At 70.7% G+C, this 56,291-nt stretch carries 52 protein-coding genes and 4 pseudogenes (2 of these 56 running past the window's edge); 28 read left to right on the forward strand and 28 right to left on the reverse strand.

The annotated features are described in order from the left end of the window. A protein-coding gene (locus FAF44_RS08650) for a LysR family transcriptional regulator (protein ID WP_237102513.1) crosses the window boundary here: on the reverse strand, nt 1-70 show its start. It extends 866 nt beyond the left edge of the window; the window shows 70 of its 936 coding nt (coding positions 1-70); it begins with the start codon at nt 68-70; the stop codon falls past the left edge of the window. Nucleotides 71-198: 128 nt separating this feature from the next. Here FAF44_RS08650 and FAF44_RS08655 point away from each other — a divergent pair, with 128 nt between their 5' ends. Together FAF44_RS08655 and FAF44_RS08660 are read left to right on the forward strand one after the other, a co-directional pair. Continuing rightward, nucleotides 199-1,437 (forward strand): MFS transporter, encoded by a 1,239-nt coding sequence (locus tag FAF44_RS08655; protein ID WP_237102514.1) that lies wholly within the window; start codon nt 199-201, stop codon nt 1,435-1,437. 66 nt (nt 1,438-1,503) lie between these two features. Continuing rightward, nucleotides 1,504-2,103 (forward strand): cysteine hydrolase family protein, encoded by a 600-nt coding sequence (locus FAF44_RS08660; RefSeq protein WP_237102515.1) that lies wholly within the window; start codon nt 1,504-1,506, stop codon nt 2,101-2,103. 1,390 nt (nt 2,104-3,493) lie between these two features. Here FAF44_RS08660 and FAF44_RS08665 read toward each other — a convergent pair. Both FAF44_RS08665 and FAF44_RS08670 read right to left on the reverse strand, forming a co-directional pair. Then, a pseudogene (locus FAF44_RS08665) lies at nt 3,494-3,994 on the reverse strand (phosphotransferase family protein); the annotation flags it as partial. Continuing rightward, nucleotides 3,919-4,776 (reverse strand): annotated as a pseudogene (locus tag FAF44_RS08670) (NAD(P)-dependent oxidoreductase); the annotation flags it as partial. The pseudogenes FAF44_RS08665 and FAF44_RS08670, both read right to left, overlap by 76 nt. On the opposite strand from FAF44_RS08670, the gene FAF44_RS08675 reads away from it, so the two are divergent. Further along, nucleotides 4,658-5,362: a TetR/AcrR family transcriptional regulator gene (locus FAF44_RS08675; protein WP_237102516.1), complete on the forward strand. Its 705-nt coding sequence runs from the start codon at nt 4,658-4,660 to the stop codon at nt 5,360-5,362. The pseudogene FAF44_RS08670 and the gene FAF44_RS08675 sit on opposite strands and share 119 nt — an antisense overlap. Nucleotides 5,363-5,443: 81 nt before the next feature. Next, the gene (locus FAF44_RS08680; protein WP_308193302.1) at nt 5,444-5,779 is read left to right on the forward strand and encodes a PadR family transcriptional regulator; all 336 of its coding nucleotides are present in this window, start codon (nt 5,444-5,446) and stop codon (nt 5,777-5,779) included. Nucleotides 5,780-5,784: 5 nt separating this feature from the next. Here FAF44_RS08680 and FAF44_RS08685 read toward each other — a convergent pair whose 3' ends face one another. Then, the gene (locus tag FAF44_RS08685) at nt 5,785-6,753 is read right to left on the reverse strand and encodes a YafY family protein (RefSeq protein WP_237102517.1); all 969 of its coding nucleotides are present in this window, start codon (nt 6,751-6,753) and stop codon (nt 5,785-5,787) included. Nucleotides 6,754-6,844: 91 nt separating this feature from the next. Between FAF44_RS08685 and FAF44_RS08690 the strand changes: the two genes are divergently transcribed. After that, on the forward strand, nt 6,845-7,705 hold the full coding sequence (locus FAF44_RS08690) for an SDR family oxidoreductase (protein WP_237102518.1): 861 nt from the start codon (nt 6,845-6,847) through the stop codon (nt 7,703-7,705). 28 nt (nt 7,706-7,733) lie between these two features. Here FAF44_RS08690 and soxR read toward each other — a convergent pair whose 3' ends face one another. The 4 genes from soxR to FAF44_RS08710 form a co-directional block, all read right to left on the reverse strand. Beyond that, the gene (gene soxR, locus FAF44_RS08695; protein WP_237102519.1) at nt 7,734-8,216 is read right to left on the reverse strand and encodes a redox-sensitive transcriptional activator SoxR; all 483 of its coding nucleotides are present in this window, start codon (nt 8,214-8,216) and stop codon (nt 7,734-7,736) included. Nucleotides 8,217-8,241: 25 nt separating this feature from the next. Further along, complete coding sequence (locus FAF44_RS08700; RefSeq protein ID WP_237102520.1) at nt 8,242-9,729, reverse strand: MFS transporter; 1,488 nt, start codon at nt 9,727-9,729, stop codon at nt 8,242-8,244. A 77-nt stretch (nt 9,730-9,806) separates the two neighbouring features. Beyond that, complete coding sequence (locus FAF44_RS08705; RefSeq protein WP_237102521.1) at nt 9,807-11,384, reverse strand: FAD-dependent oxidoreductase; 1,578 nt, start codon at nt 11,382-11,384, stop codon at nt 9,807-9,809. Nucleotides 11,385-11,414: 30 nt separating this feature from the next. Further along, a complete protein-coding gene (locus FAF44_RS08710; protein WP_237102522.1) occupies nt 11,415-12,431 on the reverse strand; it encodes a hypothetical protein in 1,017 nt (338 codons plus the stop codon). Between the two features lie 97 nt (nt 12,432-12,528). Between FAF44_RS08710 and FAF44_RS08715 the strand changes: the two genes are divergently transcribed. From FAF44_RS08715 to FAF44_RS08735, 5 genes are all read left to right on the forward strand, one after another. Continuing rightward, the gene (locus tag FAF44_RS08715) at nt 12,529-13,218 is read left to right on the forward strand and encodes a TetR/AcrR family transcriptional regulator (protein WP_237102523.1); all 690 of its coding nucleotides are present in this window, start codon (nt 12,529-12,531) and stop codon (nt 13,216-13,218) included. A gap of 95 nt (nt 13,219-13,313) precedes the next feature. Further along, nucleotides 13,314-13,841 (forward strand): PadR family transcriptional regulator, encoded by a 528-nt coding sequence (locus FAF44_RS08720; RefSeq protein WP_237102524.1) that lies wholly within the window; start codon nt 13,314-13,316, stop codon nt 13,839-13,841. Next, a complete protein-coding gene (locus tag FAF44_RS08725; protein ID WP_237102525.1) occupies nt 13,838-14,548 on the forward strand; it encodes an ABC transporter ATP-binding protein in 711 nt (236 codons plus the stop codon). The genes FAF44_RS08720 and FAF44_RS08725 overlap by 4 nt, the downstream gene beginning before the upstream one ends. Further along, a complete protein-coding gene (locus FAF44_RS08730) occupies nt 14,545-16,827 on the forward strand; it encodes an FtsX-like permease family protein (RefSeq protein ID WP_237102526.1) in 2,283 nt (760 codons plus the stop codon). Before FAF44_RS08725 ends, FAF44_RS08730 begins: the two co-directional genes overlap by 4 nt. Nucleotides 16,828-16,837: 10 nt before the next feature. Further along, complete coding sequence (locus FAF44_RS08735) at nt 16,838-19,195, forward strand: penicillin acylase family protein (RefSeq protein ID WP_237102527.1); 2,358 nt, start codon at nt 16,838-16,840, stop codon at nt 19,193-19,195. 5 nt (nt 19,196-19,200) lie between these two features. Here FAF44_RS08735 and FAF44_RS08740 read toward each other — a convergent pair whose 3' ends face one another. The 3 genes from FAF44_RS08740 to FAF44_RS08750 form a co-directional block, all read right to left on the reverse strand. Beyond that, nucleotides 19,201-19,650: an Rrf2 family transcriptional regulator gene (locus tag FAF44_RS08740; RefSeq protein WP_237102528.1), complete on the reverse strand. Its 450-nt coding sequence runs from the start codon at nt 19,648-19,650 to the stop codon at nt 19,201-19,203. Nucleotides 19,651-19,929: 279 nt separating this feature from the next. Then, the gene (locus FAF44_RS08745; protein WP_237102529.1) at nt 19,930-22,572 is read right to left on the reverse strand and encodes a PQQ-binding-like beta-propeller repeat protein; all 2,643 of its coding nucleotides are present in this window, start codon (nt 22,570-22,572) and stop codon (nt 19,930-19,932) included. Beyond that, nucleotides 22,566-23,393, reverse strand: a complete 828-nt coding sequence (locus FAF44_RS08750) for a hypothetical protein (protein ID WP_237102530.1) — start codon at nt 23,391-23,393, stop codon at nt 22,566-22,568. Before FAF44_RS08750 ends, FAF44_RS08745 begins: the two co-directional genes overlap by 7 nt. 290 nt (nt 23,394-23,683) lie before the next feature. Here FAF44_RS08750 and thrS point away from each other — a divergent pair, with 290 nt between their 5' ends. Beyond that, nucleotides 23,684-24,874 carry a threonine--tRNA ligase gene (gene thrS, locus FAF44_RS08755; protein WP_272894231.1) on the forward strand — a complete coding sequence of 397 codons (1,191 nt, stop codon included), beginning with the start codon at nt 23,684-23,686 and terminating at the stop codon, nt 24,872-24,874. A gap of 499 nt (nt 24,875-25,373) precedes the next feature. Here thrS and FAF44_RS08760 read toward each other — a convergent pair whose 3' ends face one another. Continuing rightward, nucleotides 25,374-26,249, reverse strand: coding sequence for a cyclase family protein (locus FAF44_RS08760; protein WP_237102532.1), 876 nt, complete (start codon nt 26,247-26,249; stop codon nt 25,374-25,376). A 114-nt stretch (nt 26,250-26,363) separates the two neighbouring features. Continuing rightward, complete coding sequence (locus tag FAF44_RS08765) at nt 26,364-27,962, reverse strand: FAD-dependent monooxygenase (protein ID WP_272894232.1); 1,599 nt, start codon at nt 27,960-27,962, stop codon at nt 26,364-26,366. 71 nt (nt 27,963-28,033) lie between these two features. On the opposite strand from FAF44_RS08765, the gene FAF44_RS08770 reads away from it, so the two are divergent. Further along, nucleotides 28,034-28,474, forward strand: a complete 441-nt coding sequence (locus FAF44_RS08770; protein WP_237102533.1) for a MarR family winged helix-turn-helix transcriptional regulator — start codon at nt 28,034-28,036, stop codon at nt 28,472-28,474. Nucleotides 28,475-28,576: 102 nt separating this feature from the next. Beyond that, a complete protein-coding gene (locus FAF44_RS08775) occupies nt 28,577-28,942 on the forward strand; it encodes a hypothetical protein (protein ID WP_237102534.1) in 366 nt (121 codons plus the stop codon). Between the two features lie 291 nt (nt 28,943-29,233). Here the strand turns inward: FAF44_RS08775 and FAF44_RS56345 are convergent, their stop codons facing one another. From FAF44_RS56345 to FAF44_RS08790, 3 genes are all read right to left on the reverse strand, one after another. Continuing rightward, entirely contained in the window at nt 29,234-29,839 is a 606-nt protein-coding gene (locus tag FAF44_RS56345; RefSeq protein ID WP_368857757.1) for an isochorismatase family protein, read from the reverse strand. A gap of 126 nt (nt 29,840-29,965) precedes the next feature. Next, a complete protein-coding gene (locus FAF44_RS08785) occupies nt 29,966-30,718 on the reverse strand; it encodes an SDR family oxidoreductase (protein WP_237102536.1) in 753 nt (250 codons plus the stop codon). A gap of 14 nt (nt 30,719-30,732) precedes the next feature. Next, entirely contained in the window at nt 30,733-31,164 is a 432-nt protein-coding gene (locus FAF44_RS08790; protein ID WP_237102537.1) for a carboxymuconolactone decarboxylase family protein, read from the reverse strand. A gap of 275 nt (nt 31,165-31,439) precedes the next feature. Between FAF44_RS08790 and FAF44_RS08795 the strand changes: the two genes are divergently transcribed. Next, nucleotides 31,440-32,387: an RNA polymerase sigma-70 factor gene (locus FAF44_RS08795; protein ID WP_272894233.1), complete on the forward strand. Its 948-nt coding sequence runs from the start codon at nt 31,440-31,442 to the stop codon at nt 32,385-32,387. Nucleotides 32,388-32,578: 191 nt separating this feature from the next. On the opposite strand, the gene FAF44_RS08800 is transcribed toward FAF44_RS08795, so the two are convergent. Next, nucleotides 32,579-33,205 (reverse strand): recombinase family protein, encoded by a 627-nt coding sequence (locus FAF44_RS08800; RefSeq protein ID WP_237102538.1) that lies wholly within the window; start codon nt 33,203-33,205, stop codon nt 32,579-32,581. 162 nt (nt 33,206-33,367) lie between these two features. On the opposite strand from FAF44_RS08800, the pseudogene FAF44_RS56350 reads away from it, so the two are divergent. Next, nucleotides 33,368-33,466: pseudogene (locus FAF44_RS56350) on the forward strand (hypothetical protein); the annotation flags it as partial. A 195-nt stretch (nt 33,467-33,661) separates the two neighbouring features. On the opposite strand, the gene FAF44_RS08810 reads toward FAF44_RS56350, so the two are convergent. Further along, nucleotides 33,662-34,729 (reverse strand): hypothetical protein, encoded by a 1,068-nt coding sequence (locus FAF44_RS08810; RefSeq protein ID WP_237102540.1) that lies wholly within the window; start codon nt 34,727-34,729, stop codon nt 33,662-33,664. Between the two features lie 206 nt (nt 34,730-34,935). Continuing rightward, complete coding sequence (locus tag FAF44_RS08815) at nt 34,936-35,088, reverse strand: hypothetical protein (RefSeq protein ID WP_237102541.1); 153 nt, start codon at nt 35,086-35,088, stop codon at nt 34,936-34,938. Nucleotides 35,089-35,446: 358 nt separating this feature from the next. On the opposite strand from FAF44_RS08815, the gene FAF44_RS08820 reads away from it, so the two are divergent. From FAF44_RS08820 to FAF44_RS08835, 4 genes are all read left to right on the forward strand, one after another. Beyond that, nucleotides 35,447-36,376: an alpha/beta hydrolase gene (locus FAF44_RS08820; protein ID WP_237102542.1), complete on the forward strand. Its 930-nt coding sequence runs from the start codon at nt 35,447-35,449 to the stop codon at nt 36,374-36,376. Nucleotides 36,377-36,409: 33 nt separating this feature from the next. Further along, nucleotides 36,410-36,865, forward strand: coding sequence for a GbsR/MarR family transcriptional regulator (locus FAF44_RS08825; protein ID WP_237102543.1), 456 nt, complete (start codon nt 36,410-36,412; stop codon nt 36,863-36,865). 9 nt (nt 36,866-36,874) lie between these two features. Continuing rightward, a complete protein-coding gene (locus FAF44_RS08830; protein ID WP_237102544.1) occupies nt 36,875-37,687 on the forward strand; it encodes a class I SAM-dependent methyltransferase in 813 nt (270 codons plus the stop codon). Nucleotides 37,688-37,823: 136 nt separating this feature from the next. Continuing rightward, entirely contained in the window at nt 37,824-38,750 is a 927-nt protein-coding gene (locus FAF44_RS08835; protein WP_308193304.1) for a Tn3 family transposase, read from the forward strand. Between the two features lie 249 nt (nt 38,751-38,999). Here the strand turns inward: FAF44_RS08835 and FAF44_RS08840 are convergent, their stop codons facing one another. From FAF44_RS08840 to FAF44_RS08865, 6 genes and pseudogenes are all read right to left on the reverse strand, one after another. After that, nucleotides 39,000-39,422 (reverse strand): nuclear transport factor 2 family protein, encoded by a 423-nt coding sequence (locus FAF44_RS08840; RefSeq protein WP_237102546.1) that lies wholly within the window; start codon nt 39,420-39,422, stop codon nt 39,000-39,002. Between the two features lie 28 nt (nt 39,423-39,450). Further along, nucleotides 39,451-39,735 (reverse strand): annotated as a pseudogene (locus tag FAF44_RS08845) (multicopper oxidase domain-containing protein); the annotation flags it as partial. 90 nt (nt 39,736-39,825) lie between these two features. Then, nucleotides 39,826-41,301, reverse strand: coding sequence for an FAD-dependent monooxygenase (locus FAF44_RS08850; RefSeq protein ID WP_237102547.1), 1,476 nt, complete (start codon nt 41,299-41,301; stop codon nt 39,826-39,828). Between the two features lie 157 nt (nt 41,302-41,458). Further along, complete coding sequence (sigJ, locus tag FAF44_RS08855; protein ID WP_237102548.1) at nt 41,459-42,397, reverse strand: RNA polymerase sigma factor SigJ; 939 nt, start codon at nt 42,395-42,397, stop codon at nt 41,459-41,461. Continuing rightward, on the reverse strand, nt 42,349-43,488 hold the full coding sequence (locus tag FAF44_RS08860; RefSeq protein WP_237102549.1) for an FAD-dependent oxidoreductase: 1,140 nt from the start codon (nt 43,486-43,488) through the stop codon (nt 42,349-42,351). The genes sigJ and FAF44_RS08860 overlap by 49 nt, the downstream gene beginning before the upstream one ends. Nucleotides 43,489-43,734: 246 nt before the next feature. After that, entirely contained in the window at nt 43,735-44,484 is a 750-nt protein-coding gene (locus FAF44_RS08865; protein WP_237102550.1) for an SDR family oxidoreductase, read from the reverse strand. A gap of 61 nt (nt 44,485-44,545) precedes the next feature. On the opposite strand from FAF44_RS08865, the gene FAF44_RS08870 reads away from it, so the two are divergent. Then, nucleotides 44,546-44,935, forward strand: coding sequence for a MerR family transcriptional regulator (locus tag FAF44_RS08870; RefSeq protein ID WP_237102551.1), 390 nt, complete (start codon nt 44,546-44,548; stop codon nt 44,933-44,935). Between the two features lie 190 nt (nt 44,936-45,125). On the opposite strand, the gene FAF44_RS08875 is transcribed toward FAF44_RS08870, so the two are convergent. Then, nucleotides 45,126-45,677, reverse strand: a complete 552-nt coding sequence (locus FAF44_RS08875; protein WP_237102552.1) for a GNAT family N-acetyltransferase — start codon at nt 45,675-45,677, stop codon at nt 45,126-45,128. A 535-nt stretch (nt 45,678-46,212) separates the two neighbouring features. Beyond that, the gene (locus FAF44_RS08880) at nt 46,213-47,121 is read right to left on the reverse strand and encodes a dioxygenase (RefSeq protein WP_237102553.1); all 909 of its coding nucleotides are present in this window, start codon (nt 47,119-47,121) and stop codon (nt 46,213-46,215) included. Between the two features lie 170 nt (nt 47,122-47,291). On the opposite strand from FAF44_RS08880, the gene FAF44_RS08885 reads away from it, so the two are divergent. After that, a complete protein-coding gene (locus FAF44_RS08885) occupies nt 47,292-47,783 on the forward strand; it encodes a MarR family winged helix-turn-helix transcriptional regulator (protein ID WP_237102554.1) in 492 nt (163 codons plus the stop codon). 27 nt (nt 47,784-47,810) lie between these two features. On the opposite strand, the gene FAF44_RS08890 is transcribed toward FAF44_RS08885, so the two are convergent. After that, nucleotides 47,811-49,292: an aldehyde dehydrogenase family protein gene (locus tag FAF44_RS08890; protein ID WP_237102555.1), complete on the reverse strand. Its 1,482-nt coding sequence runs from the start codon at nt 49,290-49,292 to the stop codon at nt 47,811-47,813. A gap of 65 nt (nt 49,293-49,357) precedes the next feature. On the opposite strand from FAF44_RS08890, the gene FAF44_RS08895 reads away from it, so the two are divergent. The 7 genes from FAF44_RS08895 to FAF44_RS08925 form a co-directional block, all read left to right on the forward strand. Continuing rightward, nucleotides 49,358-50,197, forward strand: coding sequence for an IclR family transcriptional regulator (locus tag FAF44_RS08895; protein WP_237102556.1), 840 nt, complete (start codon nt 49,358-49,360; stop codon nt 50,195-50,197). Nucleotides 50,198-50,423: 226 nt separating this feature from the next. Next, on the forward strand, nt 50,424-51,731 hold the full coding sequence (locus FAF44_RS08900; protein WP_237102557.1) for an ABC transporter substrate-binding protein: 1,308 nt from the start codon (nt 50,424-50,426) through the stop codon (nt 51,729-51,731). After that, on the forward strand, nt 51,731-52,486 hold the full coding sequence (locus tag FAF44_RS08905; RefSeq protein ID WP_237102558.1) for an ABC transporter ATP-binding protein: 756 nt from the start codon (nt 51,731-51,733) through the stop codon (nt 52,484-52,486). Before FAF44_RS08900 ends, FAF44_RS08905 begins: the two co-directional genes overlap by 1 nt. Next, nucleotides 52,483-53,187: an ABC transporter ATP-binding protein gene (locus FAF44_RS08910; protein WP_237102559.1), complete on the forward strand. Its 705-nt coding sequence runs from the start codon at nt 52,483-52,485 to the stop codon at nt 53,185-53,187. Before FAF44_RS08905 ends, FAF44_RS08910 begins: the two co-directional genes overlap by 4 nt. Before the next feature lies 1 nt (nt 53,188). Next, the gene (locus FAF44_RS08915) at nt 53,189-54,052 is read left to right on the forward strand and encodes a branched-chain amino acid ABC transporter permease (RefSeq protein WP_237102560.1); all 864 of its coding nucleotides are present in this window, start codon (nt 53,189-53,191) and stop codon (nt 54,050-54,052) included. Beyond that, the gene (locus FAF44_RS08920; protein WP_237102561.1) at nt 54,049-55,077 is read left to right on the forward strand and encodes a branched-chain amino acid ABC transporter permease; all 1,029 of its coding nucleotides are present in this window, start codon (nt 54,049-54,051) and stop codon (nt 55,075-55,077) included. Before FAF44_RS08915 ends, FAF44_RS08920 begins: the two co-directional genes overlap by 4 nt. After that, on the forward strand, nt 55,067-56,291 hold the 5' portion of the coding sequence (locus FAF44_RS08925; protein ID WP_237102562.1) for an amidase. The gene runs 122 nt beyond the window's last position; only the first 1,225 of its 1,347 coding nucleotides appear in the window; it begins with the start codon at nt 55,067-55,069; the stop codon falls past the right edge of the window. Before FAF44_RS08920 ends, FAF44_RS08925 begins: the two co-directional genes overlap by 11 nt.

Raw genomic sequence — 56,291 nt, forward strand, 5'->3', positions numbered from 1 at the left:
CGGCGGCGGCCTCCTGGAACTGCCCGGCGTCGGCGGCGGCGACGAAGGTCCGTACGGTGTCGAGGTCCATGAGGACACACCCTACGGATACAACCGTACGTTGTGGCTGACGGCTGCCCAGTTGTTTGATCCGCTGGTACGGCGGGCGCTTTGATGCTTGCGATCGCAAATCGGTTGTGCAGGTGAGGAGCGTTGGGCATGCGGAGCGGACACCGGCTGGGGCGGCGGTTCGGCTGGCTCTGGGGAGCGTACGGGACCAGCGCGCTCGGCACGTGGCTCGCCTTCGGCGCGTTCCCGCTGATCGCCATCCAGGTGTTGCACGCCGGGCCGGCCGAGGTCGCGGCGTTGTCCTCGGTGGGGGCTTTGGCGGGCGCGGCCGTGGCGGTGCCGCTGGGCCCGTGGGTGGAGTTCCGCCGCAAGCGGCCGGTGCTGATCGGCATGGACCTGGTGCGGTTCACGGCGCTGCTGACGATCCCCGCCGCGTTCGCGCTCGGCGTGCTCTCCTTCGTCCAGCTTCTGCTGGTCTCGGTCGTCCTCGCGGCGGCCGACATCACCTTCCGCGCCGCCTCCGGCGCGTACCTGAAGACGCTGCTGCCGGCCGAGCACCTGCTCGTCGCCAACGCCCGATTCGAGTCCACGGCCTGGACGACCACCATCATCGGACCGCCGCTGGGCGGTGCCGCGATCGGGCTGCTCGGTCCGGTGGCGACGGTGCTGGCCGACGCGGTCAGCTACCTGCTCTCGGCCCTGGGCATCCGCGTGGCGGGCGGCCAGGAGCCGCGGCCCGAGCGCCCGAAGGCCGCGCGCCTGCGGGCCCGGGACCTGCTCGACGGATGGCGGCACATCCTCGCCGACGCGACGCTGCGTCCGCTGTTCTTCAACACCGTCCTGTTCAACGGCCTGCTGATGGCCACCGACGCGCTGCTGGCCGTCCTGATGCTCGGCCAACTCGGGTTCACACCGTGGCAGTACGGCCTCGCCTTCGCCGCGCCCGCGCTCGGCGGGCTGTTCGGGGCACGGCTGGCCCGGCCGCTCGTCACCCGGTTCGGGCAGCACCGGGTCCTGGTCGTGGCCGGGACGCTGCGCGCGATCTGGCCCGTCGGCCTGGTCCTCCTCGGGCCGGGGACCGGCGGGCTGCTGCTGGTGATGGGCGTCGAGCTCGGGCTGATCTTCTGCTGCGGGGTCTTCAACCCCGTCCACGCCACCTTCCGTCTCGAGCGCACCGCGCCCGACCGGATCACCCGCACGCTGTCCGCCTGGACGGTGACGACCAGGGCCTCGACTGCGCTCCTGACGGCTGTCTGGGGTGTGCTGGGCGGTCTGCTCGGCCCGCGCACGGCCATCGGCCTGGCCGGTGTGCTCCTGCTGACGACCCCGCTGCTGCTCCCCCGCCGCGCCCCGGCGCCCCTCACCGAGGCGGCGCCGAACCACGCCTGACATGTAGTCCGCCCCGGCGCGCGATCTCGCGTGTCAGGGCGTCCCTCATCACCCAAGGAGAGAAGAATGACCGGCACGCCCCCGGCGCTGGACCCTCGGACGTCCGCGCTGCTCGTCATGGATTACCAGCAGGGAATCCTGGCCTCGCTCCCCGGCCTGAACGACCCGCGAGGGCTGCTGTCACGGGTGGCCGGCGCCATCGCCGACATGCGAGCGCACGGCGCCGCCATCGCCCACGTGCGGGTCGGATTCACCGAAGCCGACTGGGCGGCGATCCCACCGGCCAACAGGACCTTCTTCTTCCTCGGCCGGCAGCACCTCATGCACCACGAGGAGCCCGACAGCGCCTTTCACCATCGGCTTGCCCCGGAGCCTGGCGACATCACCGTCCGCAAGACCCGCTACGGCGCGCTGTCCACGACAGACCTGGACCGGCGACTGCGGGATCGCGGAATCACCACCCTGGTCATCGCCGGCATCACGACCAGCGGCGTCGTTCTGTCCACCGTCGCTGACGCCGCCGACCGCGACTACCGGCTCTACGTCCTCTCCGACGGCGTCGCCGACCCGGACCCGCACGTCCACCAGACCCTGATGACCGGAGTCCTCCCAAGACTGGCCCACATCATCGACACCGCCGAACTACGCTCACTCCTCCGCCGTTGACGGGAGGGCTGTGGCGATGCAGTCAAGGACGCGTTTCAGACCGTGTCGGAACTGGTCCTCGCGGCTCAGGAGTCGTCGGGTACGAACCCGCAGGTTGTAGGGCTTTGTAGAGTCGATGCGGTGGCGCTGAATCTGCGGGGCCAAGATCGGAAAAGGGGGCATTCCGATGGCCCGCCAATTACGCCGTTCCCCGGAGCTGGGGTGAAGTTGGGCAGGTGGTTTCCACCAAGCTGCCCTCCCGTGATGGCTTCACCCCGGATGGCGGCAACGCGGATGACGCTCCCCTTGGCCCTGGAGTTGAGCGCCCGCGTTGCCGCCCCTCCTCTATAGACCGGAATGGGCGGAGTAGTGGAGGGGCCGCCTATGTTTAAGCTCGCTTGGTGGCTATTTCGTTGTCTTGTACTTGAGCGCGCACGGCGCGCCATTCTCGGATGAACCTGTCGAGGTTGAAGTTTTGGGCGTGCGCGGACTCTCTCATGGCAGCGTGGTATTCCTCCTCCGTTGGCATGAGAGGAAGTGGCGTGCCGCACTTGTGGCATGTTTCCGCCTCCGGATCGGATGTGTGCAGGCCACATCCGTTTCCGGGGCAGGAGCGCATGAGCTTGAAGGTCATTGTTGCGCTACCATCTGGCCGTCGCAGCCCGGTCGCTTGCACTCTCCGGAATTCGTTCCGGTAGCGTGGCAGGTATTGCATTTATAGATCGGTTGCGCAGGCATGTAGCCTTTCCTTCCGCTGTTCCTGCGTATGCCCTTAGGGGCTGGTTTGACCGTTACGCACACGCGACAGGCACCTGATGCTCTCCTAAAGGGGTGGCTGCATGGCTGTACTGCCTGCCTCGTCAGCGCGAGCAGGGGAAATTCGAACTGGATTATACGCCGGAACCTTCGCTGTCCACAGGCGGTAGGCATCTGGCGGGCCTGCGTCGTCGGGGCTGCCGTCTGGGCTGTCGTCTGGGGCGGAGTGGAGAGGCCGGCGGACTGGCCGGAGGCTACCCGTAGGGCGAGCGTGAGCGAGTTCGGCCGGCGTCTTCACGGCTGTTTGGTGATCTTGGTTGCTCCTGCGGCGCCCTTTGTCGATCTTGACTGGTTGAGATCGTGATCGGATGCCGGGTGGGGCGGCGGTGCGTGCTGGTGCGGCGGGCCGGGTGTGTGCGGTGGCTGGCTGGGGTCGGTCGGCGGCGGGTTGCCCCCGGCGTGCCGGTCGGCGCGGGCCGGGACCGCCCCCAGGCCGCATGCCCGGATCCGCTGGCCGGGCGGCGCGGAGCGCCGTCGCCTTGATTTGGTCTCGCCACGCGGGCCGGTCGCCGAGTTCCTGTTGCATGTCGAAGGGGATCGGGCCTCGTTCCGGTGGAGTGAGGGTCCGGGTGGTTCGCGGGTGGGTGTAGGTGGGTCAGTGGGAGTCGCGTTTCTCCAGCCAGGCGAGGACGGAGCTGACGAAGCCGTCGACGTGTGACAGGGGTTGGCCGGCGAACACCGCGTGGAGGTGCTCGACCCCGACCGCGTCGTTCCAGGCCCAGGAGCGGCGGTAGGTCTCCTCGTCGGTGGCCGCGCGGAGGACGGGCCAGCCGTGCCAGGTCGCGACGAGTGCCCCGTCGATCGCCGGGTCGGACAGGATCGCCATGTCCCAGTCGAGGACGCCGGTCAGCTTGCCGTCCGCGCCGAAGTGGACGTTGCCGCCGCCGAGATCGCCGTGGACGAGCCTGGCCGGGACCTCATCGAGCGCCAGCAGCGCGCAAGAAGCGGACCGGCGGTTCAGTAGCCGACGGTGAAGCGTCGCTGGACGAAGCGGGGCAGTTCGGCCTCGTCGACGAGGGCGACGGCGGCGTCCTCGGAGGAGATGCGGCTGCGTCCGTCGGCGTCGAGCATCGCCTGGTCGCCGCCGATCCGGAAGCGGCCGGTGCGCTCTCCCGGAGCGATCTCCTCGGCCGGGCTGAAGTAGGTCCAGAGCCGGTTGGACGTGCGCAGGACGTTCAGGGCGTCCCGGTGCCCGCGCACGGCGGCGGCGTACCCTCTCGGCAGCCCTAGTTCGTCGAGGCTCGCGTGCAGCAGTTCGTCGGAGTCCGCTCGTACGAGGCCGGGTTCGAGTTCCAGGCTGCCGGCGCCGCCGATCACGATCAGCCGGGTCCGGGGATGGCTCTCCAGGGCCTTGAGCAGCGCTCGGGCGGCGGTGACGTAGACCGTGGGGTCGGCGATCGAGCGTGACACGGTGTCGTCGAAGTCGTGGGCGGCGTTGCCGGGCTGGTATCCGCTGATCAGGACGTCCAGGCCGGGCAGGACGGCGGCGATGCCGGCGGCGTCGAGGACGTCGAGGCTCTTCCAGGTGATGTTCTCGCGATCGTCGCTGATCCGGCCGGCGTCGCGGGTGAACGCCGTGACGTGATGCCCGCGCTGGAGGGCTTCGGTGACGACGCGGCTTCCGATGCCGCCGGTGGCTCCGATGATGCCGATGTGCATGGGGGTCCCCTTGTGATCCGGTTTGAGTGGCGTGAGGAGACTATACGGCGTGAAGTTTTTATACGGCAACCAAGCAAGGTGACGCTGTAGAGTGTCGGCTGTGGGAAGCACGCAAGGACGCCGCGAACGCCTGCGCGCCGAGACGACGGCGGAGATCAAGCAGGTCGCGCTCAAACTGATGGCCACCGGCGGCCCCGACGCGATCACCCTGCGGGCCATCGCCCGTGAGATGGGCATGACCGCCAACGCGATCTACGGCTATTTCGCCACCCGCGACGAGCTGGTCACCACGCTGATCAACGAGGTGTACACCGCGCTGGCCGACGCCGTGGACGCCGCCTGGGCCGAGTCGTCGGCCGCCGGTCCGGCCGACCGGATCCGGACGTGGGCACGAGCCTTCCGAGTCTGGGCCCTGGCCAACCCCGAGGGATTCCGCCTCATCTACGGCGACCCCGTGCCCGGTTACCAGGCCCCCGAGGGCGGCCCCGCGCCGGATGCCGCGTACCGGGTGTGCACGGGCATCGCCGCCCTGGCCGACACCGCCTGGCCGCACGTCGGGCACTCGCACGCCGCCAGCGACTTCCAGTGGTCCGACTTCGACGACGGGCTGCTCGGCAAGGTCCGTCCGGCCTTCCCCGGCCTGCCGCCGGCCGGGCTGGCGCTCGCGCTGCGCATCTGGGCCCGTCTGCACGGGCTGGTGTCCTTGGAGATCTACGGGCACCTGCGCGGCCAGACGGTCTCCCCCGACAAGCTCTTCGAGGAGGAACTCGTCCAGCTCGTCCGGTCGCTGGGCATCCGCACCTAGCTATTCAGTGTTGCTGGATACCGGTAGTCGGTGTTACTTTGTACCGGTAGTCAGCGTCACCGACTAGCTGGAGGAGGTTCCGTGGGCAAGCAGTTGACGGAGATGCTCAAGGGGACGCTGGAGGGCATCGTCCTGGCGATCCTGTCCGGCCGGTCCGCGTACGGCTACGAGATCACGGCGTGGCTGCGGCGCCAGGGCTTCTCCGAGATCGCCGAAGGCACCGTCTACGCCCTGCTCGTCAGGATCGAGCAGCGCGGCCTGGTCGACGTGGAGAAGGTCCCGTCGGAGAAGGGGCCGCCACGCAAGGTGTTCTCCCTCAACGCGCAGGGCCGCGCGCACCTCGAGGAGTTCTGGCGGACCTGGGGCTTCCTCGCCAAACGAATCGAACGACTCCGAGAAGCCGGCAAGACCGGCTGAGCACCTCAGGCGATCGACGACCGCTGTCCGGTTCGGACGAGACGTTCGCCGAGGTCGTGGACGTACCGGTGGAACTCGGGCGGCTGCAGCACGTCGAACTCCGCGTGCGCGGCGATCAGGATGAACGCCGGCCAGTCGAAGTCGTCCGCCCGCACCTGCAGCAGGCACGAGCCGTCGCCCTCCGGCTCCACCCGCCCTCCCGCGACCGCCGTGATCGCCTGGACGGCGTCGATCGGGGCGTGCACGCGTACGGTGATGTCCCACCGGGCCGGACGGGAGCCGAGGCGCTGCTCGACGAAGGCCGCGGCGTCGGGGGCCGGGAGGCTGCGCCGGCGGAAGCGCGCGCCGGTGGCGGCGGCGTCGGTGAGCCGGTCGAGCCGGAAGACCCGCCAGTCGGCCCGGTCGAGGTCCCATCCGACCAGGTACCAGCGCCGTCGCCGGGCGACGAGCCGATGCGGCTCGACCAGCCGCGCGGCCGGTTCGCCCGATGGGGCCGTGTAGGTGAAGGCGAGCCGCTCGTCGTCGCGGCACGCCTGGGCGATGACGGTCAGGGTGGTCGCGTCGACCCGGGGACCGTCCAGGGGCGAGGAGATCGTGGCGGTACGCAGCGCTTCGACCCGGCGGCGCAGGCGGGACGGCATCACCTGGACCACCTTGGCCAGGGCGCGCAGCGCGCTCTCCTCGACCCCCTCGACGGTGCCGCCCGCCCCGGTGCGCAGCCCGACCGCGATGGCCACGGCCTCGTCGTCGTCGAGCAGCAGCGGAGGCATGGCCGTACCGGATCGGAGCTGGTAGCCGCCGGACGTGCCGCGCCCGGAGTGGACCGGGTAGCCCAGCTCGCGCAGCCGGTCGATGTCGCGGCGCAGGGTGCGCTCGCTCACCTCGAGCCGGCCGGCGAGTTCGGCGCCCGGCCAGTGGCGGTGGGTCTGCAACAGGGACAGCAGGCGCAGGGTGCGCGCGCTCGTGTTCGCCATGACTCCAGCCTCCCGTCCGTTCCGGCCAGAAAGTGACCGGAACGGAGCCTAGCGTCTGCCCCGTGGGACGGAACCGGCGAAAGGCACACTCATGAAGATCCTGGTGACCGGCGCGACGGGGTTCGTCGGCCGCGACGTGGTGGCGCGGCTCGTCCGGGCGGGGGTGCGGGTGCGGGCGCTGACCAGGAACCCGGCGACCGCCGCCCTGCCGGCGCAGGTGGAGGTGGTGCGGGGCGACCTGACCAGGCCGGAGAGCATGGCGGCGGCGCTCGACGGGATCGACCGGCTGTACCTGTTCCCGGTGGAGGAGACGGCTCGCGAGATCGTGGCGCTGGCCGAGCGGGCCGGGGTGCGGCGGGTGGTGGACCTGTCGGCGGCCTCGGTGACGGCGGGCCTGCACGTCAGCCGGGTGGAGCAGGCGGTCGAGGCGTCGGGGATGGAGTGGACGCACGTCCGGCCGTGCGGGTTCATGGCGAACCTGCTGCAGATCTGGGCGCCGTCCGTCCGCGCCGAGCGGGTGGTGCGCTACCCCTTCGCCGACGAGCCGATGAACCTCGTGCACGAGGCGGACATCGCCGCCGTCGCGGTGGCCGCGCTGCTGGCGGACGGTCACCACGGGCGGGCGTACACGGTGACCGGCCCTGGCCTGGTGACGGTCCGCGAGCAGGTCGCGGCCATCGGCGCGGCGCTGGGCGAGCAGGTGCGCTACGAGGAGGTCACCCGGGAACGGGCCCGGGAGCTGATGAGGGCGCAGGGCGGGTTCGCCGCCGAGTCGGCCGACCTCATGCTCGGCTTCGTCGAGTACGACGGCCGCAGGCCCGAACAGGACGGCTACGCCGAGCAGGACTGGTCGGCGCTGATGCGCGTCTGGCCGGACACGGAGCAGGTCACCGGCCGCCCGCCGCGCACCTACGCCCAGTGGGCCCGCGACCACGTGGCCGACTTCCGCTGACCACGCTCCCCCGCGTCCGCCCCGGAACTCAGCCCGCCGACGAGCGGCGCCGGGCAGGGGGACGTCCGGGCTGGAGCCGTACCGGCCCGGGACCGTGGTCGCGCAGGGCGTCGTCGGGGTTGAGGAGCAGGCACGCCTTCATCGACAGGCAGCCGCAGCCGATGCAGCCGGTGAGCTCGTGTTCGAGGGTCTCGATGGCACGGCGGCGTTCCTCCAGCCGCCGCTTCCAGACGCGGGAGACCCGCTGCCAGTCCGCGTGGGTGGGGGCGTGGTCGGCGGGGAGGGTGGCGAAGACCTCGGCGACGTCCGACAGCGGGATGTGCAGGCGTTTGGCCACGATGATCAGGGAGATCCGGCGGAGCATGTGCCGGGAGAAGACCCGCTGGTTGCCGCTGTCGCGTTCGCTGAAGATCAGGCCCTTGCGTTCGTAGAAGTGCAGGGCGGAGGCGGGCACGCCGGTCCGGCGGACGATCTCACCGATCGTGAGGTGATCCTCTGGGCTGACCCGCACGACGTCTCTCCTCGCTGTGATGGAGTCAGGCGCTGCGGCGGGACGTCGCGCGGCCGTGGATCAGGACTGCCACGACGATCGACAGCACCAGGCAGAGCAGCCCGACGCCGAGCTGGGTCAGGTGCCAGGACCAGGTGAAGGCATCCAGTTCGGCGGCCTCGGCTCCGGTGGTGAGACGTCCGGCGCCGACCTCGGCGGCACGGGCCGGGTCGCCGAGCCTGGCCGCGAGGAGGCCGATGAGGGAGGCGCTGAACGCGGCGATCACGAGCGCCTCGGCCGCCCCGCGCAGGGTGTTGAGGAATCCGGCCGCCATGCCCACGGCGTCGGCCGGGACCAGGGCCATGGCCTGGCCGTCGGTGATGCCGAAGGACGCCCCCATGCCGACGCCGATCAGCACCAGCGGCGCGGCGACGGCCACGATCGTGTCGTCGGCGTTCAGCGCCGTCAGCCACAGGTTCCCGGCCACGACCAGGAGCAGCGCGATCATGATCAGCAGGCGTGCCGGAACGCCCCTGTTGACCAGCGCCACGGCGGCCATGGGCACGATCAGCACGGGTGCGGTCAGCAGGAGCATCGCCGTCCCCGCGACCGCCGGGGAGAGTCCGGCCGCCGCCTGAAGGTAGGTGGGCAGGAAGACCAGGACGCCGAGAAAGCCGATCGAGGTGGTCAGGGTCGCGAGGCTCCAGCCCATGAAGGCGCGGTTGGCGACCAGCGACGGGGCCAGGACCGGAGCGGCGCCACGTCGCTGGACGACGCCGAAGGCCACCAGCGCGACCAGCCCGGCGACGCCCATGACCAGGATGCCCGGATGGGTCCAGCCGAGCGCGGGCGCCTCCAGGAGTGCGGACATCAGCAGGGTCAGCGCGGCCACGAAGAGCGCGCTGCCCGCCCAGTCGGCCCGCCCGGCCTCGGCCGCGCGGGACTCGCGGGCCCGGGTCGCGCCCAGGGCGACCAGCAGGCCGATGACGGTGAAGACCGCGAAGCCGCCCCGCCATCCGGTGGCGGCGATCAGCAGGCCCGACAGGGTGGGGCCGACGGCGATGCCGACCCCGGCCATGGTCCCCATCAGGGCGAAGGCGCGGTTGCGGGCCGCGCCGTCGTAGTTCGAGGCGAGGATGGCGCCACCGGCGGCCATGATCCCGGCGCTGCCCGCGCCGGAGACGACGCGGGCGACGTCGGTGACGACGATCGACGGGCTCAGCGCCGTCGCGAGGAATCCGGCCGAGAAGACCAGCGCCGCGACGATGAACACCCGGCGGCGGCCGATCCGGTCGGCGGCCGACCCCGCGACGAGCGTCAGCGCCGCGAAGGCCAGGTTGTACCCCGCGACGACCCAGTTCAGCGGCGACCCGGAGGCGTCGAGATCACGGCCGATGCTCGGCAGCGCCACGGCGGTCCCCGAGATGGACATCGCCACCACGACGACGGCGGCCAGGACCACCGGCAGCGTCAACCGGGAGGGCCGATCCAGCGCGGCCGGATGCGGGGACGGATCTGTGGAGGTGGTGTCCATGCTGTTCGCCTTCTCTGGTCCTGGGGCCGACGGGAACAGCGCACCACCTCAACCGAAGTTGAGGTCAAATCCGCAGGTCAGACAGGTGCCGAACCGTCCCGGGCGGGTTCGACGGCGCCGAACCACCGCCGCAGGGCCGTCCGGAGGGTTTCGATCTCCTTGGGATCGGGCCGGGGCGATGCGGACGCCCAGGCCACGTAGCCGTCCGGGCGAATGAGCAGGGCGGTGGGCGCGGAGGGCTGGGAGCGCGCCGTGACGACGTCGACCTGGTCGTGCCGCAGGGCAGGCGTCGCCGCCAGTACTGCTTCCTCGGTCAGGTCGAGCAGCAGCGGGCGTGCGGTTCTGGTCAGCTCGGCCAGCCGGACCGGTCCGGCCGGGGTGCCCAGGTCCAGGTCCGGGGCGAAGCGGCCGGTCAGCGGGTGCGCCTCGGGTTCGCCCATGTCGTAGCGGACGTCGGCGCCCGCGGTGAGTTCGGCCAGGCGATGCACGGTGCTTCGGTCGCGGAGCAGTTCGGTGAACACCTCGCGCAGTCCGGTGACGTCGCTGCCGGGGGCGATCAGGGCCGCCTGCGCCTGCGCGTTCAGCACCATGCGCAGGGCCGCCGACCGCCGCTCCGTCTCGTAGCTGTCCAGCAGCCCGGACGGGGCGCCGCCGCGGATCTCGGCGGCGAGTTTCCAGCCGAGATTGACCGCGTCCTGCAGGCCGAGGTTGAGCCCTGGGCCGCCTCCCGTGGCGGCGTACACGTGCGCGGCGTCACCGATCAGGAACACCCGGCCGTCGGCGAACCGGTCGGCGACCCGGGTGTTGCCGCCGGACAGCCGGCGCAGCGCGTGCGGCCCGGCGCCGCTGGGCGGATCGAGCGGCACGTCGACGCCGAGCACCCGGCGGACGCTTCCCCGCAACTCCTCCAGGCTCATCGGGGCGTCGGTCGCGGGTTGGTCCCACTCTGTGGTGCTGACCAGCGGCGGGTGGCCAGGCATCGGTGCGTAGGAGAACCCTCCGCGCTCGGTGCGGTGGGGCATGAACGGCATGACGGTGCCGTAGCCGGGCAGGTTCAGCGCACCGGTCGACGGATCGACCCAGTCGGCCGGGACCGTCGCATGCGCTGAGCGCACCGTCATCCGGTCGTAGGTGATGCCGGGGAACCCGATGCCGGAGAGTTTGCGCGTGGTGCTGTGGGCTCCATCCGCGCCGACAAGGTGGCGGGCCCGCAGGTGGTACGCCCCATCCGGGCTCGCGACCTCGACGGTGACGGCGTCGTCGTCCTGTGCCAGGCCGACGACCTCATGTCCCCGCCGGATCTCCACGCCCAGTTCGACGGCGCGCTCCTGCAGAACCTGCTCGATGCGTCGCTGCGGCACCGGCAGGGCATGGACGGGGCTGTCCTCCAGCAGGCTCAGGTCCAGGCCCATCGCGCCGAACATGAAGTACGTGGAGTTCGGCCGCGGCGGTTCCGGGCTACCACTGAGACGTTCGTGCAGCCCCCGCTGGTCGAGCATTTTCACGACCTGGCCCAGCAGTCCGTTCGCCTTCGGTTCTGTGCTGGGCTCGACCAGCCGTTCCAGTACGACCGGCCGGACCCCTGCCAGGCTCAGTTCGCAGGCCAGCATCAGCCCGTTCGGGCCGCCGCCGGCGATGACGACATCGGTGATCACGTGTTCTCCTTGGTTCGGTACTGACGTGGGTCAGCCGCGGTAGTACGCGGCGAGGGCGGCGAAGGCTGCCTTGGGTTCCCAGGGCAGGTCGGGGTAGGTGGCTCCGAGCCGGTCCTCGTAGACCTTGACGATGCCGTAACTGGCCAGGTCCAGGTCGTCGCGGGGATCGCCGTCGGGCCGGTGCACGTGGTCGTGCAGCGCGAAGGTGAACACGAACGTGCTGTCGACGCCGCCCGCGTCGAACGCCTCCAGCAGCTCACGCACATAGGCGGCCTGGCCGGGCTCGTCCCGGGCATAGACGCCGTTCAGCCGGACGGGCCCGTTGTCGTCGTACTCGACGATCTCCAGACCACGAGCGCCCCGCTCGCCGGCGCCCTGGTAGCCGGCCGCGCCGAACTCGGTGATCGCGACCGGCTTTCCCTGCGCGACCAGGCCACGGACGCCGTCGGCGAATCGGTCGGCGATCTCCGCCGACCGATAGAGGTCCATGGACACGATGTCGAAGGGCGTCCAGTCGACCTGCTCGAGCGGCACGGAGGCGTAGGTCACCTTGCCGCCGAAGCTCTCGCGGACCAGTCGCACGGCCGTGCCGAGGAACTCGTTGACCCGTGCGCTTGCCTCGCCGATCTGCTCCCGCACGCCACCTGGCCGCCTCAGCGCCGCGACCCGCTCGTCGGTGCTGTCGCCGGGCAGGAACCCCGGATTCATCAGGCTCAGCTCGGCGCCGGCGACGAACACCACCTCGGCTCCCCGCCGCCGCAGCCGCTCCGCGCGTTCGGCGCAGTCCGCGAACAACGCGAGCATCTCCTCGGCGGTCAGTTCGAGGGGGTAGGGCGAGAACCAGACCTCCAGTCCCAGATCGGCGGCGTGCGCCGCCGCCACCTCGATCCGGTCCGGGTCGCCGCCCATGATCCGGACGGCGGTGCAGTGCAGGTCGTCGCGGATGATGCGCAGCTCGCGCCCGACCGCGTCCGGGTCGAAGCGTTTGCGGGAGTTGGCTCCGTTCTTGACGAAGCCGGTGTCGTAGCTGATGCCCTTGGCTCTCATCGTGCTGTTCCTTCCTGACGGGGTGCGCAGGTCAGGTTAGACAAGAATTGTGCGTGTGCGCAAATTTGCGTGCACGCATCTGGACTATGCTGGGACCGTGACGACGAGACGCACGGGGCTGCGCGAGCAGAAGAAGCAGGCCACCCGGCAGGCATTGCGCGCGGCGGCCCTGCGGCTGGCTCTTGAGCGCGGGCCGGACAACGTGCGCGTCGATGACATCGCCGAGGCCGCCGGAGTCTCGCCGCGGACGTACAACAACTACTTCTCCAGCCGCGAGCAGGCGATCGTCGCCGCCGTCACCGGCGAACGAGAGGCGCGGGTGGCGGCGGCGGTGGCCGACCGGCCCGGCGGCGTCGGGCTCGCCGACGCCGTCATCGAGGCGATCGTGGATCAGTACACCGCCCCGGGCGAACCCGGCCAGGACGCGCTGCTGCTGATCACCACCCGCCCCGCGCTGCGCGACGCGTTCATCGACACCACCGCCGCGATCGAACATCCCCTCACCGACGCGATCGCCGAGCGTCTCGGCGACGGCGCGGGGGCTGGCGACGGGGATGGCGACGGAGAGCGCGATCCGCACACCGCGCGGGTGCTCGCGGCGAGCGTGGCCGCCGCGGTCCGCGTGGCGCTCGAGCATTGGCTGCGGACGACCGCCGCGTCCGTCACGGCCGGTGGGCTCGTCGTGCCGTCCGGCTCGCTGCCGGACCTCCTTCGCGCCACGCTCGCCCCCCTCGCACCCGCACTCGACGCCGCGGAGCAACGAGCACTCCGCCGCCGGCGTCGGTGACCTCCCGCCTCCGGAAACAGCGCTGAATCGTCCGGACCCACGCCGTCCGCCTCGGTATACGCCGCGTATATACCTCCGGTGTATAGTGAGCTGCCATGACAGTCCCCCTGGCCCTGCTGGGTCTCCTGGACCGCGAGCCCAGCTACGGATACGACCTGAAGCGCGCCTACGACACCTACTTCGGCAGGGGCAAGCCGCTGCCCTTCGGCCAGGTCTATTCGACGCTCGGCCGCCTGGCCAGGGACGGCAAGGTCACGGCCGGCCAGAGCGAGCCCGGCGACGGCCCCGACCGCAAGCGCTACGCCATCACCCCGCTCGGCAGGCAGGAGGTGGAGGTGTGGCTGACCGAGCCGGTGGCGGCGGAGCCGTTCCTGCAGACGGTGCTGTTCACGAAGGTCGTGCTGGCGCTGATCCTCGGCCACGACGCGCAGGGTTACCTCGACGCCCAGCGCGCCACGCACATGCGGCGCATGCGCGAGCTGTCGGAGATCAAACGCGGCGGCGCCCTCGTGGACACGCTGCTGGCCGACCACGCCCTGTTCCACGTGGAGGCCGACCTGCGCTGGATCGAGGTGACCACGGCCCGGCTGGGCGCGCTGGCGGAGACGGTGCGCGGCGCATGACCGTCGACGCCCTTCCCGTGCCGGGCCCGCTGCTGGAGGCCCGTTCCATCGACCGCTCCTACGGCCGGACGCAGGCGCTGCGCGAGGCCAGCCTGTCCGTGACGGCGGGAGAGGTCCTGGCGATCATGGGCCCGAGCGGCTCAGGAAAATCCACGCTGCTGCACTGCCTGGCGGGCATCTTCACCCCCGACGCCGGCGAGGTCTGGTTCGACGGGCGGCGGCTGGACACCCTGAGCGACGCCAGGCGATCCGAGCTGCGCCGCACCGCGTTCGGCTTCGTCTTCCAGTTCGGCCAGCTCGTGCCGGAGCTCACGGTGGCCGACAACATCGCCCTGCCGCTGCTGCTCGGCAAGGCCAGGCGCAAACACGCCTACGAGCGGGCGTTCGGTTCGCTGCGCCGGCTGGAGCTTGACGACCTCGGCGAGCGGCGCACCGGCGAGCTGTCCGGAGGGCAGGCGCAGCGGGTGGCGATCGCCAGGGCGCTGGTGACCCGTCCCAAGGTGATCTTCGCGGACGAGCCGACCGGCGCGCTCGACTCCCTTGCCGGTGAGAAGGTCATGGAACTGCTCGTCGGCCTGGCCCGCCAGGAGGGCACGACCGTGATCGTGGTGACCCACGACGCCCGCGTCGCCGCCTGCGCCGACCGGGAGGTCCTGGTGCGCGACGGCAAGGTCACCGACCCCTACGCCGGCCAGGCCGTCCGATGACGCTCCGGCTGGGCCTGCGGCTGGCGCTGCGCGGCGGCCGGGAGGCGGCCGTCCGGCTGGCGCTCGTCACCTGCGCCGTCGCGATGGGGGTGGCGGTGCTGCTGTCCACGCTGGCGCTGTTCAACGCCTTCCAGGTCACCGCGGGCCGTCCGTGCTGGGAGTGCACGACCGGCTCCGCGCCGGGCGGCTGGGCGCTCGGCGCCACGCCGGGCGCGGTGTTGTGGAACCACCGCCAGGACTCCTACGCGGGCCGCCCGATCAAGCGGCTCGACGTCGCCGTCCTCGACGCGGAAGCACCCGCGCCGGCCGTGCCGGGCCTCCGCGCGCTGCCCGGCGCGGGACGGTACGCCGTCTCCCCCGCGCTCGCCGAGCTGATGGCCGCCGTGCCGCCCGCGCAACTCGCCGACCGCTTCCCCGGCACCCGCGCCGGCCTGCTCGGACGGGCGGCGCTGTCCGGCCCCGACGACCTGGTCATCGTCGTCGGCCAGACCCCCGACGACTTGGCCGCCATGGCCGGCACCGTGGCCGTCGACACCGTCATCACCACACCCGCCACGGACGACACCACAGCGCTGTACGAGCACGGTTTCGGCATCGCCGCCCTCGGCCTGATCTTCCCGCTGCTCGTCCTCGTCGGCACGGCCACCCGCCTGGCCGCCGCCCGCCGCGAGGCGCGCTTCGCGGCGATCCGGCTGGCGGGCGCCACCACGCGTCAGATCAACGCGATCGCCTCGGTGGACGCGGCGCTCGGCGCGCTGCTGGGCGCGCTCGCCGGCGTCGCGGTCTTCCAGGCACTGCGGCCCGCCCTGGCCGAGGTTGCCATCACCGGCTCCCGCTTCTTCCCGGACGTGGTCGCGCCCACCGCGCCGCAGTACGCCGCCGTGGTCGCGGGCGTGCCGCTCGCCGCCGCCGGCGCCGCCCTGTGGTCGCTGCGCCGGGTGCGGATCACACCGCTCGGCGCCGCGCGCAAGGTGCGGGCCTCCGCCCCGGGATGGTGGCGGGTGCTCCCGCTCCTGGCGGGGCTGGGGCTGTTCGCGGGCCCGGTGTTCGCGGGCGGCGACGACCCGAACGCGGTGCTCGTCGACGCCGGCCTGGTGTTGATCATGGTCGGTCTCGTGGTGGCCGGGCCGTGGCTGACGATGCTGGCCGCGCGGCTGGCCGCCCGGGTCACCTCCGGTGCGGCGACCCTGCTGGCCGCGCAGCGGCTGGCGGCCGACCCGAAGAGCGCCTTCCGGTCGGTGAACGGGATCGTGCTGGCGGTCTTCATCGGCACGGCCGTCGCCGGCATCGTCCCTGCGGTCGTCTCGGGCCAGGAGGCGGCGGGCGACGGCACGCTGAACGCGGTCATGCGGGCCTCGTTCGGGTACGCCGACGATGACACCGAGGGCCTGCCGCTGCCGCCCGGCACGGCCGCCGAACTGCTCGCCGAGGTAGGCGCCCAGCCCGGCGTCACCGTGCTGCCGATCTACCGCAGGGCCGGGACGCCGCCCTGGCCCGACGGGCCGCTGCCGTGCGACCCGGGCCCCGGATGCCGGCTCGACTTCATGCTCGGCCACGTGGTCGACTGCGACGCCCTGGCCGGCTTCCCGGCGCTCGGCCGGTGCGCCCCGGGCGTCCGCGCGGTGACGGCCACCTTCAACCGGCTGCTGACCAGCGACAACATGCTCTCCGTAGGCCGTAATCTGCCGATCGTGGACGCGGGCAGCCCCGCCGCGTCCGTCGGCCTCGGCGCGCCGCTGGCGGCGGTGCTGATCCGCGCGGACGACCCGGCCGTCCGTGAGCGGATCCGTACCCTGCTCACCCCGTACGTCGCCCGTTCCGGCAGCACCGAGACGCCGCTGACGTTCGCCGAGGTCGCCCGGGTCCGCGCGGTGCTGCTGGAGCAGATGGAACGCGTCGCGCTGGCCATCGTCGCGCTGACCCTGCTGGTGGCGGGCTGCGGCCTGCTGGTGGCGGTCGTCGGCGGCGTGGTGGAGCGCAGGCAGCCGTTCACGCTGCTGCGGCTGTGCGGGACGCCGACCCGCATCCTGTCCAGGGTGGTGCTGCTGGAGACGACGGTCCCCGTGGTGCTGGCCGCCCTGGTGGCGGCGGCTGCCGGGTTCGGCGTGGCCAAGCCGATGATCGACCAACTGGCGATCAAGAGCGCGCCGGTGGCGCTGCCGGGCCCCGCCTACTTCCTGACCGTCGGCGGCGGGCTGCTGGTCGCCCTGCTGGTGATCCTCGCCGGCCTGCCGCCGCTCAGGCGCGTGACCGCGCCCGACAACGCCCGCTTCGAATGAGGACCTCCTGATGATCACGACATGGGTGCGGCGGCTGGCCGCACCGCTGGTGACCGCGCTGGTCGCCGCCCTCCTCGTGGCGGCCCCCGCGCCGGCGCGGGCCGCCGAGGGCCGCTACGCCGCCGACATCCGGCGCACCGAGTACGGCATCCCGCACATCCTGGCCGCAGACCACGGCGGTCTCGGCTACGGCTACGGCTACGCCTTCGCGCAGGACAATCTGTGCGTCCTGGCATCGTGGGCGCTCACCCTGCGCGGCGAGCGGTCGCGCCACTTCGGCGCGGAGGCGATGTCGGACGACGCCGTCGATCCGATCCCCAACCTGGCCAGCGACGTGTACTACAAGAGCGTCCAGGCGTCGGGCGTGCTGCGCCGGGTGCTCGCCCGCCCCGCCCCGCACGGCCCGAGTCCCGAACTGCGCGCGCTCGTGGACGGCTACGTCGCCGGGTTCAACCGCTACCTGAGCGACACGGGCGTGGCCGGGCTGCCCGACCCGGCGTGCCGGGTCAAGGCGTGGGTCGGCCCCATCACGGCCACGGACGTCTGGATGAACCTGCTCGACCTCGGCCGCCTGGGCGGCAGCTCCTCGTTCAAGGAGGCCATCGCCGGCGCGGGGCAGGCCCGGGAGAACGCGACGGAGCCGGGTGGCCCGACCAGGAAGGTCGCGACCGCTCCAGGCAGCAACGCCTACGCCATCGGGCGCGAGGCCACCCGTGACGGCCACGGCATGCTGCTGGCCGACCCGCACTTTCCGTGGCACGGCAGCCGCCGCTTCTACCAGGTCCACCTGACCATCCCGGGCGTGCTCAACGTGTCGGGCGGCAGCCTGTACGGCACCCCGATGGTCCAGATCGGCCACAACACCAGCGTGGCCTGGACGCACACCGTCTCCCACGCCCAGCGCTTCACCGTGTACCGGCTCAAGCTGGTACCGGGCCGGCGCACGTCCTACCTGGTGGACGGCCGTCCAGAGCCGATGGGCCGGCAGGAGGTGTCCGTCACCGTCTCGGACGCCAAGGGCGAGGCCCGCCCCGTCACCAGCACCCTGTACACCTCCCGGTACGGCCCGGTGCTGGCCGTGGACTGGACGGAGCGGACGGCGCTCGCCCTGGCCGACGTCAACGCCGCCAACCTCCGCTTCGCCGACGAGTGGCTGGCCATGGGCGCCGCCCGCGACGTGGCCGCGCTGCGCCGCGCGCAGGAGACCTACCAGGGCATGCCCTTCGTCTACACGCTCGCCGCCGACGCGGGCGGCCAGGCGTACTTCGCCGACGCCTCGGTCGTCCCGCACGTCACCGACGAGCAGGCGGAGCGCTGCCGCGCCGAGGACGACCCCGAGATGCTCGTCCTGGACGGCTCCACGTCGGCCTGCCTGTGGGGCAGGGACGCGGACGCGATCGAGCCGGGCATCTTCGGCCCCGCCGCCCAGCCCCGGCTGACCCGCGCCGACTACGTGACCAACGCCAACGCCAGCCCCTGGCTGACCAACCCGAAGGCCCCGCTCACCGACTATCCCCGCATCTACGGCGACACCGCCACGGAACGGGACCTGCGCACCCGGGTCGGCCTGGACATGATCGCCCGGCGGCTGTCGGGCGACGACGGGCTCGGCGCCCCCGGCTTCACGCTGGACACGCTCCAGCAGACGGCCTCCGGCAAGCGCAACCTGGGCGCCGAACTGCTCCGCCCGGATCTGCGCGCGTTGTGCCGGGCCAGGCCCGTGCTGACGGCGAGCGACGGCGAGCGGGTCGACGTCCGCCGGGCCTGCGCCACGCTGGCGGCCTGGGACGGGCGGGCCCGCCTCGGCAGCCGGGGCGCGGTCCTGTGGCGCGAGTTCTTCCTGAACCTGAACGGCCCGCACCGCAAGCCCGATGGCGCGCTCGGCCCGCCGGAGAGCTGGTGGAAGGTGCCGTTCGATCCCGAGCGTCCGCTCACCACGCCGCGCGGGCTCGACATCGCCAACCCGGCGGTGGCGACCGCGCTGGCCGACACGGTGCGGTTCTTCACCACCAACGACATCCCGCTGACTCTCACACCGGGGCAGGCGCAGTGGTACGGAGCCGTCCCGGTGCCGGGCTGCACCGAGGGAGAGGGCTGCTTCGACCGGATCCGCACCGGTGGCCCGCTGGACGAGAACGGCCGCTATCCGGACGTCAACACCGGCTCCAGCTTCCTGATGGCCGTGGAGCTGACGCCGGCCGGGCCGCGTACCCGCACGCTGCTGACGTACTCGCTGTCGGCCAATGCGGCCTCGCCGCATCATGCCGACCAGACCGAGCTGTTCTCGCGCGGCCAGTGGGTGACCGAGCGGTTCACCGAGGCCGAGATCACGGCGTATCCGCAGATGGCGACGACCTCGCTGCGGTAACGCGTTCAGGAGCCGCCGAGGAGGCGGCGGGTACGGGACGGGGCCGTGGCGGGCAGGGTGTCGATGACGTCGGCGAGTGAGACGCGGGACAGGCTGCTCCGCCACGCCTGGTGCGCCTCGTGCATCTTCTGGGCCAGCACGCAGACGGACGCGCACTCCTCGGGGGATAGCGCGCCACGGCCCCGCTGCCGGATCTCGCGGCACTCGTACGGGGAGGACGCGCCGTCGACCGCCTCGACGATGTGCAGGAGGGTGATCTCCGACGCCTGCCGGGCGAGGCGGAACCCGCCGCGCGGGCCGGTGGTGGCGGTCAGGACGCCGGACTTGACAAGGGCTTGAGGCACCGCCCGGGGCAGCGCGGTGACGACCACCGCCTCGTTCCGGTAGTCAGGCGCGGCGATCGCGTCGTCGGGTATGGCCTTGCACGCCGCTGGGTTCGCATGCGTCCCAGCCAACCAGGAGCCGGCAGTTGACGGCGAACCATGTGCCGGCAGCGGACGCCGGCTCAGCCTGACCGGCTATCAGAGCCTGACACCTCCTCGGTCGGGGTGTCAGGCTCGGTGATCGTTCGGGCTCAGAGCTTGCGGATCGACACGGCGTTGTCGCCGACACCGCCGCCTCGGGCATTCTTTGTCACACATATTGCGCAGAAGGGCGAAAATTGCGATACTCCCGCAAAAAATAGGATACGCGGATCGCGGTTTAAGGTAGCGACCTCAATGACTTACCCGGTGCTAATCGTCTTCCAGCAGCGCCCCGTCCCGGGCCGCGCGGCCGAGTTCGGGCGGCGGACCGGGGAGTCCGTCCGTGGCGCGCAGGGCGTACAGGTTCCCGTTGGAGCTGCCGACGTAGACGAGGTCGCCGGCCACGACCGGCCGGGTCTGGAAACGGCCGCCGGTCTGGAAGCGCCAGCGGGTCGCGCCGGTGGCCGCGTCCAGCGCATGCAGGTTGCCGCCCTCGTCCTGGGCGAAGACGGTGTCCCCGTGGACCGACACTTGTCCGGTGAGCGGCCTGCTCCACTGTTCCGTCCCGGTTTCGGGGTCGAGGACGTGCAGGCTCCGGCCGGCGACGAAGACCTTCCCCCGTGACGCGGTGACGTTCCACAGACCGCTGTCGCCCTCGGTGGTGAGCCTCCATCGTTCCTGGCCGGAGGCGGCGTCCAGCGCGTACGTGCGCCCGGCGACATCACCGAGGTAGACGGTGCCGCCGATCACGACGGGGTCGTACCGGAGGGCGGCGCTGACGCGGGCCCGCCACCGTGCCTTCCCGGTGGCGGGGTCCAGCGCGGACGCCTTCGCGCCGGTGATCACGAAGATCGCCTCCCCGGTCGCGGCCAGGTGACCGGCCGGGTTGAGGTTGCCGGTACCTATGCGGGAACGCCGGCGAAGCGCGCCCGTCCTGGCGTCGAGGGCGTACAGCAGGCCCTCCCGGCTGCTCACGTGGACGGTGCCGGCGGCCACGGCCACCCGGCCCAGGGTGCCGGGGACGCGGAAGCGCCACCGCCGCGCGCCGGTGGCGGCCGCCAGCGCCACGACGTGGGTGAGTCCGACGCCCGCGTACACGCCGCCGTCCTGGATGACGAGGTCCTGGATCCCGAAGGACCGGGTGTCGAAGCGGCGGTTCCACCGCATCCGGCCGGTGGCGGTGTCGATGGCCGCCACCCCGTCGTCCCTCGCGCCGAAGAGCGTGCCGTCCACGAGCATGGGTGTGGCCGGCCGGGACCTCCACCGCTCCTGTCCGGTGACGGCGTCCAGGGCGTACAGGCCGTCGTCGGCGCCGGCGTACACGACACCGCCGTCCACCACCGGGTCGGCGCGAACGCCCGCGTCGGCGAGATGGGTCCACCCGCCCGTCCGCGCCAGAGGCGGGACGCGCTCCCCCGGCCGGTAGCGGGCCATCAGGTTGTCACGCACCCGGAACGCGGCCAAGCGCTGCACCAGCCGCGACGGCGACGTCAGATGGACGATGACCGGGCCCACGTTGACCAGCGTCGCGCCGAAGGTCCCCCCGGGGCCGTGGGCGGTGTAAGAGAAGATGCCCTCGCCCTCGACCGTGGGGTCGTGGTCGAAGCTCTCGTGACGCCTGGTCAGCCCGGCGGCGGTGGCGAAGAGGGCGCCCGCGTCCGGGGACACCCAGCTCACCGAGAGCGAGACGACCCCGCCGTCGTCCTCGGGCGGCACCCAGTCGCAGGTCACGGGCCTGGGCAGGGTGAGACGGCCCAGGGACCTGGTTCCCGGGATGCGGCGGACGTCCGGGCCGAGGTCGCGTGAGGTGAGCAGGGAGCAGGCGTCCGGCCAGTCCCCCGGCGGGACGCCGCCGAGCGCGACGGGGCCGGTGGGATGCCCGTAGACGGGACGCAGGGCGGTGATCCGGGCGTCACCGTGGAGGAAGACCATGTGGGAGGTCGCCCCCACGAAGACGGTGGCGTGGGTGAGCGGCCTGTCGAGGGGCAGCGCGACGGGAGGACCGGCGTCCCGCTCTCGCGCATTGAGGTATCCGGGCAGCGGCCAGGCGCTGTTCCAGTCGAACCCGGGGCGGTCCTCGGCGTCGGGATGCCGGCCGACCTCCGGCGACGGACTCCCGGCGGCGGCCTCGTCCAGGCGGGAGCGGGGCAGCGGTGTGCCGTCCTGCGTGAAAAGGAACTCGTCGCCGTTCACCGCCGCGATGACGAAGCCCTCCGACGCCTCCTTGAACCAGAGCCGGACGCCGACACCCGGCGCGACGTCCCACGTGGTCACCGGACGGGTCCAGGTCCGCCGTAGCGTACGCGGATCGAAGGAGTCGAGCCGCACGCGGCCCTGCCCGCAGCGGCTCAGCAGCAGCAGAGCCCGGGAGGTGGAGCCGATCCCTCCCTCGCAGCCCACCGCCTCGGCGGCCCGCGCCCGGACGCCGCCGGTTCGCACGTCGAGCGAGAACAGCCCGGACTCCCGATGGAAGACGACGACGCCGTACTCGGACACCCGGATCTCCGGAACGTCGTCCCACTGTGGTGACGGGGGCAGCGTGTGCCGCCACAGCGGGACGCCGGAGGCGAGGTCGTAGCCGTACAGGATCCGGTCCCACGATTTTTTCCGGCTCCCGGCCACGACGATGGTGCCGGCCCTTGCCCACGCGTCGCTGAGGGAGCCGAGCGGGGTGCGAATGGTGAGCCGGACCGCGCCGGTGTCCGGCTCGCGCACGGTCACCGTCCCGTCCGGGGCCGCCATGATCAGATTCTCGCCGGACAGGAAGGAGAGCGAGGCCGTGTCATCGGCGGGGGCCGACCAGGCCGCCTTCCACCCGACGTGTTCCAGTGGGGGCCGCCCGTCGTCGGCGGCCGTGAACGCGATGGCCACCGAGAGTGCCGTCAGCACCCGGAGGCAGCGGATGATCAGCACGTCCGTCCCGCACAGGAGACCGGCCGCCAGCCGCCCTGCGGCGCCTGCCGGTAGTAGGACCGGTACCGGGCGGCCTCACCGGTCAACCGGAACGGCCCTCCGTCCGGCCCCTTGACCACGACCTCTTCGGTACGGCCGTCCGCGAGCACCGTGACCCGCAACTCGAACTCGTAGTACGCCTTCTTGCCGGTGAAGCTCAGGCTGAGCGTGACCGGCTCGTCCCGTTTCAGATCGATCTGCTTCTTCCGGAAGTACGCGCTGTCCCCGCCGGTCGTGAACCGAGGCGCGGGACGGTCGAGGTCGGCGGCCATCTCGACGGTTCCCGCCTCGCCGCCGGCCTTGGTGGCGATCAGGCGGGCCCCCCGTGACACCGGCCGGCGGGCCAGGACCTGCGGCCGGATGTCCACGATCCGCAGGCTGCCGCGGTTGCCGGTCAGCACGACCGTGACGTCCATGCTGCCGATCAGCGCGATTCGGTGGCGCGCCAGCATCGCGTCACGCTGCTGATCCGCGTGGGCGGCCAGCATGACCGCCCGGTCCTCCGGGTCGGTCACCGGTTCGCGCAGGACGGTGTCGCGCTCGGAGTAGTCGACGGCGACGTGGCCGACGGTGATCGGGGCGACGCCGCGTACCCGGGCGACCGTGTCGGAGCCGTGCGTGCCGTACCAGTCGGTGAACACGACGCCGAACGCGGCCAGGGCCACGGCGCCGGCGATCCCCGCCACCCACGCCAGAAGCCTCTTCGACCAGGCGGGGCCGGACGCCTCGGTGCCCTCCTGCCGTTGAGCCGCGGTGCTCTTGTTCCGACGTGCTCTGCCCATGGGGACGCATTCCTCCACGACCGATCGTCGAGACCAGCGTAGGCACGAGATCGAGCACGACGGAGCGGTTTCCGCTATTCACCGTCGCCTTCGAACCTCTCCGGGCAGTTCGGCGAACGAATGCTTCGACACCGGACAAGTCAGCGGCTTGCCGGCGCGGCGCGTGCTACGGTCGGGATCATGCAGCGCGCTTTCGTCACGACGACGCCGGACACCGTCCCGGCGCGCTGATTTCCTGCTTCCCGGGCGGACGCCCGGGAGCCTGGTCGTTCGCCCTTTCCTCGAAAAGGATGATCATGAACGACCACCGCAGGCTCGGCCGCGAGCTGGGCATCTTCGACACCGATCCGCTGATCGGCTCCGGCTTGCCCTACTGGCTGCCCGCCGGAGCGGCCGTGCGCAAGGCCGTCGAGGACTACGTGTACGAGCTCGAACGCCGCAACGGCTACCAGCACGTCAACTCGCCGGTCCTGGGCAAACGCGAGTTGTACGAACGGTCGGGCCACTGGGCCCACTACGCCGAGGACATGTTCCCGCCCATGCGGGTGGGCGGCGAGGAGTTCGTGCTGCGGCCCAGCCTGTGCCCGCATCACGCGCTCATCTACCGCTCGCGGCAGCGCAGCCACCGTGAGCTGCCGTTGCGGCTGGCGGAGCTGGGCGGCATGTACCGCTCCGAACTGTCGGGCGTGCTGGGCGGGCTGAGCAGGGTGCGAGCCATTCAGCTCAACGACGGTCACGTGTTCTGCGCGCCGGAGCAGGCCGCCGGGGAGGTGTCGGCCGCGCTCGGCCTGATCGAGGCCGCGCACCGGCGACTCGGCGTCCGGGTCGCCCGCTACCGGCTGTCGCTGCGCGGCGAGGGCGCCAAGTTCGTGGACGACCCGGCCATGTGGGAGCGCTCGGAGGCCGTCCTGGGCGACGCGCTGGAACAGCACGGCCACGCCTACGACGAGGAACGCGGCGAGGGCGCGTTCTACGGCCCGAAGATCGACATCCAGATCGCCGACCCGGCGGGCCGCGAGAGCACCCTGTCCACCGTCCAGGTCGACTCCTTCCAGCCCGAGCGCTTCGACCTGCGCTACGTGGGCGGCGAACGACCCGTCATGGTGCACCGCAGCGTCGTCGGCGGCATCGAGCGGCTGGTCGCCCACCTGCTCGACCTGTACGGCGGCGCCTTCCCCGCCTGGCTCGCGCCGGTGCAGGCCGTCGTGCTGCCGCTGTCGGACGCCGAGTTGCCCGCCGCCTCCGACGTGCTGCGGCAGTGTCTGGAGGCCGGGTTGCGGGCCGAGCTGGCGCCCTCCGACCGGGGCAGTCTGGGGGCCAGGATCAGGGCGTACCGGCTGGTGCCGTACCAGCTCGTGGTGGGGCCGCGCGAGGTGGCGAGCGGGCGGGCGGCGGTGCGGTTGCGTGACGGCGGGCAGGCGGGCGAGGTGCCCGTCGGCCAACTCGCCGCACAGTCCCGACCGTTCGGACCCGGCCACTAGACGAGCAGCTTCACCCGCGGCGGCCCATCGCGTTCACCGGACCAGCAGCTCATGCCGGCTGCGCCGCGCGAGAGCGCCGCGGGCTGCTCCCGGTCGGTAGGGCCGATGACGTGGGATCTCGTACGCGTGCGACGGCGTGCCCGGTGCGGGCCTACGGCGAGAGCCGAACCCCTCGCCGGCCTGGCCCGTACGTCGAGCGCGGCGGAGGCGGCATCCCGACCGGGTGACGTTCGTGCTCGGCACGGAGTTCTCGGTCACCACGGCGGTCATGGTCCCCGGGCCCGGCGGCGTACGAGGCCAGGCTGCTCGCGCTGCTGCGTGCGGCCGGCAAGCCGGTGGTCATCACAGAGTTCGGCTGCGGGACGCACGTCGGAGCCGACCGGCGGGGGCCGGGCGCATTCATGATCGTCAAGGCGGCGTCCGCCGAGGTGGCCCGCCACTACGCCGCCGGCTGACCCGCACCGGCGACGCGTCCGGTGGACCTGAGCTCGATTTGCGATCAGAAGATCGCGATCGGATTGACCGCGAGCCCCGTGGTGCCCGTGATGCGCGGTGGCGCGAGAACGAGCATGAAGCTCCACCGCTGCAGGGAGGCACACCGGTCGGCGAGGTCGTCGAGGTGGGCGGCGTCCACCAGCGGGAGACCGAGCCGTGCCAGTGCGACCTGATGCATCGGCATCGGGAAGCTCGGTGGGCGGGCGTCGCTGATATCGCCGATATAGAGGGCCGCACCGTGCTCGTCCAGCCAGGCGACGGCGCTGAGGTCCAGTCCCGGGACGGGCTGCGTCATGGGCTGGTTCACGTTCCAGCCGGCGCGAACGACGATCGCGTCGCCCGGGTGCACCGACGTACCGGCTCGGTCGAGCGCCGCGTCGAGGTCTGTTCCGCTGACACGGTGGGCCGCGTCGAGACTGCCGCGGTCGGGGGCCAGGTCCAGGAGGACGCCCCGCGTGACGATGCCCCGACCGGCGTGGTCAGCGGAGGCGTGGCGTACTCCGGTCGGTGTGACGGCGTCCTGCAGCGGGACGCTGGGATAGACCTTGTCGCCGACAGGAATGTGAGAGAGCGCGTCGAAGTGCGTCAGCCCGGCGTTGTGCGTGTTGATGAGCAGGGAGTCGGTGAGCGCCATGGGCCGGGCTCCGGTGAAGTTCACGACCTGCATGACGGGTGCGGGCATCGTGGCGGGACTCCCGACGGGCGCGAGGCCGGTGGTGAGCGGTATGGGGGTAGTGAGACGCGCAAGGCTCACCGAGGTCGCGTCGTGTACTTCGGCCGCGGCGCGTGACCGTGCCGCGTCGTCAATGAGGTTCAGCGCACCGATCTCGTCGGTGTCACCCCAGCGTCCCCAGTTGAGGGGCAGCTCGTTCTCGGTCATCCGCATCTCTTTCCTCGTGTCCTGGGGTTTCGCCGCGGCGAAGCCTCACCGAATCCACCCGCCCTGCGTGCTCCCTGTGACCCGGAGGGCGGTATCCGTTGCTCACGCGCGTGCCTACTCCGGCGTATGGAGGCTCGTCAGCCGGTTCAGGGCGGCGCGGAGGCCGGCGTCTCCAGTGCCACGGGCGCTGACGTAGCCGTCGGGGCGGACGAGGATCCAGTCCCCGTCGGTCGCGGCCAGGGTGTCGTGGACCCGGCTGTCGGGGTCCCACACGCCGTGGTCGTTGTCCGGGCGGCGCCGGTTGATCGTCACGGTGTCCACCCAGGCCGGTAGCGACCCGCTCTGGGCGGTGAGGTGATCCTGCCCGGTGGCGTCCTCGCTCCCGGTGAAGACGAGCAGGTGCCAGGCAGGCGACCTGAGCTCCGCCCGCAGGATCGTCCAACCGGGTGACTGCGCGTCGGCAGCCGAGAGCTGCGTGAGTCGCTCGCCGGGTCGCGGGCCCTCACCCGGTTTGTCGCAGGGCACCGTCAGCGGGCTATCGGGGTAGGCGATGGCCAGACCCGACATGTTCCGGATGAGCTGGTGCTGGAAATTGCGAGCAGAGTCCACGGAGCCCGTGGAGCTTTGGGCGTGGTGCGTCGCGCCGACCATGACGGTGTTCATGACCTCGCCGGTGGAGGCGAGCAGGGCTTGGCCGATGGGCACGCGCTCGGCGTCGTAGGTGTCGAGCAGTGTGGCGTCGGCGTGGCCGTGAATGACCATGGTCAGCTTCCACGCCAGGTTGTACGCATCCTGGATGCCGGTGTTCAGGCCCTGCCCGGACGCCGGGGAGTGGACATGGGCCGCGTCCCCCGAGACGAAGCACCGCCCGACGTGCATCGCGGGGACCGCGCGCTGCTGGATGGTGAACTTCGACGCCCAGCTAGGACGGTCCACGACGGTGTCGCGCCCCAGGGCCTGTGACAGCTTGGTGCTGAGCTGCCGGGCGATCTGCTCGGGGTTGTCCGGCTGCCCTTCACCGGTCGTGTCCAGCAGCCGCCATTTGCCCGGCTCCGGGAACGGGAACAGCATCAGCGTGCCGCCCGGCGGGAACAGCCAGTGCACGCCATCGATGTCCACGTCGGTGTGCACGATCGCATCGGCGATCAGCCATGTGTGGGCGGGTTCGCCCGTCAGGGGGAGCTGGAGGGTCTTGCGGACGGTCGAGTGCCCGCCGTCACAGCCCCACAGGTACCGTGCGCGCACGGTCTCTTCGGCCGCTCCGGCACCGTCGCCGCTGCGCAGCACGGCCGTGACGGCGGCATCGTCGTACTGGAACGACTCCAGCCTCGTGTTCCACTCCACCGCGACCCCGGCTGCCGCGGCATCTCCACGAAGGACGCGTTCGATGATCACCTGATCGACGTTGAACATGTACGGGAAGCGCGTCGGCAGACCGGCGAAGTCGAAATCGAGCCGGTTCGGACGGCCGTCCTGATGGATGACGAAGGTGTTGATCCGCGTTCCGTGCGGCGCGATCTCGCCGAGAACCCCGAGCTGGTCGTAGATCTCCAGGCTCCGGGCGTGGCAACCCAGCGCGCGGCTGGTCGTCGCCGGACCAGTCGCGGCATCCACCAGGCGAACCGATACCCCCGACCGTGCCAGCCGTGAGGCCGCCATCAGCCCCACTGGACCGGCCCCTGCCACGAGGACATCGACGTCATAGCCTGTCATGCAACCACGCTCCCTGAGTTAGCTTTGCTGACACAGGGACGATAGCTCACGAGCCTGGAGACCCGCGAACCATGACTGCTGAGGACTACTCGGACGCATATCTGCCGCTGCCTCTACTCCTGCAACGAGGTGCCCGATGGTTCTCCGATGAGCTCGTGGCGCGCCTGGAGGCCGCGGACGTGGCCCCCGTGACGCCGGCGCACACGACCGTGCTCGCGCACCTGAACCACGACGCGTCCCTGAGCATTGCCGAGTTGGCCCGCCGTGCCGGCGTCACCCGCCAGACGATGCACCGCGCCATCACGCAGCTCATCGACGAAGGCCTCCTGACCAGCACGCCGGGGCCCGGGTTTCCGCGCAGCACCCTCATCCGTCTGACCGACGCGGGCCGCCGGCGCCGTGACGTCGCCCTGGGAATTCTTCGCGACCTGGAGGACGAGCTCAGCAGCCGGCTGGGACCCGCGACCGTGGCGGAGCTTCGCGACACCCTGACGCGAGCGTGGCCACGCTGAAAGATCACCCATGCCCTCGACGCCACCTGCGACGATGCCCACCGGAGGCCGCGCAGCAGACGTTCTGGAGCGCGACCCGCGCACCTCGGACGCTGCGGGAAGATGTCCACGTACCTGCGCACCGTCACGGTGGAGACCTCGCCGGTCGACTCATCGACGACCTCCTCGTTGCGCTGGCGCTGCTCGGCGCGGATGGTCTCCAGCAGCTCGCGGGCCCTGTTGTGCAAGGTGTTCATGCGCTTGCACAGCATGGTCACCAGGTCCATCACGGGCCCTTACCCGCGCCTCGTGCAGCAGGCACGCCTCCAGCACGATCCGCTTAGCCTCGCCGCAATCGCGCATTCGGGGGCGTCCAGCGCCCGCGCTTCGGCCGCGAAATGTGCGATCTTTGAAGCGGGGACCCCCTTGAGCCACGCGTCGCTGGCCCCGGCCATGCCATCCAGCCAGGCCAGATGGTCCAGTTTCTGACGCAACCTGGTCACCGTGGCAGTAGGCGAGGGTGAAGATGGCGCCGTTGACCTCCGCGCGCACCTGAGAGGCCAGGTCATCCAGGGTGGAGAAGGCCGGGAACTCGCAGATGTTCTTGGCCGGATCCTCCAGCGCCACGTTGATCAGATCGGCCGGGTGGTCCCGGAGGCATGGCAGAAGGTGATCGCCGACAAGCGGCGCCCTGGCAAGCTGGTGCGCCGGCACTTCGAAATCTGCGTCTTCACCTGCCTGGCGGACGAACTGGTGCGCGGCGATGTGACGGCGGTCGGCTCAGAGGCCTACGCCAACTGGCAATCCCAACCGCTGAGCTGGCAGGACTGCCAGCCGCACCTGGCCACCTACTGCGCCGAGATCGGCCTGCCCACCACGGCCTCGGAGTTCGCTGCGCAATTGAAGACCCGCATCAAGAACGTGGCCGCGACCGTGGACGCGGGCTACCCGGACAACGCCGGCCTTCTCATCGACGAACAGGGCCGGCCCTCGCTCAAGGCCCGCAAGTCCGCCGGGCACAGCCCCGAGGCGCTCAAGCTGGCCGGCGCCCAGGTTGCAGCCGTAGGCGAAAGCGACCAGCTTGGTCACGATGATGTCGCCGAGGTGGCCGGTCAGATCATCGACGATGTCGTCCCAGCCCGCCGGCAGAGGGCCAGGCGGGCGCGGGATCTCGGTGCGTCCTGGCGCAGCATCTGATCCGTCCGCCCTGGCCGTGAGCCGGACCAGGACAACCGGCGCACCGTGGTGGTGAAAGGCGTCAGCCGGCTCGACCGCACGGGCCACCACCTCAGAGCCGGCGTAGGGAGTGGTGGGGAGGCCGACGACGAGGTTCTGCAGATCGACGAGGACGAGTGCGGTCGTTGTGTCGATCGTGGTGACGGGCATGAGTGAGCGCCCTTTCTGAGGATGTGTCCGAAGAGGCAGCCACTGAGTCTCCGAGGGTGAGGCTCGGGGGAACCCTTGCTCTCGGGCCCCGGGTGGTGGAGTTCCGAGAACAAGGGCAAGGCCGGCTCAGGGCTGGGTGTCGAGCCACTCCTCGAAGGTGGGTCCGGCGAGCTTGGCGTGCGGGCTGGGCAGGAACCCGCCGTTGGCGGCGATCTCGGCATCGGGCATGCCGGAGCCCTCGACGCCGACGACCTTGATGCCTCGGCGGGCACCGAGGAGCTGGGCCGCCTCCGCCATGAACTCCTTGCGGGGTCCGGCGATCTCGGGGATCGGTGTTCCCGGGGCGGCGGGGGCGGTGGCCAGGTCGACCAGTTCCTCCGCCACGGTGCGGCAGGCCACGAGCTGGGTGGGCACTGCCGGGAGGTAGGCGACGTCGCCCTGCTGCCAGTCCAGGAGCTGGCCGACGAACTCGTGGAACTGCGCGGCACGCAGGATGCGGACGGGGATCGGGCCGGACAGGAGGAGTTCCTCGTGCACCTTCTTGGCGGCGAGGAAACCGGCGGTGGCCTTGTCGGCGCCGATGATCGACGCCATGGCGATCTGGGCGACCCCCGCCTTCCGGCTGGCCTCGTGCAGATTGCGGGCCGACGTACGGAAGAACTCCGTCGCGGCGTCCTGGTCGGAGGAGTGCCAGGAGGCGACGTCGATGATGACCTCGATCCCGGTGAGGGCCTCGGCGAGGCCCTGGCCGGTGATGATGTCCACGCCGGTGGCTCGCGACATCGGCACGACCTGGTGTCCCCTCTCGGTCAGGACGTCGACGACGTGGCGGCCCAGCCGCCCGGTCGCTCCCGCCACCGCGAACGTGGTGATGCTCATGCTGGGTGCCTTCCTTACTCGCTGTAGTTCTGGCCGGGGGGCATGCCGGGGATCGGCTTGGCGATGAGAGCGGCTGGGGTGAAGAAGCCGATGTGGGCGATCGCCATGATGAGCGACCACATCGCCTGGTCGTCGTAGTGCGTCGACGCCCTGGCGTACAGCTCATCGGGGACGCGTTCCCCGGACGGGTTCGGGGTGAGGACTGCCTCCACCAGCTCCAGCGCGACCCGTTCGGCGGCGGTGAAGTAGGCGGCGTCCCGCCAGGTGGCTACGGCGGTGATGCGCTCCTCTGATTCCCCGATCCTGTGGAGATTGCCGGTTTCCCGGATGGTGAAGTACGTGCTGCCGAGGAGCTGTCCGGCGCGCAGCTGCAGCAGGTGGATGGTGGTCTGCGGAATCGCGCCGTTCTGGAGGGCTTTGTGCAGACCTGCGCCGATTTCCGCCATCTCGGGGAGGAAAGGGAGGGGGTTGGGCATGCGCGACCGCTGGTCGGTCGTCGTGGGCGTGGACATGGGAAAGACTTCCCTTCTCACTCTCAACTCGTCGTAGTGCCGTACGGATCGTTCGCGCGGCGTCCTGACGACCACGAGACGCCGGCGCCCCGATCCCCGTAACAGCGCGGCCATGTGACATAGGCCACCTACCGTGGGTGTTACAAAGCGGTGGGGACCCACGTCTTGTGCGTGTGGCAGTGCTGAGAACGAACAGGCAGGAGCGGGGCATGACCGAGCCGAACGAACGAAGTGCGGACCCAGCCGAGCCGCTCGATCGTGCCGACCACGTTGACTCCGTGGACTCCGCCACCCAGGCATTCGTCGCCCACCGCAACCTGCTGTTCACCGTCGCCTACGAGATGCTCGGCTCGGCCGCCGACGCCGAGGACGTCCTGCAGGAGACCTGGCTGCGATGGGTGGACGTCGATCTCGGCACCGTGCGGGAGGAGCGCGCCTACCTGGTGCGGATCGTCACCCGGCAGGCGCTGGACCGGCTACGCGCGCTCGGCCGGCGCAAGGAGTCCTACGTCGGGCCGTGGCTGCCCGAGCCGTTGCTCACCGCGCCGGATGTGGCCGAGGACATCGAGCTCGCCGAGAGCGTCTCGATGGCGATGCTGCTGGTGCTGGAGACGCTCACGCCGACCGAGCGGGCGGTGTTCGTGCTGCGCGAGGTGTTCGATCTGGACTACGACGAGATCGCCGAAGCCGTCGACAAGACCCCGAACGCGGTACGCCAGATCGCCTACCGGGCGCGGGCACATGTCGCCGCCCGCCGACCCCGCGGCATCGCCTCCCCGGCCGAGACCCAAGCCGCGCTCCAAGCGTTCCAGCGGGCGGTCGAAACCGGGGAGTTGCAGAGCTTGCTGGACGTCCTCGCGCCGGATGTCGTCGCCCTGAGCGACGGCGGCGGAGTCAGGCACGCCCTGCTGCACCCCGTCGTGGGGATCGACAAAGTCGCTCGCCTGCTGGCCGTCGGCTGGTGGAGACGCGATGCGGAACGGTCGGTCGAGCTGGTTCAGATCAATGGCGGCCCCGGGCTGCTCGTACGGGTCGACGGGGAGATCGACGGAGTGGTGGCGGTGCGCGTGGAGAACGGCTACGTCACCGGCGCCTACCACGTGCGTAATCCCGAGAAGTTGTCGCGTGTGGAGCGGGAGACCGCCGTGACCCGCTGAGCTTTGCGAGACCGGCAGCGCGGGAACATGGCGGAGTCGGCAAGACCGAGGAGCAACAGCGACAACATACGCCTCCGTGCCAGCGAACCTCACGACACGATTGGCCAAACCCCACTGCCTGCGCTCCTCCTATGCCGTCGCGGTCCAGGCCGTTGCCCCGTTATCAACCTGGGCGGGCTGCAAGGCTGACATCATGGCCAAGATCCGCAGAACGGCTCGACGCAGGGGGTGCCCGGGCGACATCGCGCCCATCTCATCGGTGATCTCGGCTTTGCTGCCGTAACAGAAGGACGACACGTCCCAGGTCCGCCGTAATGGCGCGTGGTCAACAGGTACCGGTGAAGCGAGGTCTTGGGAATGCCGGTCTTGGCGGCGATCTGCGCCAGCGAGTCGCCTTCGGCCTTGAGTAGGCGCGCGTAGTCGATTTTCTCGGCGGGGTGCGCGATGGGGCGTCCCACGTGTCTGCCCGTGGCTTCGGCCACGCTGCGGGCGTGGGCGGCGCGCTCGGCGGTGAAGATGCGCTCCATCTCGGCGAACAAGGCCAGCAGGAGGAAGGCGATGCGCGCCATGCCCTCCTCGGCGGTGTTGATGGGCAGCGGATCGGCCGGCGTGCGCACGCCGATGCCCCGCCCTGCCAGCTCGTGGACGAGATCGAGGACCTCGCGCAGGTTGCGGCCGAGGCGGTCCAGGGTGTGCAGCACGATGACATCGCCGGGTCGGGCGTAGGTGAGTAGCCGCTTCAGGCCGTCGCGCTCGACGGAGGCGCCGGTCTTCTTGTCGATGTCGGCCCGCGAGGGCCGGTTGCGCCTGTACGGCAAGGGCGACAAGTTCCGCGAGGTCGATATCCACCCCAAACCCCGCACCGAACTGCAGCTCTGGCTCGACGAACGCCCCAACCGGCCTCATGCCGACGACAACCGTGCCCTGTTTTCCTCAACGCCAAGGGCGGACGGCTGACCGCCCGCGCTGCAGGCGGCATCATCGCCGAGATCGCCCAGACCGCCGGGCTGGACGATCCCACCACGGCGCACGTCCTGCGCCACACGCTCGCCACCACGCTGGTCCGCGGCAAGACCGACCTGGTCCTGGTCGCCGAGATCCTTGGCCACGCCCGCCTGGAGACCACCCGCCGCTACAGCTTGCCATCCGACAAGGGCAAGGAAGACGCCCTCAAATTGATCACAGTTGACCGCCGACCGCATGCCTGCCTGCGGAAAAGGGCATCAAGATCGACTCATGGCCGGTTTTACCCGTATCTCGGCTGGACCCGGTTGTCAGGCCGAACCGCGCATCTCCGCAGCGACCGCCCGTTCCCGCAACTGGGCCGCCTCGGCCCGTGTGGCCTCCAGTTCGGCCCGGAGGTCCTCCAGACGCGTCCGCTCCAACCGCAACTCCCCCTCCAGCCGATCGCGCTCCTTGACCACCGCCTCGACCTTCGCCTTCTCCCGCCCAGCCGCCTTACGCTCGCGGGCCAGCGCCGCGGCCCCTTCCTCCTCCAGCGCCGCCACCCTCCCCAGCAGCCGTTCGGTCTCGGAGACCGCCTGCGCGACGTCGTTCAACGCCAACGCGCGGTCACGTTCGGCGTCGGCGGCGGCCCGCTCTGCCTGGACGGCCCGTTCCACGGCCCGCTCCCGCTCCCGCACCGCCGCCTCCTCACGCGCCTGGGCCCCGATCGCCTCGCGTTCGGCCTGCTCACGCCGCCGCAGGGCGTTCGCCGTCTCCTCCCGGGCGCGATCACGTTCCTCCAGAGCGAGCGCGGTGTCCTCCTGCGCCTGTACGGCCCGCGCTCCGGCCTCCTCGGCCTGCCGGCCCGCCAGTTCCGCTCGCTCGGTGAGCTCCCGCACGGCCTGATCCTTGGCCTGCTCGGACAGCTCGGCCCGGTGGTCCGCCTCCGTGGCACGGCGTTCGGCCAGCCCCGCTCGACGCTTGGCGTCCTCGGCGGCCTGCAACGCCTGCCGTTCGGTGCTCGCGGCCTCGCGCAACGCGGCCAGTGCCTGCTCACGCGCCCGCTCGGCGTCACCCAACGCGGTCTCGCGCTCGCTCTCGGCCTCCTCGAGCCGCTGACGCATCTCGGCCGTCTGCCTGCGGGCATGCTCGGTGGCCTCGCGCGCCAGCCGTACCTGCTCGAACGCCTGCTCCCGCTCGGTACGCGCGATCGCCACCCGCGTGTGCGCCTCGGCCTGGACGGCACTCAACTTGGCCTCGACCCCGGCGGGACTCAACTCCTCCGCCAGCGCCCGTGCCAGCGGCTCGATGGCCGAGGCCAGCCCGCTCTCCATGCGGTCGTACAGTTGCTCCGCCCTGGCCAGCGCGCCTTCCAGCCCGGGGGTCGCCCGCCGCATCTCCCGCTCCCGCTTGGCCGCCGCCTGACAATCCTTCTCAGGACAGTACGCCTTCGGCCGCCCTCTCCCCCGCCGCTGCTCGATCGGCGCACCACAGTGCTTGCAAGGGGTCACCGACGCGACCTCCCCTTCAAGCTGTCGGGTGCCGGCGTCGCTGACCTGCGGTTCGTCATTGGTGTCCGAGGTGGTCACTGGGCCTTGCCTTCTCATTCGTAGGAGCGGATCTCAGAAAACGGAACGCCGTCCAACTCCGGGCCATGCGTCGAGAACAGATCCATACCAGGCCAGGGCACCTGCGCCCGCGACCCCTCGCCGAGGTCTCGGCAGATCGCGCGTACCGAGCGGATCTCCACCGTCACGCGATCAGCCTACCATTTTTGATTTTCCAGAAAATCAAAATCAGAAAAGCCGATCTGTTGCGCGATGGGAACCTCCGCCAACTTGCGAGAAGGAAAGATTCCCGCAAGTAACGATGAACGCATCAAGCCCCCTCCCTTCCCGCGGTGTGAGACTCGTCATCTGAAGCTGGGCGTTCGTCCAGCCCGCGAGGTCAGTGTGACGGGTAATCCAAACTCCCCATCACTCGTGGATGCCGCCAATGTGCCGAGGTGACCAGCGGTGCGCAACCCTTCTTCCGCGGATACAGCCTTCCAGATTGACATTGCTAGCTATTTCAGTCATGTTTGAAATCACTAGCCAACAAGTGTGGAGCAAGCCATGGAACACGTGACCTTCAACAGCCTCGGCACCCGCTGCGCGGGCGATCTCTACCTGCCCGAGACGAGCGACCCGGTCCCCGGACTGGTGCTCGGGCACAGCGGGGTGATGGTCAAAGAGGCGCTGGCGTTCTTCGCGCCGCACTTCGTCAAGGCCGGCTTCGCGGTGCTGGCCATCGACTACCGCACGGTCGGCTCCAGCGAAGGCGAGCCGCGCGGCCTGGACTACCCGGAGCGGCAGGTGGAGGACTTCCGCAGCGCCGTGTCCTACCTGCAGACCCGCCCCGAAGTACAGCCGGAGCGGATCGGGGTGTGGGGGGTGAGCATCGGCGGCTCGGTGGCGGCCCAAGCCGCCGTGCTCGATCAGCGCATCAAGTGCGTCGTCGTGCAGAGCCCCAGCGTGTGGAACGGATGGCGGTACCTGGAGCGCCTCCTGGGCCGTGCCGGTGCCCACGCGCTGCGCGACCAACTGCAGCAGGACTGGCAACGGCGCTACGAAGGCGGGCAGAGCGCTCGCGTGCCGCACCTGACGCTGGAGGGCGACAGCGTGAAGGACACCCCGGACATGTCGATGCGCCTGTTTCCCACCTACCGCAACGAGAAGACCCTCGACTCAGCCGAGCACCTGCTCACCTTCGCACCGGAGAACCTCATCCACCGGCTCGCGCCGACGCCGCTGCTGATGATCGCCAACGGCGGCTGGGACCCGTACCACATGCTCGAGGAGGCGCAAAGCGCCTTCGCCAAGGCGGGCGAGCCCAAGCGGCTCGCGGTGCTGCCCTACGACGTGCTCGGCCTCTACACCGGCCCTGGCCTGGAAGAGGCGATGGCGCTCGCGATCGACTGGTTCGACCTCTACCTGCGCAGGACCCGGCTCGCGGACATCACCCCGACACCCACCTACGAGTCGGTGGCCGCCATGACAGAGTGAACCGGCACACGATCAACAACGGAGGACGCGACCATGAGCACTGAGGAACAGCAGGACCGGCTGCTCCGCTGGGTGGAACGGGTGGCCGCCTTCTGCGTCGAGGAGTGGGGGCTGCCGCCCATCACCGGACGCATCCTCGGCTGGCTCATGATCTGCGATCCGGCCGAGCAGTCCGCCGGCCAGATCGCGGACGTGATCCAGGCCAGCCGGGCCTCACTCACCTCGAACATGCGCTTCCTCACGGCCATCGACCTGGTCAAGAAGGTGAGAAGGCCCGGCGATCGCGTCTCCTACTACCGCATCGAAGACGACGCCTGGCAGAAGGTCATCCAGCGCAAGCTCGAAAGCCTGAGCGCGTTCGGCGACATCGCCGACGAAGGGCTCGACATCACGGGCGGCGAGGGACACCGCACCGAGCGCATCAAAGCCGCCCACGACTCCCTGACGTGGCTGCAGAACCTCGCGGCCCGTCATCCGCTACGCCGTTAAGGAACCCCCATGCACCGCTGGCAACCCAAGCTCGGGCTGATCCAGGAAACGCTGCTGCTCACTCTGCACGCCAGAGCCCTGGACGCCGGGCGGCCCAGCCCCATCCTCGGCGACACGCTCTCCGCCGACCTGGCCGGCAGAATCGATTACGACTTCGGCAAGCTGAAGGTCAAGCCCAACCTCGTCCTCACCACGGCACTGCGCGCCAAGAAGCTCGACGGCGTCGTCCGCGCCTACGTCGCCGCTCATCCCGGATGTGTGGTGCTCGACCTGGGCTGCGGCCTGGACACCAGGATGTTCCGCTGTGATCCCCCGCCCGGCGTCGACTGGTACGACATCGACTTCCCGGAAGTGGTGGACCTGCGGGCCGAATGCCTGCCCGGCCGTTCTCACCTGGTCGGAGCCGACCTCACCGGCTCCGACTGGCTCACAGCCATCCCCGGCGACCGGCCGGCGATGATCGTCGCCGAAGGGCTGCTCCCCTTCATGCCCGGCGACTCCTTCCAGACGATGACCTGCGCGCTGACCGGCCATTTCCCTTCGGGCGAACTCGCGCTCAACGGCTACACCCGCTTCGCCGCCTGGTCCATGAAGTACCACCCGACCATCAAGGCGCTCGGCATCAAAGCCGCCCAGGGCTTCGACGACCCACACGAACCAGAGTCCTGGGACGCCGGCCTCGAACTGATCGAGGAGCAGATCCTCACCCGCGCACCGGAAACAGCCCGGTTCCCGCAACCCCTGCGCGCGCTCACCCGTCTCACCGCCCGCAGTACAGCCTTGTCGCGGCAAGGGGCCCGCATTCTCCGCTACCGATTCTGACCGACCCCGCCCGCGGCAGTCGCGACAGACATCGTCCTTCAGCTCGTGAACGTGCCGCCGAAGGCGGCTCGGGCGGTGGAACGGAAACCCACACGAGTGCGCCCGCTCAACGAAGATCGCGCACTATCAGCGAGCCGTGCGAACGAGCCTTAGCGTACGTTTCCGTTCCCCACGCTCCGAAGGCCGGCTCGGCGAGGACGAGGCGTGGCCGGAGCTGGAGGAGGTGCTGTCGAACAAGACGATCGACTGGGATGTGATCGGCCGCCACTACGACCAGATGATCAAGTACGCGACCGCGTTGCGGCTCAAGACCGCCGAGGCCCACCAGATGCTGCGCCGCTTCACCCGCGGCGGCCCCAAACACCCGACCTACCAGGCTCTCGAAGAGCTGGGCCGTGTGATCAGGACGATCTTTATCTGCGAGTATCTCGCTGATGAGGCGCTGCGCCAGGAGATCCACGAGGGCCTGAACGTGGTGGAGAACTGGCATTCGGCCAACAAGGACATCTTCTACGGCAAGGCGGGCGACCTGACCGGAGACGACCGCGAGAGCGTCGAGGTGTCCGCGCTCGCGCTGCACCTGGTCCAGGCCTCGATCACCTACCTGAACACAATCCTGATCCAGGCCGTCGTACGCGATGCGAGGTGGCGCAAGAAGCTGACTCCGGTCGATCTGCGCGGCTTGTCCGCACTGTTTTGGACCCACCCGAACCTGTACGGCAAGCTGGACCTGGACCTGGAGGGGCAGGCGCGGGGCGAGGACCTGCGTGAGCTACGGCAGGGCGACGGCGATGCCGCGGCCGCCGAAGAAGGTGGCGAACGTCTCGATGGGCAAGACCGCGCGGCGGGCGGCTTCGGGGTGGCCGGAGGGGTTGTGCAGGTGGAGCAGGCCGTGGTCGCGTCACCGAGCAGCGTCATCGGCTCCCTGTCCAGTCCCGGTGAGGATCTCAACGCCGGTCGCCGGTACGGCTTCACCGCCTCCCAGCCCGCCGACGGGCTGCGGCCCTGCGCGATCCAGCCCGAGCCGAGCCCGACGACGTCGACGAGTAGGCCGGAGTCGTGAGGCCATCAACTGTCTGTTCTGCTCGAGGAAGGCCCCCCGGCCGAGGCTCTGACCCGGGGTCGTTGAGCCGGATCAGTGTCGCGGCGACCAGCGGCGGCTCTCGCGACGAACCTCCTGACGTCACAACGCCACGCACGGTGCGTGCATACGAGCAACCTCCCAGCCAGGGCCGACAGATCCCGTTGAAGACCCGAAGTCAGTCAGGGCTGAGTCAGACCCGGTGGGAGGTGCTCACCGACATCATCTCTGTCAGGGTTCGAGGTCGGTCGCTCCCTGGCCGCTCGGCATGTCGAGCGGAACGGAGATCTGGTCGTGCGTGATCAGCCAGGTGCCGGCGATTTCTCGGAAGCAGAATGTCCATCGGACCCACATTCCGTCCGTCGAGGTCCCGCCTTTCAAGGTGCCGGCGAGTCGGGCGAAGCAGTGCCCGAACGCCACACCCTCGCCCACGGTGAGCTTCAGGTCGCGAACCTCATAGGTCACTTCCTCGAAGACCGCGAACACGTTCGCCCAGTTCTTCAGCTTCGCGTCTCTCCCTACATGCTGGAGTGGCGGCTCGATGTCGAAGGAGACGATGTCCGTGGCGTAGAGCTGCTTCAAGCCTGCGATGTCTTTGTTTCGGACGCCTTCGGCTAGCTTGTCGATGTGATTTCTGAGTTCGGTTTCGCTCACTTGCCTGGTTCCCTTCATTCGTTGTGGGTCAGATGACCTCAGGGTTGGCCATCATTCCCATGTCCTCGTGTTCGGCGTTGTGGCAGTGAAAGAGGTAGCGGCCGCGGTAGCCGTCGAAGCGAGTGATGATCTCGGCTGCTTCGCCTGGCCGTAGCGAGATGATGTCCTTGAGACCCGCATCGTGGGACAGCGGGGCCCTGCCGCCGCGTGCGAGCACCCGGAAGCCGACCAGGTGCAGGTGGACGGGGTGGTGGATGTCGGCGATCAGCCGCCAGACCTCGATGTCGCCGAGGCGGGTGGTGACGTCGGTGCGGGCGGGGTCGAACGCCTAGGCCATCACGTCGCGAGTGCGGCTTGTGCCCAGCCGGTTGATGATGCGGCCGCCGGCCGGGATCTGCTGCGGCTACCCATCGTGCGCACCGTGAAGACCAGCGGGGCCGAGCCACGTCGTGAGGGCGGTCCGGAAAGCGTCCAGGTCTGGCTGCTCGCCGGCGCGGGTGACCCAGGCGACGTGTCCGTCGGGACGGATGAGTACGGCGTCCGCGCCGAGGTCGGAGCCCTTCGCAGGATGGGCGCGGACGAGATCGACTCGGTCCGCCCAGCCGGTCACGACGGCGTCGAGCGGCGGGAGAGCGCCGAGATCCAGCAGAACCGCGCGAGCGCGGTGCAGCAGTTCGTAGACGCGACCGTGTTCGAGGTCGAGATCCGGCATCCGCATGCCGAGGAGGTCGTCCGTCCCCGCCATCGGATACCTGATGTCGGTCGCCGTGATCATCCCGGCCAGGCGCAGCCGTACCTCGTCGATGCCGATGAGATCACCCAGCACCTCGCGCAGAGCGGAGGTGTGATCGTCCACCCGCCAGAGGGCGGTCTGGGCGCGGGTGTTCTGCAGGACGCGGGCGGCGACCGGGTGGCGTTCTGCCTGGTAGGTGTCGAGCAACAGGGCCGGGGCCTGGCCGCGGACGACGGCGGCGAGCTTCCAGCCGAGGTTGACCGCGTCCTGCACGCCGGTGTTCAGGCCCTGCCCGCCTGCCGGGAAGTGGATGTGCGCGGCGTCGCCGGCCAGGAGGACGCGGCCTTCGCGGTAGCGGTCGGCCTGGCGTGCCGCGTCGCCGTGCCGGGAGAGCCAGCGCGGCGAGTGCATCCCGTAATCCGTCCCGGCGATCTTGAGCACGGTCTTGCGGAGGGTCTCCAGGGTCACCGGTTCGTCCCGGCCGGCCACGTGATCGAACTCGTTGGTCAGCACCCGGTACCAGTCCGGACCGTAGGACAGCACCGAGAATCTGCCGTGCTCGCGTCCCTCCTGGAAGATGTCGGCGGCGGGCGGCTCGGCGAGCTCGACGTCGCCGAGCATCGCGGTCATCGTGGCCGGCGTGCCGGGGAAGGCGATGCCGGCGAGCGCGCGCACGGTGCTGCGGCCCCCGTCGCAGCCGACAAGGTAGTCCGCCCGGACGCGCGACCCGTCCGCGAGCTCCACCGTGGCGCCCGTCTCGTCCTGGGTGAACCCCGTCACCTCGGCGTCGCGGCTCAGCCGTACCCCCAACTGCGCCGCGCGCTCCTCCAGCAGCCGTTCCACCTCGGCCTGCAAGATGAGCAGAGTGTACGGATATCTCGTCGCCATATCGGATAGGTCGAGACCGAGTCCGGAGAAATGCACCTCCTGTCGCGGCCGTCCGCGCTCGAGGAACCCGTCGAGCAGACCCCGCTGGTCGAGCACCTCCATCGTGCGGATGTGCAGGGCTCCGGCCCGCGATTCCACCGTTCGAGGCTCCGCGGCCCGCTCGAGGACGAGCACATCGATCCCGGCGAGCCCCAGCTCGCACGCGAGCGTCAGCCCGGCCGGCCCTGCTCCGGCGATCACTACCTGGGTATCGGTCATGGTCAACTCCTTGGTCATCTTTCAGTCGAACGGGTCAACACGCGCAGAGGAGACGGAGAAGCGTTCGTCGATCGCCTGTCGCCCCGCTTCTCCGGCGGCACCTTCGCTTGCACCAGACATGCGCGATCGCGACTTACTGCGCTGCGGCTGCCGACTCCTACCGGCTGATCTGACGCGGAACCGTCAGTGCGAGGAGTTTGTCCGGGTTGCGGATGGAGTAGAGGTGGGTGATCTTCCCGTCGACGACATCGGCCAGGACGACACCCTCCAGGTGGTCGCCGCTGTAGGCGGCCATCGCGGGCGTGTTGTTGCAGTTGACGATCTCGATACGCAATTCAGGCGACCGCCCCGGGCGGACCAGTTCCATGACGAGCGCGGCCACTTTCTCCGCGCCCACCACCGGCCGGCGCGTCGCGGTGACCTTGCCGCCGCCGTCGGCGGTATACGTGGCGTCCGGCGCGAGCAGCGAGAGTAGCTCTCCCATGTCACCGGTCGCCGCCGCGGACATGAACTGCTCGGTGATCCGCGTGCACGTCCCGGCGTCGACGGGGTCGAAACGCCTGCGCCGCGCCTGTACGTGCCCGCGGGCGCGGTGCGCCATCTGGCGCACCGTCACCACGGATCTGTCCACCACTGCGGCGATCTCGTCGTAGTCGAACTCGAACACCTCGCGCAGCACGAACACCGCGCGCTCGTCGGGGGTGAGCGTTTCGAGCAGCACCAGCATCGCCATCGACACCGACTCGGCGAGCACCACATCGGCCGACGCGTCGTCCTCGCTGAGCAGCAGCGGCTCGGGCAGCCAGGAACCGACGTACTCCTCGCGGCGGCGCTTACTCGCCCGCAGGGCGTTGAGCGCCTGACGGGTCACCAGCCGCGCCAGATACGACTTGGTGTCGCGCACCGCCGCGAGATCCACCTTGGCCCACCGCAGATAGCTGTCCTGCAGCACGTCGTCGGATTCTGTCGCCGAACCGAGGATCTCGTAGACGATCGTGAACAGCAGTGGCCGCAGTACGGTGAACCGCTCGGCATGCTCGTCGGTGGTCAGCGGGCGGCCGCCACCTGCGCGAGCCGCGGTCCCGGCTTGGACCACACGATGGTGCCCGGGTTGCGGCCTTCCATGCCGATGCCCATCATCGTCTGGCGGCACTGCTCCTCCTTCATCTGCGCGCCCTCCTGCCCGTCGAAGTAGGTGTCCAAGGGAGTGTCGTCCGCGCGGACGAGCTGCTTTATACCGGCATGCCTGCCCAGACTGATGCACACCCCCTTGAAACCCTGATCGATCACCGCCGGCGCGGTTCCCGCGATGCGGCTCAGCACGGCGTCGGCGGCCTGCACTCCGAGCGGTATCGCGGACTGGCAGCTCATCCGCAGCGGCCGGCCCGACGGTGAACCGGCGTCACCCGCCGCGACGATGCGGTCGTCATCGACGCTGACCAGCGTTTCGTCCGTGAGCAGCCGACCCAGCTCGTCCACGCGCAACCCGCTGACCGCCGCCAAGCCCGGCACGCCGAAGCCCGCCGTCCAGATGGTGAGTTCGCTCTGCCGTACCGCACCATCGGTGAGGACGACCGCGTCCCGCCGGACCTCAGCCACCGCGCTGCCCTCCAGCACCGTGACAGCGTTCTCGGACAGCCACGTCGCGACGGATCGGCGGCCAGGAGCGCTGAGGGTGGGGGCCAGGGTTCTCCCGTCGACCAGAGTGACCCTGCGCCCTTGTTCGGCGAGCTCCGCGGCGGTCTCGATGCCGGTCAACCCGCCGCCGACCACGGTGACCACGGCATCCGCAGGCAGCTCCGCCAGCCTGACGCGCAGCCGCTCGGCGGATTCGAGGTCGGCGAGCGAGTAGGCGAATTCGGCCGCGCCCGGCACGGAGGAGGGGACCGCGCCGGTGCTGCCGACCGCGTAGATGACGTAGTCGTAGTCCAGCGCAGCGCCCGACGCCAGCTCCACTGTGCGGGAGGCGGTGTCGATCCGGGTGGCGTTGTCGACCACCAGCTTGATTCCGTCGCCGAGCATCGTGCCGTAGTCGACCGAGGGGTCGTAATTGCCGGCGACGAACTGGTGCAGCCGGATCCGTTCGACGAACGTCGGGCGGGAGTTGACCAGGGTGATGTCGACGTCGTCGCGCAACTGGAGGTGGTTGGCCGCGGCCGTTCCCGCGTATCCGCCGCCGATGACCACGATCTTGTGTGAAGTGTTGTGTACAGTCACGCCCTCAAGACACCGGGGACCGCAGCGACGTGACCGGAGGCGACGTGACGTGCGTCACTCCACACATGAGCGCGGAACACGTGCACGTGGCAGAGCCTTCGGCCCATCCCAGACTGTGACACAGAATATGTACTACCTGTCACACTGACCCTCGCGGCCGGGACTACGCCCAGCTCGCGGCGAGCCGGCCGGGACGCGACTCGGCCGCATTATGTGTCACATCGACGTGCAGGAGCTGCAGTGAGTTCCTCTGGTGGCATCAACCCGTGCGGTGGACCGGAACCGGATGGCGAACTCCCGCGGGTCCTTGCTCAGTGAAGCCTTGACCATTTCGGTGAACTCATCGACAACGACCTCGAACGCCTCGGCCTCGACGCCATCGAGAGCGGCACGCGCGACATCCGCCGCGGTCATCTTCGGTACATCGAGGCCCTTGGTCATGTCGGTGTCGGCAGCCCCGAGGTGCACCGAGGTGAGACGGGTTCCCTGTCCGGCCAATTCCTGGCGCAGCGCGTTGCCCATGCTCCACACGGCGGCCTTGGAGACTGCGTACGCGCTGGCCCCGGGGAAGACGAACCATGAGGCGGACGAGGCGATGTTGAGGATCGCGCCTCCACCGTTGTCAGCCAGGACCGGCGCGAAGGACCGGATCATGGACAAGGTGCCCCAGAAGTTCACGTCCATCGTGGCGCGGACGCTGTCGAGATCGCCGAGCAGGGTTCCACCCCCGATGCCGGCATTGTTGACCAGCAGGTCAACGTCACGAGCCTCGTGGGTGACGGCTGCGACGGAATCGGGATCGGTGATGTCGAGGGCGAGAACCTCCACGCCGTCGAGATCGATGGACTCGGGCCGGCGGGCCGTTGCGTAGACCTTCGCGCCCCGCTCGGCGAGCTGGGCTGCGAGGTGGCGGCCGATGCCGCGGTTGGCTCCGGTGACGAGCGCGGTCGCTCCGTTGATGTTCATGCCCGTACGCTAGAACCTCACGTCGGCGTGAGGTGCAAATCGGGAACAGCCAGGAGGGACGATGCGTATCGGAGAGGTCGCCGAACGCGCGGGGGTCAGCGTCCGCGCGCTGCGCTACTACGAGGAGCAAGGACTCGTCGTCGCCGCCCGCGGCGCCGGGGGCCAGCGGGACTACTCCGATTCGGACGTCGAGCGGGTGAAGTTCATCCAGCTCCTCTACGCGGCCGGGCTGCCCAGCAAGGCGATCCTGCACATCCTGCCGTTCCTGGACACCCTCGTGGCGACACTGGAGATGACGCAGCGGCTCACGAAGGAACGGGACCGCATCCAGGCCCGACTGCACGATCTGACCCGGGCACGCGACCGCCTCGATGAGCTGATCGGCTTTGCCGCCCAGTACACGGAATCATCGACGGCACAGTGTCCACCGCGCGTGCACGCTCCCGCATGACCATCACTCCTCCTGCGCCGACTGTCTCGGCGCCTTCACCGAGCAGTCTGCAACCTCAATCAAAGTTGAGGTCAAATCTGGTCATCGTGAGGCCGCGGGCGCAGGCGCACGTGAAGGCTGCCCTGGTCAGCCCGCCGCTGGTTCGGTGAGCAGAGGATGATGATGCCGGCCCGTCGGCTGATCGAGAAGTTCACGGCGAACGCAAGAACACCACGATGTTCGCCGTCGGCCCGGTCAGGCGCCGCCAGCCGAGTCGTTCGTAGAGCCTGATCGCGTCGGCCGCTTGCGGGGCGGTCAGCAGCCAGCAGGGGTCGGTGCGGCCGCACAGGAGGTCGAGGATTCGTCCCGCGAGGCCCTGTCCGCGCGCGTGTGGGCTCACTGCCAGTTCGTCCACCTCCAGCGCTCCAACCAGCCGCGTTTCCACCGCGTCACCGAGTTCGGCACGGACGAGGTCGTAGGCGCGGCCCGTGGGGAAAGGTCTTGGGGTGCGCCATGCCGTACCGAAACCAGCGGGTTCGCCGTTGTCGCTGGCCAGCACCGCCGTGAATCCGGGGCGTCGCGCGTCCGCGGTCAGGCGTTCGGCGAAGGCGTCGGCGGCGCGCTCGTCCTCGTGCCATGGCGGGCCGCCGAACGCGGCACGGTAGAGCTTCACCAGGTGAGAGGTGCGGGGCAGGATCTCCTGACCGGTGAGACGTTCGAGGTTCACGCGGGCACCCGCACCTTTCCGATGCTCGAGGTGCACGTCAGCGTTCCATGACCGGACGGAGGATGGTGCTGCGCAGACGAGATGACTGCCAGACGCGCCCACGTGCCTCGGCGTTCTCCCGGCAGCGCCGGTACGGCCGGCATCGCCACGACCTGACTGGGGATCATCACGGTCAGCATGATACCGGCGGTCGCCGCGTCGCGACCGGCGTCATCGTGCAACGGCGGCGTCACCCAGGCCGGCTCGCAGTAGTACAGGGCGGAGTAGCCGGCCGACAACATGGTGATGTGCCAGGCCGTGTCCGGCGGTGTGGTAGCCGGTGACCAGTCCGGGCGAAGCGCGTTTGACCACGGCGGGCAGCAGTGGACGGGCCGTTATTGCAGCATGGGGCTTGTTTCACGCCCGCCATGCCCAGCGCCGGACAAGCACCAGCGGATGGATCTTCCCGTCGGGAATGCGCGGTCAACTGCTGGCCTCGAAGCATGTTTCCGCTGCCTTCGCCTCGTGGCCGAGCGGACTTTTCGTCGGCTGGTCGCTCGCCCGGCACAACCGGGCTGGGTCAGGACTCCTGCTACGCCGCTTCAAAGGACCGGCGGGACAGGCCGACGCCGTAGCCGTCGAGCCTGGTCACGACCGGCGCGGACGGGTCGGTGGCCGCGCCGAGGGTGACGAAGAGCGGCGTGAAGTGTTCCACGGTCGGATGCGCGTACGGCATGCCGGGGGCGGCGGTGCGGAAACGGGCCAGTTCGGCGACGTCGCCGCGGGCCAGCGCGTCGGCGGCCCAGGCGTCGAAGTCGGCCGACCAGCCGGGCACCTTGTTCTCGGTGAACATCTCCCGAGTCAGGAACGGCAGGCCGTGGGTCATATGGCCCGAGCCGATCACCAGCACGCCCTGCTCGCGCAGCGGCCGCAGGCGCTCGCCGATGGCCAGCAGCCGGTCGGGGTCCTCGGTGGGCAGGCTGAGCTGCAGCACCGGGACGTCGGCGGCCGGGTACATGATCTTCAGCGGTACCCACGCGCCGTGGTCCAGGCCGCGGTGGGCGTGCCGGTGCACGTGCTCGGAGTCCGGCATGAGCCCGGTCACCTGCCGCGACAGCTCGCCGGCGTCGGGGGTGTCGTAGCGGAAGGTGTGGTACAGCGGGTCGAAGCCGCCGAAGTCGTAGACCAGCTCGTCGGGCCGGTCGGCGCTCACCGACAGCGGCGCGGACTCCCAGTGCGCGGAGACGACCAGGATCGCCTTCGGCTTGGGCAGGGCGCGGGCCCAGTCGTGCAGCGGGGTGAGCCACTCGGGGCTCTCGAAGGGCAGGGGGCCGCCGCCGTGGGACAGGTAGAGGCTGGGCAGCGGCCCGTCCTGCGGCGTCCACGGCCGGTGCGGGTCGGTGGTCTCTAGGGCGGCGACTCGCCCCAGATGCGCGGCGAACGGGTGTGCGGCCGGGATGCGGGCGTCGGCGGCGGTCGGTGAGGCGTGGGGCGTGGTCATGCGGGTTCCTCGGTGCTGGTGATGCTGCGGTGTGCCATGACGGGCGGAGCGCGTCCATGAGGGAAGATTGGTTGTAGCGACAAGCGACACTATGCTCCAGCAAACTTGTCGCGACAACCATTCCCGATGAGGGCAGGATCGTGGACACTCCCTGGCTCGACCGACCGCAGTTGAGCTCCTGGGTTCGGTTGCGGGCGGTGCTCGAACTGCTTCCGGGCGTGCTCGATGCCCAGTTGCGCCGTGACGCCGATCTGACGGAGTTCGAGTACTACGTGCTGTCGACGCTCTCGGAGACGCCCGGCCGGGCGTTGCGCATGACCGAGTTGTCCTGGGGCACCAACGCCACGCTGCCCCGGCTCTCCCATGTGGTGACGCGCCTGCAGAAGCGTGGGCTGGTGGAGCGGTTCTCCTGTCCGGAGGACCGTCGCACGACCCACGTCCGGCTCACGGACGACGGCTGGGAAAAGGTCCGGCAGGCGGCTCCGGGCCACGTGGCCATCGTCCACCATCACGTCATCGACGTGCTCACCGACGAGCAGATCAGGCAGCTCGCCGCCATCAGCGACGCCATCCTGGCCAGACTGGACCCGTCGGAGACGATGACGGCGACCTATACCCGCTACGACGAGCCGCCCAAGCCTCAGACGCGGGACGTCAAGTGATGCCGGGCGTCGCAGCCTCGCCACCGCTCAGAACGGGAAGCCGCGGTCCTGGTCGCGGACGGTGATCCATTGCAGCTCGCTGAATTCCTCGGCGGCGAATCCGAGCCCGAACCGGCCCCAGCCGCTGTCCTTGACGCCGCCGAACGGCATGTGCGGCTCGTCGTTGACCGGCTGGTCGTTGACGTGCACGATGCCGACGTCCAGCCGGGAGGCCAGCTTGAGCCCGAGACGAGGGTCACCGGTGATGACCGATGCGGCCAGGCCCAGGTCGGAGGCGTTGGCGCGGGTGACCGCCGCCTCGGCCGAGTCGACGGCCTCCACCACCACGACCGGTCCGAACGTCTCGCTCTGCGCGATCTCCGCCTCGTCCGGCACGTCGGTCAGCACGGTGGCCGGATAACACGGCGGCTGGGGCACGCCGCCGGCCAGGACGCGGGCACCGAGCTCGACGGCCTCCTTGACCCGGCGGTCCAGCAGCGCCAAGGCCCACTCATTGATGACGGGGCCGACCACGGTGGCCGGGTCGTGCGGATCACCGGTGGGCAGCGTCGCCACCTTGGCCGCGAACCGCTCGGTGAACTCGGCGGCCAGGGGGCGTTCCACGTAGATGCGCCGGGCGCACATGCACACCTGGCCCTGGTGGATGAAGGCGCCGTAGGCGGCGGCGTTCACCGCGTAGGTGAGGTCGGCGTCCCGGGTGACGATGAGCGGGTTCTGGCCGCTGAGCTGGAGCACGACCCGCTTGAGGTGGCGGCCCGCCTTCTCGGCCAGGCGCCGGCCGGTCGGGGTGGAGCCGGTGAAGTTGATCCGCTTGACCACCGGGCTCGCCAGCATCGCGTCGGCCGGCCCACCGGCCTCGCCGGGCGCGTGGGTGACCACGTTGAGCGCGCCGGCCGGCAGCCCGGCCTCGTGCAGGATCTCCGCCCACAGGGCGCCGCCGGTGCAGGGGGCCTCTTCGGAGGGTTTGAGCACCACGGTGTTGCCGAGGGCGAGCGGGCCGACGATGGCCCGTCCTGCCAGGGTGAGCGAGGCGTTCCACGGCGCGATCGCGCCGACCACGCCCACCGGGCGGCGTACCGCCATCGCCTGCGTGCCCTCGACGTCGGACGGCAGCAGGCTGCCGCTGGGCTGGTAGGCGAGCTGGGCGGCCTGGCGCAGCAGCTTGAGCGCGAAGTCCACCTGGACCTCGCCGAAGTAACGGCCGCACCCGGTCTCGGCGGCGAGGGCGTCGAGGACCTCACCGTGCCGGGCCTGCAGGAGATCGGCCGCGCGCAGGAAGACCTGCTGACGCCGCCAGGGCGGCAGCGTGGACCAGCCGGGGAACGCCGCGTGCGCGGCGGCGATCGCCCGCTCCGCGTCGTCGGCATCGCCGGCGGCCACCTCGGCCAGCACCTCACCGGACCAGGGTGAGTGGTCGGGATAGGTACGGCCCGAGCCCGCGGCCACCCACTCGCCGTCGATGAAGTGCCCGATTCGCGACTTGCGCCAGCCGCCCCCCGCTCGGGCCATGTGCCTCGATCCTCTCGGCCGAAGTATTCGGATGACTAGAACTGTAAAACCATATGCTGACCACTGTGACCGATGAGGAGCCCACCCGGCGGCCCGACCGAGCCCCAGCCGACACCCCGGCGTCGCACTCGGTGTCCCTGGAGCGGGGCCTGAGCATCCTGGACGTGTTCACCGGCAACCGCTCGGTGCTGGGGATCGCCGACCTGGCGCGGGCGGTGGGCCTGAACAAGAGCACCACGCACCGGTACGTCGCCACGCTGACCGCACTGAGATACCTCCAGCAGGACCCGGAGACGAAGAAATACTTCCTCGGCCCGCGCGCCGTGGACCTGGGGTTCGCCGCGATCGACTCGATGGAGCTCACCCGCGTCACCGGGCCGCTGCTGCAGGCGCTGGCCGACGAGACCGGGTTCACCGTCAGCGTGGCGGTGTGCGACGGGCCGGACGTCGTCTACGTCGACCGGCGGCGCAGCAGCAGGCGCAGTTCCCTGGCCATGGACCTCAACCTGCACGTCGGCTCGCGCCTGCCGGCCTACTGCACCTCGATGGGCAAGGTGCTGCTCGCCTACCAGGACCCGGCGACGCTGCGGCAGATCCTGGACCACACCGACATGGCCCGCCGGGGGCCCAAGACGATCACCAACCGGGAGCAGTTGCTCGCCGCGCTGGCCAAGGTGCGCCAGAACGGGATGGCCGTCAACGACGAGGAACTGGCCCCGGGCCTGCGATCGTTCTCCGCGCCGGTGCGCGACCGGTCCGGCGAGGTGGTGGCCGCGATCAACATCGCGGTGTACCTGACGGTGGCTCCGACCACCGTCGAGGCGCTGGCCGGGCGGCTGGAGGCGCCGCTGCGGCGCACCGCGGCGGAGATCTCCCGGCGCCTCGGTTACCGGCCCCGACCCTAGCGGTGTTCGACGTGGTGAATTCGCGTTCCAATCCCTGAAACAACCTGTTGCACCGGCGTTAACTAGGTCGTACCGTCGGGGCACCTTCACGGCATTCCGCAGGTCGGAGCGCATAACGGTGACGAACCGAGCGTGCCCGGCCACCCTCCTCAAGAGCACCCCTCTGTGTCCCGGCAGGGCGCTTCGCCATGCGCGCGGGACACGGTTCGGCATAAGGAGTCCTCGCGTGAGCGACGCTTCCCCCGGCGGCATGAACCGCCGGTCCTTCCTCGGCGCGGCCGGCCTCGGCGCCGCCGCGATCGGCGCAGCCCCGCTGCTGAGCGCCTGCGGTGGCCTCAAGGGCACCGGCACCTCGTCCTCCGACGTTCTCAAGATCGGCTACGTCAGCCCGCAGACCGGCGCGCTGGCCGGCTTCGCCACCGCCGACACCTTCGTGGTCAAGCAGATCACCGAAGCGCTGCGGGGCGGCTTCACCGCCGGCGGCAAGAAGCGCACCGTCGAGATCATCGTCAAGGACACCCAGTCCAACCCCAACCGGGCCACCGAGGTCACCCGTCAGCTCATCAACAGCGACAAGGTGGACCTGATCGTCGGCTCCTCCACCCCGGACACCACCAACCCGGTGGCCGACCAGTGCGAGGCCAACGGCATCCCGAACGTCACCACGATCGCCCCCTGGGAGGCGTGGTGGAACGGCCGGGGCGGCAAGGACGGCGAAGGCTTCACGTACACGACGCTGTTCTTCTTCGGCATGCAGGAGTTCGCCGACTGCTTCTTCCCGATGTGGCAGCGGATGGAGGTGGACAACAAGAACGTCGCGGCGCTGTGGCCCAACGACACCGACGCCAACGCCTTCCGGCAGGGCCTCGGCCCGATGATCACCAAGGCCGGTCACCAGGTGGTGGACGGCGGCGCGTACCAGAACGGCATCACCGACTTCAGCTCCCAGATCGCGAAGTTCAAGGCCTCCGACGCCGAGTTGTTCACCTGCACCCCGATCCCGCCCGACTTCCAGACCTTCTGGAAGCAGGCCCAGCAGCAGGGCTTCAAGCCGAAGCTGGCCACGGTCGCCAAGGTCATGCTCTTCCCGTCCGAGGCGGAGGCGCTCGGCGGGCTCGCCGACAACATCGCCACCGACTTCTGGTGGAGCCCGGCCCACCCGTACAAGTCCACGCTGGACGGCAAGACCGCCCGGCAACTCGCCGACGACTTCGCCGCGTCCTCGGGCAAGCAGTGGACCCAGGCGCTCGGCTCGATCTACTCGCTGTTCGAGATCGCCGTGCAGGCGTTCAAGCAGGCGAGCGATCCCAAGGACCGCGACGAGGTGGCGTCCAAGCTGAAGGCGATGAAGATCAACTGCATGAGCGGCGACCTGGACTTCACCACCGGCCCCAAGCCCGGCATCGCCCTCCAGCACCCGGTCGGCGGCCAGTGGCGCAAGGGCACCAGGTTCCCCTGGGACGTGGTCATCGTGGACAACACGGCGAACCCGGCCGTCCCCGTCGGGGGCGACCTGCTGCCGACCAACGCGTGATGGCCGAACCGCTGCTGCGCCTGGAGAGCCTGTCCAAGAGCTTCGGCCAGGTGACCGTCGCCAAGGACCTGGCGCTCTCGCTGGATCCGGGCGAGGCGCTGGGGATCGTCGGGCCGAACGGGGCGGGCAAGACCAGCCTGTTCGCGATGATCTCCGGCGACCTGCGCCCGGACGCCGGCACGGTCTGGCTGGACGGGCGCGACGTCACCGGCGTGCCGCCGCACGCCCGCACCCGGGCCGGCATCGGCCGCACCTACCAGGTGCCCCGGCCGTTCACCCACCTCTCCGTGTTCGAGAACGTGCTCGTGTGCGCGCACCAGGGCGCCGGGCTGCACGGCAAACAGGCCTGGTCGCAGGCCATGGACGTGCTGGAACGCACCGGTCTGGCCGACCTGGCCAACACCGCGGCGGGACGGCTCACCCTGCTGCAGCGCAAACGCCTGGAGGTGGCCCGCGCCCTCGGCACCGGGCCCCGGCTGCTGCTGCTCGACGAGGTCGCCGGCGGGCTCACCGAGCCCGAGGTGGCCGAGCTGGTCGAGGTGATCAGGCGGCTGCACGCCGAGGGGCTCGGCATCGTGTGGATCGAGCACGTGGTCCACGCGCTGGTCAAGACCGTCGCCCGGATGATCTGCCTGGCGGGCGGCGACGTGGTCGCCGACGGCGAGCCGGTCGCGGTGCTCGCCGACGCGAAGGTGCGCGAGCTGTACTTGGGCGCCGGGCCGGAGACGGGCCTGACGGACGAGGAGGGCTCATGACCCTCCTGTCGATCCGCGACCTCACCGTGCACCACGGCCTGCTCCGCGCCGTGGACGGGCTCAGCCTGGACCTGGAGCGCGGCGAGGTGCTGGCGATCATCGGCGCCAACGGCGCGGGCAAGTCCACGCTGCTGCGCGCCCTGGCCGGGCTCGACTCCCCCACGTCGGGGACCGTCCACCTCGCGGACCGCGACATCACCCGCCACCCCGCGCACAGGCGGGTCTCGGCCGGGATCGCGCTGGTGCCGGAGGGCCGGCGGCTGTTCCGCTCGCTCACCGTCGAGGAGAACCTGCTCACCGGCACCTACCGCAGGCGGCCCGGCCCCTGGTCGCTGGAGCGGATCTACGAGCTGTTCCCGTGGATGACCGAGCGGCGGCGGCAGAACGCCGCGCAGCTCTCCGGCGGCGAGCAGCAGGCGGTGGCCATCGGCCGGGCGCTGCTGTCCAACCCCGACCTGCTGCTCGTGGACGAGCTGTCGCTGGGCCTGGCGCCGGTGATCGTGCGCCGCATCTACGAGGCACTGCCGGAGATCGTCGCCGCCGGCACCACCGCGCTCATCGTCGAGCAGGACGTCTCGCAGGCCATGCGGGTCGCCGACCGGGTGCACTGCCTGCTGGAAGGGCGTTCGGTGCTGGCGGGACGGCCCGCGGAGCTCACCTCGGAGCAGGTCGAGCACGCGTACTTCGGCATCGGAGACTGACATGCAATGGATCAACGCGCTCGTCCAGGGGCTGCTGCTCGGCGGCCTGTACGCGCTGTTCGCGACCGGCCTGTCACTGATGTTCGGCGTGATGCGGATCGTCAACCTCGCCCACGGCGATCTGGCCGTCGTCGCCTCGTTCCTGGCCCTCGCCCTGGTCGGCGGCACCGGGCTGCCGCTGTGGGTGGTGATCGTGGTGACCGTGCCGCTGTTCGCGCTGCTCGGTTACCTGACCCAGCGGGTGCTGCTCCAGGGCAGCCTCTCGTCGGGGCCGATGGCCACCCTGCTGGTGACGTTCGGGCTGTCGATCGTGCTGCAGAACGTGCTGCTGGAGATCTTCTCGGCCGACACGCGGACGCTGGACAGCGGCTCGTTCGCCACCTCCTCCTTCCACCTGGGCCCGATCACGGTCGGCTGGCTGCCGCTGGTCACGTTCCTGCTGGCCGGCGCGGTGCTGGCGGGCATCGGGGTGTTCCTGTCGCGCACCGGCCTCGGCCGGATGCTGCGCGCCTCCTCCGACGACCGGGAGACCGCGAGCCTGGTGGGCGCGGACAGCCGGCACGTGTACGGGGTGGCCACCGCCATCGCGTTCGCCACCGTGGCGCTGGCCGGGCTGATGTTCGCGGTGCGCTCGTCGTTCGACCCGGCCACCGGCCCGTCGCGGCTGATCTTCGCCTTCGAGGCGGTCGTCATCGGCGGGCTCGGCTCGCTGTGGGGCACCCTGCTGGGCGGCATCGTGCTGGGGGTCACCCAGTCGATCGGCTCGCAGATCGATCCGGCGATGACGCTGCTCGCCGGCCACCTCGTCTTCCTCGCCGTGCTGGCCTTCCGGCCGCAGGGCCTGCTCGCCGGACGGACCGCATGACCCTTTCCCATCTGCTGAGCGAGCGGGCGGCGGCCGCCGTGGACGTGCGCCGCGCCGCCCGTACCTCCAAGGTGTCGGGCGGGGTGCTCCTCGCCCTCGTGGTGCTGCTGGCGGCGCTGCCGTACGTGGTGTTCAGCGACGTCACCGACACGCTCGTCAACTTCTTCGTGCTGGTCGCGCTGGCGGGCATGTGGAATCTGCTGGCCGGGTTCGGCGGCCTGGTCTCGGTGGGCCAGCAGGCCTTCATCGGGATCGGCGCCTACAGCGTGATCGCGCTGGCCGATCTGGGGGTGCAGCCGTATCTGGCGGTGCCGCTGGCCGCGCTCACCTGCGTGGTGTTCGCGGTGCCCACGTCGTGGCTGGCGTTCCGGCTGCGCGGCGACTATTTCGCGGTCGGCACGTGGGTGATCGCCGAGGTGTACCGGCTGCTGGTGGTCCGGATCGACGCTCTGGGCGGGGCCAGCGGCAAGGGGCTGTCCGGGCTGTCCGGCCTGGACCCCGCGCTGCGTGGCGCGCTGACCTACTGGGTGGCGCTGACACTGACGCTGGCCACCGTCGGCGGCTGCTACCTGCTGCTGCGCGGCCGGGTGGGGCTGTCGCTGATGGCGGTGCGCGACGAGGAGACCGCCGCGAGCGCCGCCGGCATCGACGTGACCAGGGCCAAGCGGATCGTGTACCTGGTCTCGGCCGCCGGGTGCGGTGCGGCGGGCGGGGTGATCACGGTCAGCTCGCTCAGCGTCAATCCGGACGCGATCTTCAACGTGCAGTGGTCGGCGTACATGATCTTCATCGTGGTGATCGGCGGGATCGGCTTCATCGAGGGGCCGCTGATCGGCGCGGTGGTGTTCTTCGCGCTGCAACAACTGCTGGCCGACTTCGGCTCGTGGTATCTGGTGATCCTGGGTGTCGTCGGCATCGCGGCCGCGCGGTGGCTGCCGGGCGGGCTGTGGGGGCTGGTGCGGGACCGGACCGGGCTGAGCCTGTTCCCGGTCGGCTATCACGTACGGACCGGCGATGTCCGCTGAGACGATCGCCGGGGCCGCGGCGGCCATCGCTCGCGGCGAGCTGTCGCCGGTCGAGCTGACCGGGTGGCTGCTGGCCCGGATCGCCGCGACCGAGCCCGCCCTGCACGCCTACGCCACCATCACCGCCGAGGCCGCGCTCGCCCGCGCCAAGGCCCTCGCCGGCGAACCGGCGCGCGGGCCGCTGCACGGCATTCCGATCGGGATCAAGGATCTGATCGACACGGCCGGCGTACGGACCTGCTACGGCTCGCCCCGGTTCGTCGGTCACGTGCCGGAGCGGGACGCGACGGCGGTGGCCGGGCTGCTGGCCGCCGGGGCGGTGATCCTCGGTAAGCACACCACGCACGAGCTGGCCTGGGGCGGCCGTACCGACAGCGCGTTCTTCGGTCCCACGCACAACCCGTACCGGCGCGGCCACATCCCCGGCGGGTCGTCCGGCGGGTCGGCGGCCTCGGTCGCCGCCGGCAGCGCGCTCGGCGCGCTCGGCTCCGACACGGCCGGCAGCGTGCGCATCCCCGCCGCGCTGAGCGGCTGCGTCGGGTTCAAGCCGACCCGGGGCCGGATCCCGCTGGACGGCGTGCTGCCGCTGGCCCCGTCGCTGGACCATCTCGGGGTGCTGGCCCGTACCGTGGACGACGCCGCGCTGCTCATGGGCGGGCTCGCCGCTCCCGTCGCGGGAGAGCCGCCGCGGCGGCCACGGGTGGGCTGGCTGGGCGGCTGGTTCGGCGCGGTGCTCGCCCCGGAGGCACGCGCGGCGCTCGACACCGTCCGGGCCCGGCTGGAGGACGCCGGGGTGACCGTCGTGGACGTGCTCGTCCCCGGCGAGCCGCTGATGCCCGAGGCGCCGCTGGCCAGGATCGTGCGCGAGGCCGGCGCCCGCCACCGGGCCGCGTTCGGCGAGGATCCGGAGCTGTTCGGGCCGGACATCGCCGAGCTGATGCGGCTCCCGCCGCCGTCCGCCGAGCAGGTCGAGCGGCAGGAGGCCGCGCTGGGGCGGGTGGTCGCCGCGCTGCGGTCCGCGCTGACCGGCTGTGACGTGCTGGCCTGCGCCACCGTGCCGGTGACGGCGCCGCCCATCGGCGCGGCCACCGTGACGGTGGACGGCCGCGCGTGGCCCGTCGAGCTGGTGCTGACCCGGCTGACCGCACCGTTCAACGCGGCCGGTCTACCCGCCGTCTCGGTGCCCGTGGCCCTGGCCGGCGGGCTGCCGATCG

Source organism: Nonomuraea sp. MG754425, from assembly GCF_021699195.1.
Taxonomy (GTDB): domain Bacteria; phylum Actinomycetota; class Actinomycetes; order Streptosporangiales; family Streptosporangiaceae; genus Nonomuraea.

What these genes read in the sequence shown, in the direction of transcription:
- FAF44_RS08770 (WP_237102533.1), top strand. Translation starts at nt 28,034, where the DNA reads ATGACTGCTGAGGACTACTCGGACGCATATCTGCCGCTGCCTCTACTC.
- thrS (WP_272894231.1), top strand. Translation starts at nt 23,684, where the DNA reads ATGATCATGAACGACCACCGCAGGCTCGGCCGCGAGCTGGGCATCTTC.
- FAF44_RS08890 (WP_237102555.1), bottom strand. Translation starts at nt 49,292, where the DNA reads ATGGCCCGAGCGGGGGGCGGCTGGCGCAAGTCGCGAATCGGGCACTTC.
- FAF44_RS08750 (WP_237102530.1), bottom strand. Translation starts at nt 23,393, where the DNA reads ATGGGCAGAGCACGTCGGAACAAGAGCACCGCGGCTCAACGGCAGGAG.
- FAF44_RS08910 (WP_237102559.1), top strand. Translation starts at nt 52,483, where the DNA reads ATGACCCTCCTGTCGATCCGCGACCTCACCGTGCACCACGGCCTGCTC.
- FAF44_RS08720 (WP_237102524.1), top strand. Translation starts at nt 13,314, where the DNA reads ATGACAGTCCCCCTGGCCCTGCTGGGTCTCCTGGACCGCGAGCCCAGC.
- FAF44_RS08655 (WP_237102514.1), top strand. Translation starts at nt 199, where the DNA reads ATGCGGAGCGGACACCGGCTGGGGCGGCGGTTCGGCTGGCTCTGGGGA.
- FAF44_RS08880 (WP_237102553.1), bottom strand. Translation starts at nt 47,121, where the DNA reads ATGACCACGCCCCACGCCTCACCGACCGCCGCCGACGCCCGCATCCCG.
- FAF44_RS08735 (WP_237102527.1), top strand. Translation starts at nt 16,838, where the DNA reads ATGATCACGACATGGGTGCGGCGGCTGGCCGCACCGCTGGTGACCGCG.
- FAF44_RS08830 (WP_237102544.1), top strand. Translation starts at nt 36,875, where the DNA reads ATGCACCGCTGGCAACCCAAGCTCGGGCTGATCCAGGAAACGCTGCTG.
- FAF44_RS08730 (WP_237102526.1), top strand. Translation starts at nt 14,545, where the DNA reads ATGACGCTCCGGCTGGGCCTGCGGCTGGCGCTGCGCGGCGGCCGGGAG.
- FAF44_RS08765 (WP_272894232.1), bottom strand. Translation starts at nt 27,962, where the DNA reads ATGACAGGCTATGACGTCGATGTCCTCGTGGCAGGGGCCGGTCCAGTG.
- FAF44_RS08760 (WP_237102532.1), bottom strand. Translation starts at nt 26,249, where the DNA reads ATGACCGAGAACGAGCTGCCCCTCAACTGGGGACGCTGGGGTGACACC.
- FAF44_RS08795 (WP_272894233.1), top strand. Translation starts at nt 31,440, where the DNA reads ATGACCGAGCCGAACGAACGAAGTGCGGACCCAGCCGAGCCGCTCGAT.
- FAF44_RS08790 (WP_237102537.1), bottom strand. Translation starts at nt 31,164, where the DNA reads ATGGCGGAAATCGGCGCAGGTCTGCACAAAGCCCTCCAGAACGGCGCG.
- FAF44_RS08870 (WP_237102551.1), top strand. Translation starts at nt 44,546, where the DNA reads ATGCGTATCGGAGAGGTCGCCGAACGCGCGGGGGTCAGCGTCCGCGCG.
- FAF44_RS08865 (WP_237102550.1), bottom strand. Translation starts at nt 44,484, where the DNA reads ATGAACATCAACGGAGCGACCGCGCTCGTCACCGGAGCCAACCGCGGC.
- FAF44_RS08725 (WP_237102525.1), top strand. Translation starts at nt 13,838, where the DNA reads ATGACCGTCGACGCCCTTCCCGTGCCGGGCCCGCTGCTGGAGGCCCGT.
- FAF44_RS08710 (WP_237102522.1), bottom strand. Translation starts at nt 12,431, where the DNA reads ATGAGAGCCAAGGGCATCAGCTACGACACCGGCTTCGTCAAGAACGGA.
- FAF44_RS08660 (WP_237102515.1), top strand. Translation starts at nt 1,504, where the DNA reads ATGACCGGCACGCCCCCGGCGCTGGACCCTCGGACGTCCGCGCTGCTC.
- FAF44_RS08690 (WP_237102518.1), top strand. Translation starts at nt 6,845, where the DNA reads ATGAAGATCCTGGTGACCGGCGCGACGGGGTTCGTCGGCCGCGACGTG.
- FAF44_RS08700 (WP_237102520.1), bottom strand. Translation starts at nt 9,729, where the DNA reads ATGGACACCACCTCCACAGATCCGTCCCCGCATCCGGCCGCGCTGGAT.
- FAF44_RS08785 (WP_237102536.1), bottom strand. Translation starts at nt 30,718, where the DNA reads ATGAGCATCACCACGTTCGCGGTGGCGGGAGCGACCGGGCGGCTGGGC.
- FAF44_RS08820 (WP_237102542.1), top strand. Translation starts at nt 35,447, where the DNA reads ATGGAACACGTGACCTTCAACAGCCTCGGCACCCGCTGCGCGGGCGAT.
- FAF44_RS08920 (WP_237102561.1), top strand. Translation starts at nt 54,049, where the DNA reads ATGACCCTTTCCCATCTGCTGAGCGAGCGGGCGGCGGCCGCCGTGGAC.
- FAF44_RS08825 (WP_237102543.1), top strand. Translation starts at nt 36,410, where the DNA reads ATGAGCACTGAGGAACAGCAGGACCGGCTGCTCCGCTGGGTGGAACGG.
- FAF44_RS56345 (WP_368857757.1), bottom strand. Translation starts at nt 29,839, where the DNA reads ATGCCCGTCACCACGATCGACACAACGACCGCACTCGTCCTCGTCGAT.
- FAF44_RS08685 (WP_237102517.1), bottom strand. Translation starts at nt 6,753, where the DNA reads ATGGCGAACACGAGCGCGCGCACCCTGCGCCTGCTGTCCCTGTTGCAG.
- FAF44_RS08850 (WP_237102547.1), bottom strand. Translation starts at nt 41,301, where the DNA reads ATGACCGATACCCAGGTAGTGATCGCCGGAGCAGGGCCGGCCGGGCTG.
- FAF44_RS08810 (WP_237102540.1), bottom strand. Translation starts at nt 34,729, where the DNA reads ATGCGGCGGGCGACCCCCGGGCTGGAAGGCGCGCTGGCCAGGGCGGAG.
- FAF44_RS08905 (WP_237102558.1), top strand. Translation starts at nt 51,731, where the DNA reads ATGGCCGAACCGCTGCTGCGCCTGGAGAGCCTGTCCAAGAGCTTCGGC.
- FAF44_RS08915 (WP_237102560.1), top strand. Translation starts at nt 53,189, where the DNA reads ATGCAATGGATCAACGCGCTCGTCCAGGGGCTGCTGCTCGGCGGCCTG.
- FAF44_RS08775 (WP_237102534.1), top strand. Translation starts at nt 28,577, where the DNA reads ATGTCCACGTACCTGCGCACCGTCACGGTGGAGACCTCGCCGGTCGAC.